The 52,892-nt window shown below is 45.8% G+C and carries 52 protein-coding genes (1 of these 52 cut by a window edge); 25 read left to right on the top strand and 27 right to left on the bottom strand.

The window, feature by feature from the left end; genetic code table 11:
• From rfbB to R7Z47_RS16700, 3 genes are all read right to left on the bottom strand, one after another.
• A partial coding sequence (gene rfbB / locus R7Z47_RS16710) for a dTDP-glucose 4,6-dehydratase (protein WP_318130282.1) occupies positions 1-740 on the bottom strand: 740 nt, incomplete at its 3' end.
• A 144-nt stretch (positions 741-884) separates the two neighbouring features.
• Positions 885-1,595, bottom strand: a complete 711-nt coding sequence (locus R7Z47_RS16705) for a 3-deoxy-D-manno-octulosonic acid kinase (protein WP_182038444.1) — start codon at positions 1,593-1,595, stop codon at positions 885-887.
• Positions 1,596-1,606: 11 nt separating this feature from the next.
• Positions 1,607-2,014, bottom strand: coding sequence for a diacylglycerol kinase (locus tag R7Z47_RS16700; protein ID WP_005395798.1), 408 nt, complete (start codon positions 2,012-2,014; stop codon positions 1,607-1,609).
• A gap of 107 nt (positions 2,015-2,121) precedes the next feature.
• Here R7Z47_RS16700 and R7Z47_RS16695 point away from each other — a divergent pair, with 107 nt between their 5' ends.
• Genes R7Z47_RS16695 through R7Z47_RS16685 form a run of 3 tightly spaced genes read left to right on the top strand, consistent with a single transcriptional unit; the run spans position 2,122 to position 4,765 of the window.
• The gene (locus tag R7Z47_RS16695) at positions 2,122-3,177 is read left to right on the top strand and encodes a glycosyltransferase family 9 protein (protein WP_213907973.1); all 1,056 of its coding nucleotides are present in this window, start codon (positions 2,122-2,124) and stop codon (positions 3,175-3,177) included.
• 35 nt (positions 3,178-3,212) lie between these two features.
• The gene (locus R7Z47_RS16690) at positions 3,213-3,980 is read left to right on the top strand and encodes a glycosyltransferase family 2 protein (protein WP_005395793.1); all 768 of its coding nucleotides are present in this window, start codon (positions 3,213-3,215) and stop codon (positions 3,978-3,980) included.
• Positions 3,977-4,765 carry a glycosyltransferase family 2 protein gene (locus R7Z47_RS16685; RefSeq protein WP_171344436.1) on the top strand — a complete coding sequence of 263 codons (789 nt, stop codon included), beginning with the start codon at positions 3,977-3,979 and terminating at the stop codon, positions 4,763-4,765. Before R7Z47_RS16690 ends, R7Z47_RS16685 begins: the two co-directional genes overlap by 4 nt.
• Positions 4,766-4,796: 31 nt before the next feature.
• On the opposite strand, the gene R7Z47_RS16680 is transcribed toward R7Z47_RS16685, so the two are convergent.
• From R7Z47_RS16680 to R7Z47_RS16645, 8 genes are all read right to left on the bottom strand, one after another.
• Complete coding sequence (locus R7Z47_RS16680; RefSeq protein ID WP_213867106.1) at positions 4,797-5,732, bottom strand: glycosyl transferase family 90; 936 nt, start codon at positions 5,730-5,732, stop codon at positions 4,797-4,799.
• Positions 5,719-6,201 carry a pantetheine-phosphate adenylyltransferase gene (gene coaD, locus R7Z47_RS16675; RefSeq protein WP_017820709.1) on the bottom strand — a complete coding sequence of 161 codons (483 nt, stop codon included), beginning with the start codon at positions 6,199-6,201 and terminating at the stop codon, positions 5,719-5,721. The genes R7Z47_RS16680 and coaD overlap by 14 nt, the downstream gene beginning before the upstream one ends.
• Positions 6,202-6,287: 86 nt before the next feature.
• Positions 6,288-7,097 carry a bifunctional DNA-formamidopyrimidine glycosylase/DNA-(apurinic or apyrimidinic site) lyase gene (mutM, locus tag R7Z47_RS16670; RefSeq protein WP_213867105.1) on the bottom strand — a complete coding sequence of 270 codons (810 nt, stop codon included), beginning with the start codon at positions 7,095-7,097 and terminating at the stop codon, positions 6,288-6,290.
• Positions 7,098-7,199: 102 nt separating this feature from the next.
• Entirely contained in the window at positions 7,200-7,676 is a 477-nt protein-coding gene (locus R7Z47_RS16665; RefSeq protein WP_047103885.1) for a hypothetical protein, read from the bottom strand.
• A 272-nt stretch (positions 7,677-7,948) separates the two neighbouring features.
• The gene (gene rpmG, locus R7Z47_RS16660; protein WP_004410866.1) at positions 7,949-8,119 is read right to left on the bottom strand and encodes a 50S ribosomal protein L33; all 171 of its coding nucleotides are present in this window, start codon (positions 8,117-8,119) and stop codon (positions 7,949-7,951) included.
• Positions 8,120-8,132: 13 nt separating this feature from the next.
• Entirely contained in the window at positions 8,133-8,369 is a 237-nt protein-coding gene (rpmB, locus tag R7Z47_RS16655) for a 50S ribosomal protein L28 (protein WP_005384783.1), read from the bottom strand.
• Positions 8,370-8,671: 302 nt separating this feature from the next.
• The gene (radC, locus tag R7Z47_RS16650) at positions 8,672-9,346 is read right to left on the bottom strand and encodes a RadC family protein (protein WP_025768320.1); all 675 of its coding nucleotides are present in this window, start codon (positions 9,344-9,346) and stop codon (positions 8,672-8,674) included.
• A gap of 114 nt (positions 9,347-9,460) precedes the next feature.
• Positions 9,461-11,134: a methyl-accepting chemotaxis protein gene (locus R7Z47_RS16645; RefSeq protein WP_017820706.1), complete on the bottom strand. Its 1,674-nt coding sequence runs from the start codon at positions 11,132-11,134 to the stop codon at positions 9,461-9,463.
• A gap of 193 nt (positions 11,135-11,327) precedes the next feature.
• Here R7Z47_RS16645 and coaBC point away from each other — a divergent pair, with 193 nt between their 5' ends.
• The 3 genes from coaBC (at position 11,328) to R7Z47_RS16630 (ending at position 14,246) form a co-directional block, all read left to right on the top strand.
• Positions 11,328-12,527 carry a bifunctional phosphopantothenoylcysteine decarboxylase/phosphopantothenate--cysteine ligase CoaBC gene (gene coaBC / locus R7Z47_RS16640; protein ID WP_064353527.1) on the top strand — a complete coding sequence of 400 codons (1,200 nt, stop codon included), beginning with the start codon at positions 11,328-11,330 and terminating at the stop codon, positions 12,525-12,527.
• Positions 12,528-12,698: 171 nt separating this feature from the next.
• The gene (gene slmA, locus R7Z47_RS16635) at positions 12,699-13,289 is read left to right on the top strand and encodes a nucleoid occlusion factor SlmA (protein ID WP_005379386.1); all 591 of its coding nucleotides are present in this window, start codon (positions 12,699-12,701) and stop codon (positions 13,287-13,289) included.
• A gap of 6 nt (positions 13,290-13,295) precedes the next feature.
• Positions 13,296-14,246 carry a Kdo(2)-lipid IV(A) acyltransferase gene (locus tag R7Z47_RS16630; protein WP_033905948.1) on the top strand — a complete coding sequence of 317 codons (951 nt, stop codon included), beginning with the start codon at positions 13,296-13,298 and terminating at the stop codon, positions 14,244-14,246.
• An 85-nt stretch (positions 14,247-14,331) separates the two neighbouring features.
• Here the strand turns inward: R7Z47_RS16630 and pyrE are convergent, their stop codons facing one another.
• Both pyrE and rph read right to left on the bottom strand, forming a co-directional pair.
• Complete coding sequence (gene pyrE / locus R7Z47_RS16625; RefSeq protein WP_005379384.1) at positions 14,332-14,973, bottom strand: orotate phosphoribosyltransferase; 642 nt, start codon at positions 14,971-14,973, stop codon at positions 14,332-14,334.
• A 104-nt stretch (positions 14,974-15,077) separates the two neighbouring features.
• Positions 15,078-15,794, bottom strand: coding sequence for a ribonuclease PH (gene rph, locus R7Z47_RS16620; protein WP_031780917.1), 717 nt, complete (start codon positions 15,792-15,794; stop codon positions 15,078-15,080).
• A gap of 184 nt (positions 15,795-15,978) precedes the next feature.
• Here rph and R7Z47_RS16615 point away from each other — a divergent pair, with 184 nt between their 5' ends.
• The gene (locus R7Z47_RS16615; RefSeq protein WP_005384776.1) at positions 15,979-16,845 is read left to right on the top strand and encodes a YicC/YloC family endoribonuclease; all 867 of its coding nucleotides are present in this window, start codon (positions 15,979-15,981) and stop codon (positions 16,843-16,845) included.
• A 55-nt stretch (positions 16,846-16,900) separates the two neighbouring features.
• On the opposite strand, the gene R7Z47_RS16610 is transcribed toward R7Z47_RS16615, so the two are convergent.
• The 6 genes from R7Z47_RS16610 to R7Z47_RS16585 form a co-directional block, all read right to left on the bottom strand.
• Positions 16,901-17,326 carry a phosphate-starvation-inducible protein PsiE gene (locus R7Z47_RS16610; RefSeq protein WP_025768316.1) on the bottom strand — a complete coding sequence of 142 codons (426 nt, stop codon included), beginning with the start codon at positions 17,324-17,326 and terminating at the stop codon, positions 16,901-16,903.
• 168 nt (positions 17,327-17,494) lie between these two features.
• Positions 17,495-18,334, bottom strand: coding sequence for an ABC transporter ATP-binding protein (locus R7Z47_RS16605; protein WP_005379372.1), 840 nt, complete (start codon positions 18,332-18,334; stop codon positions 17,495-17,497).
• 35 nt (positions 18,335-18,369) lie between these two features.
• On the bottom strand, positions 18,370-19,227 hold the full coding sequence (locus R7Z47_RS16600; RefSeq protein WP_005379371.1) for an ABC transporter ATP-binding protein: 858 nt from the start codon (positions 19,225-19,227) through the stop codon (positions 18,370-18,372).
• A 9-nt stretch (positions 19,228-19,236) separates the two neighbouring features.
• On the bottom strand, positions 19,237-21,063 hold the full coding sequence (locus tag R7Z47_RS16595; RefSeq protein WP_213867104.1) for an extracellular solute-binding protein: 1,827 nt from the start codon (positions 21,061-21,063) through the stop codon (positions 19,237-19,239).
• 38 nt (positions 21,064-21,101) lie between these two features.
• Positions 21,102-22,145: an ABC transporter permease gene (locus R7Z47_RS16590; RefSeq protein ID WP_005379369.1), complete on the bottom strand. Its 1,044-nt coding sequence runs from the start codon at positions 22,143-22,145 to the stop codon at positions 21,102-21,104.
• 1 nt (position 22,146) lies between these two features.
• On the bottom strand, positions 22,147-23,172 hold the full coding sequence (locus tag R7Z47_RS16585; protein ID WP_005379368.1) for an ABC transporter permease subunit: 1,026 nt from the start codon (positions 23,170-23,172) through the stop codon (positions 22,147-22,149).
• A gap of 820 nt (positions 23,173-23,992) precedes the next feature.
• Between R7Z47_RS16585 and R7Z47_RS16580 the strand changes: the two genes are divergently transcribed.
• The 13 genes from R7Z47_RS16580 to R7Z47_RS16520 all read left to right on the top strand — a co-directional run bounded on the left by R7Z47_RS16580 (position 23,993) and on the right by R7Z47_RS16520 (position 40,006).
• On the top strand, positions 23,993-26,593 hold the full coding sequence (locus R7Z47_RS16580) for a TonB-dependent receptor plug domain-containing protein (RefSeq protein WP_047103765.1): 2,601 nt from the start codon (positions 23,993-23,995) through the stop codon (positions 26,591-26,593).
• Between the two features lie 65 nt (positions 26,594-26,658).
• Positions 26,659-27,423 (top strand): DUF3450 domain-containing protein, encoded by a 765-nt coding sequence (locus R7Z47_RS16575; protein ID WP_005379365.1) that lies wholly within the window; start codon positions 26,659-26,661, stop codon positions 27,421-27,423.
• Positions 27,424-27,426: 3 nt separating this feature from the next.
• A complete protein-coding gene (locus R7Z47_RS16570; protein ID WP_318130274.1) occupies positions 27,427-28,788 on the top strand; it encodes a MotA/TolQ/ExbB proton channel family protein in 1,362 nt (453 codons plus the stop codon).
• A 9-nt stretch (positions 28,789-28,797) separates the two neighbouring features.
• The gene (locus R7Z47_RS16565; protein WP_005379363.1) at positions 28,798-29,325 is read left to right on the top strand and encodes a MotA/TolQ/ExbB proton channel family protein; all 528 of its coding nucleotides are present in this window, start codon (positions 28,798-28,800) and stop codon (positions 29,323-29,325) included.
• 25 nt (positions 29,326-29,350) lie between these two features.
• Complete coding sequence (locus R7Z47_RS16560) at positions 29,351-29,758, top strand: ExbD/TolR family protein (RefSeq protein WP_005379359.1); 408 nt, start codon at positions 29,351-29,353, stop codon at positions 29,756-29,758.
• 4 nt (positions 29,759-29,762) lie between these two features.
• Entirely contained in the window at positions 29,763-30,395 is a 633-nt protein-coding gene (locus R7Z47_RS16555) for an energy transducer TonB (protein ID WP_005379353.1), read from the top strand.
• Between the two features lie 9 nt (positions 30,396-30,404).
• Positions 30,405-31,628, top strand: coding sequence for a tetratricopeptide repeat protein (locus R7Z47_RS16550; protein ID WP_262606848.1), 1,224 nt, complete (start codon positions 30,405-30,407; stop codon positions 31,626-31,628).
• Between the two features lie 448 nt (positions 31,629-32,076).
• Positions 32,077-32,700 carry a guanylate kinase gene (gene gmk / locus R7Z47_RS16545; protein WP_005379347.1) on the top strand — a complete coding sequence of 208 codons (624 nt, stop codon included), beginning with the start codon at positions 32,077-32,079 and terminating at the stop codon, positions 32,698-32,700.
• Between the two features lie 181 nt (positions 32,701-32,881).
• Positions 32,882-33,154 (top strand): DNA-directed RNA polymerase subunit omega, encoded by a 273-nt coding sequence (gene rpoZ, locus R7Z47_RS16540; RefSeq protein WP_005379346.1) that lies wholly within the window; start codon positions 32,882-32,884, stop codon positions 33,152-33,154.
• Positions 33,155-33,193: 39 nt separating this feature from the next.
• Positions 33,194-35,314: a bifunctional GTP diphosphokinase/guanosine-3',5'-bis pyrophosphate 3'-pyrophosphohydrolase gene (gene spoT / locus R7Z47_RS16535; RefSeq protein WP_005379340.1), complete on the top strand. Its 2,121-nt coding sequence runs from the start codon at positions 33,194-33,196 to the stop codon at positions 35,312-35,314.
• Positions 35,315-35,366: 52 nt separating this feature from the next.
• Positions 35,367-36,050 carry a tRNA (guanosine(18)-2'-O)-methyltransferase TrmH gene (trmH, locus tag R7Z47_RS16530; RefSeq protein WP_017635001.1) on the top strand — a complete coding sequence of 228 codons (684 nt, stop codon included), beginning with the start codon at positions 35,367-35,369 and terminating at the stop codon, positions 36,048-36,050.
• Between the two features lie 253 nt (positions 36,051-36,303).
• The gene (recG, locus tag R7Z47_RS16525) at positions 36,304-38,385 is read left to right on the top strand and encodes an ATP-dependent DNA helicase RecG (RefSeq protein ID WP_033905919.1); all 2,082 of its coding nucleotides are present in this window, start codon (positions 36,304-36,306) and stop codon (positions 38,383-38,385) included.
• Between the two features lie 232 nt (positions 38,386-38,617).
• Positions 38,618-40,006, top strand: a complete 1,389-nt coding sequence (locus tag R7Z47_RS16520) for a uracil-xanthine permease family protein (protein WP_005379335.1) — start codon at positions 38,618-38,620, stop codon at positions 40,004-40,006.
• A gap of 71 nt (positions 40,007-40,077) precedes the next feature.
• On the opposite strand, the gene envZ is transcribed toward R7Z47_RS16520, so the two are convergent.
• The 5 genes from envZ to R7Z47_RS16495 form a co-directional block, all read right to left on the bottom strand.
• Positions 40,078-41,370 carry a two-component system sensor histidine kinase EnvZ gene (gene envZ / locus R7Z47_RS16515; RefSeq protein ID WP_017820700.1) on the bottom strand — a complete coding sequence of 431 codons (1,293 nt, stop codon included), beginning with the start codon at positions 41,368-41,370 and terminating at the stop codon, positions 40,078-40,080.
• Positions 41,371-41,472: 102 nt separating this feature from the next.
• Positions 41,473-42,192, bottom strand: a complete 720-nt coding sequence (gene ompR / locus R7Z47_RS16510) for a two-component system response regulator OmpR (protein WP_005379333.1) — start codon at positions 42,190-42,192, stop codon at positions 41,473-41,475.
• Between the two features lie 129 nt (positions 42,193-42,321).
• On the bottom strand, positions 42,322-42,717 hold the full coding sequence (locus tag R7Z47_RS16505; protein WP_151514502.1) for a DUF1090 domain-containing protein: 396 nt from the start codon (positions 42,715-42,717) through the stop codon (positions 42,322-42,324).
• Positions 42,718-42,822: 105 nt separating this feature from the next.
• Positions 42,823-43,314 carry a transcription elongation factor GreB gene (gene greB, locus R7Z47_RS16500; protein ID WP_005379321.1) on the bottom strand — a complete coding sequence of 164 codons (492 nt, stop codon included), beginning with the start codon at positions 43,312-43,314 and terminating at the stop codon, positions 42,823-42,825.
• 117 nt (positions 43,315-43,431) lie between these two features.
• Complete coding sequence (locus tag R7Z47_RS16495) at positions 43,432-45,312, bottom strand: ATP-dependent zinc protease (protein ID WP_222712368.1); 1,881 nt, start codon at positions 45,310-45,312, stop codon at positions 43,432-43,434.
• A 229-nt stretch (positions 45,313-45,541) separates the two neighbouring features.
• Between R7Z47_RS16495 and R7Z47_RS16490 the strand changes: the two genes are divergently transcribed.
• Positions 45,542-47,863, top strand: a complete 2,322-nt coding sequence (locus R7Z47_RS16490; protein ID WP_017820698.1) for a Tex family protein — start codon at positions 45,542-45,544, stop codon at positions 47,861-47,863.
• Between the two features lie 104 nt (positions 47,864-47,967).
• Here the strand turns inward: R7Z47_RS16490 and R7Z47_RS16485 are convergent, their stop codons facing one another.
• Both R7Z47_RS16485 and bioH read right to left on the bottom strand, forming a co-directional pair.
• The gene (locus R7Z47_RS16485; protein WP_005379316.1) at positions 47,968-48,432 is read right to left on the bottom strand and encodes a hypothetical protein; all 465 of its coding nucleotides are present in this window, start codon (positions 48,430-48,432) and stop codon (positions 47,968-47,970) included.
• A 124-nt stretch (positions 48,433-48,556) separates the two neighbouring features.
• A complete protein-coding gene (gene bioH, locus R7Z47_RS16480; RefSeq protein WP_213886567.1) occupies positions 48,557-49,324 on the bottom strand; it encodes a pimeloyl-ACP methyl ester esterase BioH in 768 nt (255 codons plus the stop codon).
• Positions 49,325-49,408: 84 nt separating this feature from the next.
• On the opposite strand from bioH, the gene R7Z47_RS16475 reads away from it, so the two are divergent.
• From R7Z47_RS16475 to cysQ, 4 genes are all read left to right on the top strand, one after another.
• A complete protein-coding gene (locus R7Z47_RS16475) occupies positions 49,409-50,134 on the top strand; it encodes an amidophosphoribosyltransferase (RefSeq protein ID WP_025998648.1) in 726 nt (241 codons plus the stop codon).
• 97 nt (positions 50,135-50,231) lie between these two features.
• A complete protein-coding gene (gene nfuA / locus R7Z47_RS16470) occupies positions 50,232-50,816 on the top strand; it encodes a Fe-S biogenesis protein NfuA (protein ID WP_005379313.1) in 585 nt (194 codons plus the stop codon).
• 176 nt (positions 50,817-50,992) lie between these two features.
• Complete coding sequence (gene nudE, locus R7Z47_RS16465) at positions 50,993-51,562, top strand: ADP compounds hydrolase NudE (RefSeq protein ID WP_005379309.1); 570 nt, start codon at positions 50,993-50,995, stop codon at positions 51,560-51,562.
• A 44-nt stretch (positions 51,563-51,606) separates the two neighbouring features.
• Positions 51,607-52,434, top strand: a complete 828-nt coding sequence (gene cysQ / locus R7Z47_RS16460) for a 3'(2'),5'-bisphosphate nucleotidase CysQ (RefSeq protein ID WP_005379308.1) — start codon at positions 51,607-51,609, stop codon at positions 52,432-52,434.
• A 302-nt stretch (positions 52,435-52,736) separates the two neighbouring features.
• Here cysQ and R7Z47_RS16455 read toward each other — a convergent pair whose 3' ends face one another.
• Positions 52,737-52,892, bottom strand: partial view of a type II secretion system protein N gene (locus tag R7Z47_RS16455; RefSeq protein ID WP_222712369.1) — the 3' end only. It continues 606 nt past the right edge of the window; 156 of the gene's 762 nt are visible here — the last part of the coding sequence; its start codon lies off the right edge, out of view — the gene reads right to left on this strand; its stop codon occupies positions 52,737-52,739.

Genomic DNA, 52,892 nt, shown 5'->3' with positions numbered 1-52,892 from the left:
GTTTCACCGACTTCACCTTCGTTGACCACTTTGTAAAGCGCGCGAGCATGGTCTTCCACAAACAGCCAATCTCGGATTTGCATACCATCGCCATACACAGGCAACGGCTTGCCATCGAGGGCATTTAGAATCATCAGAGGGATCAACTTCTCTGGAAAGTGGTACGGGCCATAGTTGTTGGAGCAATTAGTGATAAGTGTTGGTAAACCATAAGTACGCTGCCAAGCACGAACCAGGTGATCGCTCGAAGCTTTAGATGCAGAATATGGACTGCTTGGCGCGTATGAGGTGGTTTCGGTGAACAAATCATCCGTTCCCTCTAGATCGCCATACACTTCATCCGTAGAAATATGATGAAAACGGAATGCCGATTGGCGCGCTTCATCTAAGCCCGACCAATATTGACGGGCCGCTTCAAGCAAATGGTAAGTGCCCATCACGTTGGTCTCAATAAATGCAGCAGGACCATCAATAGAGCGATCGACATGAGACTCGGCAGCCAAATGCATCACCCTATCGGGTTGATGCTCTGAAAACACGCGATCTAGTTCAGCTCGGTCACAGATATCTACTTGCTCAAAGTAGTAACGTTCACTCTCTGAGACATCAACCAGTGATTCTAGATTCCCTGCGTAGGTCAGTTTATCTAAATTGATGACGGTATCTTGGGTGTCACGAATGATATGTCGGACAACAGCTGACCCAATGAAGCCTGCTCCACCGGTTACTAATATTTTCATTACAAATGTTACCTACGTTAATTTTTGTGCCATCAGATACACATGAATACTTTATGATTATTGTAGTTTATAGACTCACTCGAGCATCGTTAGACTCAAGAAGGTTTACTTAGAGCAATCAATATAAAATGATAAAAAACTCAATTAAGATTGAGAAGCATAACCGTCCTGAAAATGTTCAAAATCGGATTCTTGCCAAATAATCTGTCGCTTTAAACGCTCTTTATTAAATGAGCGCAGAAGTCTATTTAGATTTTGATGCTTCCAGTCACCAGAAGTTTCAAAACGACACTTATCAAAATCGATAATCCATACCTTATCTTTGTCGTCGATCAAGATATTGTGGATATTCAAATCGGTATGGTTAACGCCAACCTGATGCATCTTGGCAATTTCTTGCCCTATTTTCTGATACATTTCTACCGATAAAGACTGTTCTTGCAAGATACTAACCAGATCTCTGGCGTTTGGGATTCGCTCACTTAATAAATCAGCTTGATAGAAGAATCCTGACTTTACGGCTCTTGCTGCAATAGGACGAGGAACGTGCACCCCAGCCTCAATTAGCGCCAACAAAAGCTGAAACTCTTGCGCACAACGGGTGTTATCCCAGCCAGAGAACCAATAATGATCGTTAACTAACTTCCCAAACAAACCGCCACGACGGTAATGACGTAGTGCCGCTTGCATGTTCTCTAGTTGGATAAACCATGTCGTGCCTCGCCCCGTCGCACTGCCAACCACCTTGTCGGAGGACTGCCAGTATTCCGCATCAAATATCGGTTGGCTAGGGTCTGTAATGATCTCGTCATCAAACCAGATCACTTGGTTGTTGTTTTTATACTGTTGAGTCATACGCTCACCCTCTAGCCTAAATACCGGCTGGCTAATATATACAACCAAGTAAATGCAGCAAACGCCAAAGCAACCATAACGGCAGCAGAGCCTATATCTTTAGCTCGACCACTGAGTTCATGCCGTTCAATACCGATACGATCAACCACTGCCTCAATCGCTGAGTTTACAAGCTCTACAATCAAGACTAATACCACGACCCCGATCATTAAGATACGCTCAACCATGCCGACATCCACTAGCCAAGCCAAAATCACGGCGATACTCAACAGAGCCAACTCTTGTCGAATGGCAGCTTCATGCTTAAAAGCCGCTTTTAATCCTTGGATCGAATAACCCGTCGCTTTAACGATGCGCTTTAGTCCGGTATTACCCGGCTTGCCAGATTCTTGCGATTGATGTGGTGTTGTCTTTGACATTGCAGAACACTTATCGGTACTTAGCTATATTCGAGCCGTGTATTTTACATTTATTGGGGATGTCTGCATAATTTACCTGCCTCTATTCATCGAATCAGACAATAATTATGTTCACTTCTGCCCCATCGTCACTATGCGTCTTGCGCTTGTCCGCTATCGGAGACGTTTGCAATACTATCGCCACCATTCAAGCTATTCAGAAACACTGGCCTTCGACCCAGATTACCTGGATAACGGGTAAACTTGAAGCCCAGTTATTAGCCGCCATCGATGGTGTAGAAGTGATTGTTTTTGATAAAAAAGCGGGACTTGATGGCTACAAATCACTTTGGCGACAGCTGAAAGGCAGAGAGTTTGATGCGCTATTGCATATGCAGTACGCAATTCGAGCGAGTGTCGCAACGTTGGGCATTAAAGCAAAATACAAACTTGGTTTCTCTTCTGATAGAAGCCAGGACTTTCAAACACTATTTACCAATGTCAAAGTGCCTTCCCCGCAATCTCTGCATGTCGCAGATGGCTTAATGGCCTTTGCCCATCAAATTGGGGTACCAAAGGCAGAACTAGACTGGGTACTTTCTTATTCAGACCACGATCAAACTTGGGCAGAGTCTCATATTTCTCGTAGTAAACCTAACCTGCTGATTGTGCCTGGTGCGAGCAAAGCTTATAAAAACTGGAACGCGGAAGGTTATGTAGATGTGATTCATCACGCCAGAGCAAAAGGCTGGAACGTGATTCTGGCAGGCAGCCCTGCTCAGGTAGAATTGGATCTGGCAGAAGCCATTCAATCTCGCTTGGAAGAACCGTGTCTAAATTTAGTTGGACAAAGTTCAATTCTGCAAATGCTTGCGTTAATAGATAAGGTTGAAATGGTCATCGCCCCCGATACCGGACCAGCACACATGGCGAATGCCATGAAAACGCCAATCATCGGGCTCTATGCACACCATAATCCGCTGCGAGTGGGACCTTACCGTTATCTAAAATACGTTGTCTCAGTGTATGAAGAAACGATCTTTGCGGAAACAGGTAAAAACAGTCACGAGTTAAGCTGGCGAACTCGCGCTAAAGATGAAACGGCAATGAACCGCATTACCAGCACTCAAGTAATGAGCATGTTCGATCAAGTCTTAGAAGATTTGTATCCTCAATACCAGTAAACTTACTGTCTTGATTTGTTAAGAAGGAAATGACCTTGTCCAAACCAACCTTAGCCGTTGCCTTAATTGTAAAAAATGAAGAGAAGCACTTACAAGCTTGTCTAGACACAGTAAAAGATTGGGTCGATGAGATTGTCCTTCTAGACTCGGGCAGCACTGATCGCACTGAAGAAATCGCCCGACAATACACAGATAAGTTTTACACCAACCTAGATTGGCCAGGATTCGGTAAACAGCGCCAACTGGCGCAGCAATACGTTACGGCAGACTACGTTTTGTGGCTTGATGCGGACGAACAAGTCACTCCAGAGCTAAAAGAAAGTATCTTACACGCGGTATCAGCCAATAAGCCGAACGTTTTATACAAACTTAATCGACTAAGCTCAGCGTTTGGTAAGTTCATCTACCATTCTGGTTGGTCTCCAGACTGGATTGTGCGCTTATATCGCACCGAATATACACAATATAATGATTCGCTCGTTCATGAAAAAGTTGATGAGAAAAACTATCAAACTGAAAAACTGGATGGTCGACTGCATCACTACACTTACGAGCACCTTCATCATTACATCAATAAAACCACTGGCTACCTCAAGGCCTGGACGGATGAACGTGAAGGTAAAAAGAAAGCGGGTTTAACAACCGCTATCGTTCACGCTCTTGCTAGCTTTTTGAAGATGTATGTTCTCAAACGAGGCTTCCTTGATGGCAAGCATGGCTTCATTCTAGCTTGGCTAAGCATGCACTCTACTTTTGTAAAATATATCGATCTCTACTTACGTGAACAGGCAAAAAAATCATGAAAACGACTTTAATTATCACCACTTACAACTGGAAAGAAGCATTAAAAGCGGTGTTAGAAAGCGTGAAACGTCAAACCGTTTTGCCTGACGAAGTCATTGTTGCAGATGATGGCTCTCGAGACGATACCAAAGCAATGGTTGACCAAATGCGTGAAGGTTTTCCGGTTCCACTGATTCATAGTTGGCACGAGGATAATGGCTTTCAGCTTTCAATGAGCCGCAACCGTGCGATCGCCAAAGCATCAGGTGACTACCTCATCATGATTGATGGCGACATGGTGCTGTCCCAAACGTTTATTGAATCACATAAGCAAGTCGCAAAACCAAATTGGTTTGTGCAGGGTGGACGTGTGTTAACGGATGAAAGCTGCAGCAAGGCCATCATGGAAAACGGCTTAGTGCCTTCCATTTTCAGCAAAGGCATTCGCAATCGTAAAAACTGCATCACCAACGCCTTGCTATCGAAATGGTTCTCTTACGAGCGGAATAACGATAAAGCCACTCGCGGTTGCAACATGGCATTTTGGCGACAAGATGTCATCGAGGTGAATGGCTTCAACCAAGATTTTGTTGGATGGGGACGCGAAGACAGCGAGTTTGTTCATCGCATGTTGAATGCGGGTAAGTCACGTCTTTACCTAAAATTCGCAGGTGTAGGCTACCACTTGTACCACGTAGAAAACTCTCGTGCGTCACTCGGACAAAATGATGAGATTTTAGAGAACACCATTAAAAACAAGCTTAAACGCTGTGAGAATGGTGTTGATCAATTTCTAGAAGCTTAAGATTATAAAAAAGGGGCGTTTCGCCCCTTTTTTATTGTTGCTGAGATAAAGCGAAGTACTTATCGGCAACCATCAATGAGATCAAACGCTCTTTACGTTTATCTTTGAACTGCTCAACCCACTGGTGCGCATTTTCAATGATCGCTAATGCTTCTTGCTCATTCGCTAGGTAATAATCCATCTTTTCGGGTAAATCCGAATAGTCATCCTTCACTTCAACATAGTGGACGCCTGCCTCTAACTTACCTTCCATAAACCAAGTCTCACATTTTGGCTTTGACATAATAACCAAGGAGTTAGACGACATAGCCCACTTAAGGTTGGTGGCCACATCATTGCCTTCTATACAGAGCAAAAACTTATACTGCAGTTGCTCTTCAATACTCATAAAGCCCTTTTCCCATGGTTTCCCTTCTACCGGGCGGGTCTGGCCAATATTGCATTGCGGATGGTTGTAAAACGCATGAATCACCTTTTTACGATGCGGCTGAAAACCCACGCCGCGCCACGCTACCATGTCCTTTTTATCTTGATAGCGAACAGGATCATCAATAAATTTAAAATGACGAACTTGATTAAGTTTCAACACCACTGAATTTTGGTTGTTACCAAAAATAGGGCGGCTTTTTATAAAGCTCGGTACATTGGGGATGTGTGTAACATCGCCGTTGATGTAGTTAAACGCAAAACTGGAAGGGAAATAGCGTACAACTTGGCGAAGATCGAAAAAATACGTCCAGCCTTTCGTTTTTTTGAATGTATCGATGGTCGAGTAACTTTGTTCTCGGCTATCAACTGAAAACGGCGTTTCACACTTATTGTAATAGTTCACCCGCTCAAGACAGCGTTGCTGCTCTGCTTCGGTCAGATTCGAAAGTAAACGCTTGGCTTGTGCTCGATATACAAAGCGAGGGATAAGTATCGAGAGAGCGTTTGAGAAATAATAAGGGAACTTACTGTCTTTCATTGAGTTTTTCCCCAATCGCGATGGCTACTGGCTTGGGAACGAATTGTTCGATACTTCCGCCATGAATCGCTACTTCTCTCACGATAGTCGACGATAAAAACGCAAACTCTTCTTCAGGAGTTAAAAATACGCTCTCGATTCCTGGTAATAGCTTTCGGTACATGTTGGTCAGTCCAAACTCGTATTCAAAGTCTACCGTTGTTCGTAAACCACGAATAAGAACCTTAGCTTTCTCATTTCTCGCGAAATCCACTAATAACCCGGAGAACCCCTTTACCGTCACACCAGGTAAATGCGCTACAACGTCCTGCATCAGTGCAACGCGCTCTTCCAATGAAAACATAGTGTTCTTCGATGGGCTTGCGGCTACGCCAATCACAACCTCATCAAACATTTCGTGAGTACGTTCTATTAGATTGAGGTGACCATTAGTCACTGGATCAAAAGTGCCCGGATAAATGACTTTCATATAATTTACTAAGTTATTCGAAACTGATTGAATTATTGAGGCTCGAACGCAAGATTACAACAACTTAAGCTCGATAATAGCTCGACTTACTTCTGACACTCACTACAAAAGAAGGTATTACGTTGGCCAATCTTTAGCTCTTGAAGTCGTTCGCCGCACTCTGGGCATGGCTCTCCGGCTTTTCCGTAAACCAATAACTCTTGTGCAAAGTAACCCGGCTTTCCATCGGCTTGCGCAAAATCTTTCAGCGTAGTCCCACCTTGCGTAATGGCAATCTCAAGTGTCATTTTGATATTTTCAACAAGTAACCCCCACTCTTGAGAAGTTAGCTTACCTGCAGGCCTTGAAGGGTGAATTCGAGATTTAAACAACGACTCATTCGCGTAGATATTTCCGACACCAACCACGACTTTGTTGTCCATGATGAACTGCTTGACGGCGACACGCTTATTTTTAGCTTTCTCCGCTACATATTCCGCATTGAACTCTTCAGTTAAAGGCTCAGGCCCCATGTTTGCTAGCACAGCATGTGACTCGCCAGGAGCACACCACAGCCATGCCCCAAAACGACGCGGATCGTTATAACGCAGTATTTTTCCACTGCTTAGTTTGAGATCCACATGATCGTGCTTTGCTGGCGGAAAGTCAGCATCTAGGACACGTAAAGACCCAGACATGCCCAAGTGAACAATGGCTGTACCTGTGTTTGTCTCGATCAGTAAGTATTTCGCACGACGGCTAATCGCACGGATCACCTGCCCTTCCAATGTTTTAAGCTCTGTAGGAATATCCCAGCGCAATTTAGGCGTTCGAAAAGTAAACGACTGGATCGTTTGTCCAACCATGTGGGGGCTAATCCCCATACGACTGACTTCAACTTCTGGCAACTCAGGCATTAGATTCTCCAATTCACCGGCTAATAGTTCTCGCTGCTAGCATAATCGAAAAGAAAAACGATAAATAGGGAAGCTTATTAGGGGTATAGACGCAAAAAGGCTTTACTCTGGCATAAGGTAGTTTTCATCAACGGAGATAGCGACCCATTTGTCTTGCCAGGTTTTAAATAGCCAAAAATCAGGTAAACGAAAGAAAGTCACCCGCTGCGGCTCTTCGAGATCCTGATACCAGACTTCTACCGTTTCAGGTACCGCTAGGTTAGGTTTTAAATGGTCGTACTGTTCTGAGGTAAGCTCGGTCCCTTCCAATGATTGCCAGCGTGATACAAGCTCACTGATCGGTGCATCAACTTTGATGTTGGATTGCCACCGTCCATCATGCAGTTCAAACTCCCAGCCGCTATAGTACAAAGACTCCACCGTATAGTCGGAGCGAAGTACATTTGGGTAAGGGTCTGCTTGGGCTGTTAATAGGTAAGTTTTGATCCACATCGGCGCATTTAAGATCACTATAAACGCGATAATGCCCAGAATAAGAATATTGTTCCATCGGCGGCGACGAGCCGGACTCACACGCATAACCATCTCTACTCTCTTATCGTTATGAGTAAATTACCAAAGAGTATTGAGCTTGACTAGAACAACGGTGTGCAAGTGTGTAGGGAGTGGTGACTAAGCGGCAGAGGCGATCAATCAAAAATTCGAGTATAGAGTCGGACCAGTAGAATAACTTCAGCAGTGCCTTATAACCCGATGACGTACTGAACCTTTTCTTCAGCACTTTTATTCAGGTAATAAAAAACCCAACTCGAAAGTTGGGTTTTTCAATTCATCAAAGAGACTGAAACCAATTATTTGATTTTTGCTTCTTTGTACATAACGTGCTGGCGAACTACTGGATCAAACTTTTTGATCTCAAATTTGCCTGGCATGTTACGCTTGTTCTTATCAGTTGTGTAGAAGTGGCCTGTACCTGCAGAAGATACTAGACGGATTTTCTCACGAACGCCTTTCTTTGCCATTGCTTATTTCCTCTTAAACGTTTTCGCCACGTGCACGCATGTCTGCAAGAACAGTATCAATACCTTTCTTGTCGATGATGCGCATACCTTTAGCAGATAGACGTAGTTTAACAAAACGTTTTTCGCTCTCTACCCAGAAACGATGAGTTTGTAGGTTCGGCAGAAAACGACGCTTAGTAGCATTTCGTGCGTGTGAACGGTTGTTACCCGTTACTGGACGCTTACCAGTTACTTGGCATACTCGTGACATGAATGTCTTCTCCAAAATCGTTTCAGCTCGATATCAACCTTGGTGGCCGAACCTCTCTATCTCTCGAAAAGAAGTTAGAGGTTAAGAACCGCTATGGAAAATCCATACAAGGCTATCAAAGGTCGCGCATTATACTAACTTGATATGCATTGCTCAAGACCCGAACAGATCCTTTTTACAGGTTTTCGTGATCTTTTTTTAGACAGCAGATTTTTTTAGCAGTCCAAGCTGAATTCAGTTAAAAATTTAGTGGCGTGGATGATAGCAGATTTTTAGCAACTAACAACCTAAAAAACGCACAGTTATATCCAGCCTCTTTCAGCAAAAGAGACACTTTCCCCATCTCCGATGACGAAATGGTCCAAAATACGAATATCCACCAATGCTAATGCGTCGGTGAGACGCCTTGTAATCCTTCTGTCAGCTTGGCTCGGCTCAGCAACGCCTGAAGGGTGATTGTGCGCCAAAATCAAAGCCGCCGCGTTATGATGCAGAGCACGCTTAACAACTTCTCTCGGATACACCGACGCTGCATCCAACGTTCCTTCAAATAAAATTTCATCTTTTATCACTCGGTGCTGGTTATCGAGAAAAAGAATATAAAAAGCCTCTCTTTGCCGATCCCTTAAAATAGAAGACAGATATAACTTAGTTTGGTCGGGGCTGGTTAAGGCATCACCACGCTTTAGCGTCTCCGCCAAGTAACGTTGTGTCATTTCTAGTACCGCTTGCAACTGAACATACTTGGCTTGCCCTAATCCTTTGTGACGACAAAACTCTTCTTCTGATGCTGAAAATAGTTGTCTGAGCGAACCAAAGTCTTGAATAAGGAAGTCTGCAAGCTCAATCACGTTCATTCCGCGGGTGCCTGTGCGCAAGAAGATGGCCAGCAGTTCGGCATCGGTCAAAGCTTGCGGCCCTCGTTGCAGTAGCTTCTCTCTGGGCATGGACTCATTTGGCAAAGCTTTCAGTATCATCTGATGTCTCTTTATATGGAAAGTGTCCCTATTCCACAAAACAAAAAGCGAAAGTCGAGTATGACTTTCGCTTTCTTCGTACCATCAGTGCTTTCCATGCAACTTAACAGTTCATCAGAGTTTAAAGTTGCCAACCAAGCCGTGAATTTCCGTTCCAGACTGTGATAGCTGCGTGCTGATTGACTCGGCATGCTGCAACGTCTCATTAATGTTGTTCACGATCTGTTGAATAGCCACTAAGTTTTGGTTGATGTCTTCTGCAACCGCACTTTGTTCTTCTGCGGCAGACGCGGTTTGAATACCCATATCTCGAATTGTTCCGATAGAATGATGAACACCAGAAAGAGATTGCTGAATGAGCGCAGATTCTTCCGCCGTTTTGACACCTCGTTTTTGGCTCACCGACATCGTACTGACCGCTCTTGATACACCATTTTGTAGCTGCTTGAGCATGTCGCCAATTTCATGAGTACTATTTTGCGTACGACTGGCTAACGAGCGCACTTCATCCGCAACGACGGCAAACCCTCGACCTTGCTCACCGGCTCTAGCCGCTTCAATCGCCGCATTTAGGGCCAACAAATTCGTTTGCTCGGCTATCTCGCCAATCACATCCAGCACTTTGGTTATTTTTTCGGTCTGTAAACTCAACTCAGAAATTGCATCTGACGTGCTGTCTATCTCCGTCACGAGTTCGGTAATGCCTTCTATTGCTTGCTCGACCTCATGCTGAGCGGCGGTGACTTGACTGTTGGCATCGTCAATTGCCTGCGCGGTCGCATTGGTATTGCTGGCTACTTCTTTGGCAGTCATGCTCATTTGCGTCACTGCCGTCACGACTTTGTCCGTCTCTAAACAGTGATCCTGCATTTGACCGCTCGCTTGGCTGGTCTGAGTGTTCAGGCTTTGAGAAACGGTCTGTACTGTCGTCGCAGAGCGATGAATGTCCTGCATCAGTGGGTGCAGCTTATCCATAAACTCATTAAACGCGGCCGCCACTTCACCGACTTCATCCTGACTTTCGACTTTTAAACGAGCCGTTAAGTCACCGCCGCCTGCGGCAACATCTTTTAATGAAGCCGCGACATGTTGTAATGGCTGAATGCCTTTAGACACCACGATACTGGTGAGAACACTGGTAATGATCAATCCAATAACGGAAATCAACACGGCAGATAATGTATGCTCTTTTAGCTCTTGAGTCTTTAACTCTCTGTGCATCGCAACTTGCTGGTCGATGTCATCAATATAAACGCCAGTACCTAAAACCCAGTCCCATTTCGATAGATATTCTGCATAGCCCAACTTAGGCGCTTGTGCGTCAATGGTCGGTTTGTGCCACGAGAAATAGAGGAACCCATCCCCTTTTTGAGAAGCGTCAATCAAGCCCGCAATAACTGCGACCCCATTTTCATCTTTTAAGTCGTAAAGGTTTTTACCCTCTAATGCAGGTTTGATGGCGTGCAACGTATTCACACCTTGAGAGTCGTAGGCAAAAAAGTAGCCATCGCTTTCAAAGCGCATGGCTTTCAGAATTTCTTTTGCTGCCTCTTTATTACTTCCATTTACATCCGCGTCGTATAACGGTTTTATCGCCGTCACGCCCATCATCATGTAGGCTTGTAGCTCTTTCTTCTTCGTTTCGATGAGCTCTTGTCTGTCTCTTGCCAGCTCCGCTTCCAAGCTTTTACTGCTGTTGATGTAATACACCACTGAGATCAACGTGGTGATCAACAACAGCGGAATTAGGGTTATCAGCAGCAATTTGTTTCGACTTTTCAACACCATGGTTTCCACTACCTCTTTTTCTTTTCAGACTTGCAAACTCCGCGCAACTTGTCTGTGAGGTAGGCGAGAATTTTCCCTTCCTCGGTCAGATTAATACTCTGGAGTTTGATGTGAATTATCTTCTCGTTATATATGCTCGGGCGGTCAGACTTTGAATTGTGTTAAAATCCGGTCATCAAATTGGAGATCTCACATGCAAACACTAGCAGGAAAGAAAATTCTACTCGGCATCAGTGGCGGTATTGCTGCGTATAAATGTGCGGAGTTAACCCGTCGCCTCATAGAAAGAGGAGCGCAAGTTCAAGTTGTAATGACGAAAGCCGCAAAAGAGTTCATTACCCCTTTAACCATGCAAGCCGTTTCGGGCCGTCCTGTCTCGGACAGTTTACTAGACCCAGCAGCGGAAGCCTCTATGGGCCATATTGAATTGGCCAAATGGGCAGATTTAGTGCTATTAGCGCCCGCGACCGCGGACTTAATCGCGCGCATGTCCGCAGGCATGGGGAACGATTTACTTACTACGCTCGTGCTCGCGACGGATTCCCCTGTTGCTGTTTCTCCTGCGATGAATCAACAGATGTATCGCAATATCGCAACCCAAGAGAACATCGCTACGTTAGCGCGTCGTGGTATGCACATCTGGGGCCCTGCGGCAGGAGAGCAAGCCTGTGGTGATGTAGGACCAGGTCGAATGCTGGAACCAATGCAGCTAGTACATCTATGTGAACAGTTCTTTCAACCAAAATTGCTAGAAGGTAAGTCGATACTCATTACCGCCGGACCAACTCGCGAAGCGATTGATCCAGTGCGTTACATTACGAACCATAGCTCCGGGAAAATGGGCTATGCATTGGCGAGCGCCGCAGCGCAGATGGGAGCAAAAGTCACCCTCGTGAGCGGTCCTGTCAGTTTAAATACGCCCGTAGGTGTTGAGCGCATTAATGTTTCCAGTGCACAAGAGATGCACGAAGCCGTTATGACACATGCAAACAGGCATGATGCGTTTATTAGCTGCGCTGCCGTTGCCGACTACCGCCCACAAACGATCGCGTCTCAAAAGTTGAAAAAGACAGAAGACAACGACGAAATGGTCATTAATATGGTTAAAAATCCTGATATTGTTGCATCTGTGGCAGCAATGACGGAGAAGCGTCCGTTTACCGTCGGTTTTGCGGCTGAAACCAATGATGTAGAGACCTACGCTCGAGGCAAGTTAACAAAGAAAAACCTCGATATGATCTGTGCAAACGACGTTTCGGTTGCAGGGCAAGGATTTAATAGCAACGACAACGCAATTACCCTTTACTGGCCTGAAGGTGAACTTGCGCTCGCTTTAGAATCAAAAGAAGCATTGAGCTTTAAAATTCTCGAAAAAATGCATCAATTGATGTAACTAACGTTTGAAAACCCTGCCAATTTTTTACAAAAGCTGGCATAAATTTGGTACAAAAATGACAACTAAGGGTGTTAAATCTCCCATTCCACCCTTAGTGGTCTAGTTTGAGGCGAAATAGCGTCTTATAATCCCCTCCGCTCAACTTTGTATTTTGAAAGGAAGTAACTAATGGCCGGCAGTAAAAAATCCAACCGTCGTGAAGAGATCTTACAAGCATTGGCAGAAATGCTTGAATCAACAGATGGCGCTTCACGCATTACTACGGCAAAACTGGCCAAGCAAGTCGGCGTTTCAGAAGCCGCGCTGTATCGTCATTTCCCAAGTAAAGCGCGCATGTTCGAAGGGTTGATTGAGTTCATTGAAGAGGCCTTGATGACACGTATCAACCGTATTCTAGACGACGAAAAAGATACACTAGAGCGTATTCGTATGGTGATGCACCTTATTTTGGCGTTCTCTGAACGTAACCCAGGTCTGACACGCATTTTGTCGGGTCATGCTCTAATGTTTGAAAATGAACGTCTACGTGAACGCATCAATCAACTCTTTGAGCGTATAGAAACACAATTGCGCCAAATCCTGCGTGAACGTAAGATTCGTGAAGGGAAGTCTTTCCCTGTCGAAGAGCGCATCCTAGCCGCGCAAATTCTGGGACAAGTTGAGGGGAGCCTAAACCGCTTTGTGCGTAGCGACTTTAAATACCAGCCGACTGCAAACTTTGACGAGTACTGGGCGCTTTTGAGTGCACAAATAAAGTAAAAGACTATGAGTAAAGACAAATACACGCAGCCCGAGTTTTCTCTTTCACTTCTTCACCCTCGTAACTGGGGCGTATGGCTTGGTTTTGGTCTGTTGGCCATCCTCGTCAATATTCTTCCTTATCGGCTGCTGCTTTCATTAGGTCGTTCACTCGGTAAACTTGGCATGCGCTACGGTAAAAAGCGTGTCCACGTTGCTCAGCGTAACTTAGAATTGGCCTTTCCAGACAAAACACCTGAAGAGATTCAACATATTGTTGAAGAGAACTTCAAAAATACTGGTATGGCACTGATAGAAACCGGAATCACTTGGTTCTGGCCGACTTGGCGCTTTAAAAACCTGATCGTCGAGAAAGATCTCGGCGCACTGCGTGAAAAAGCCAAAGAAGGTAAAGGCGTCCTACTTTGTTGTGTCCATGCTCTAAATCTAGAGATCACTGCGCGTGCTTTCGCCGTGTTAGGCGTGGCCGGGTACGGCGCGTTTCGTCCGCATAATAATCCTGCTTATAACTTTATCCAGTATTGGGGACGAACACATAACGGCAATAAACTGATTGATCGTAAAGATGTAAAAAAGATGATTCGTGTTTTACGCAGCGGTGAGCGTCTGTTCTATTTACCGGATCACGATTACGGTCGCAAAAAATCAGTATTTGTGCCCTTCTTTGCCGTAGACGATGCGTGTACGACAACAGGCACGAGCATTCTGGCGTATACCTCAAAATGTGCGATCATCCCAGGCTCAGGGTTTCGCAATGACGAAGGAAAATACGACATCATCGCCGATAAGTGCATTGAAGCCGATTATCCACAAAAAGACGAAGTCGCCGCTGCCGCTTATATGAACAAGTATGTGGAAGAAGTCATTCTACGCGCTCCAGAGCAATGGATGTGGCTCCATAAACGCTATAAAACCATGCAAGATGAGCATGTCGAGAAAGGCATTCGCTATAAGTAAGTGGTCAAGGCGATAAATCCAAAAAACAAAAAAGGGCAGATGAATATCCATCTGCCCTTTTTACTTTTTCAGAAAAAGTAACGAATTAAATGCCGTATTCTGCGCGGTACGCTTTGACTGCTTCTAGATGCTCTTTGTCTGTGCCTTTCTCTTCAAGGAAAGTCACAAGGTCAGTCAGGCTAACGATCGAGATGATTGCACAACCAAAATCACGCTCCACTTCTTGAATCGCAGACAGTTCACCTTTGCCTTTTTCTTGGCGGTCAATCGCAACCAACACACCAGCAAGGTCTGCGCCATTTGCTTGAATGATTTCCATCGATTCACGAATCGCAGTCCCTGCTGTGATTACGTCATCCACTAGCATGATGCGACCTTCAAGCGCAGAGCCTACAAGGTTACCGCCTTCGCCGTGATCTTTCGCTTCTTTACGGTTGAAGCAGTAAGGCGTGTCGATATCGTGGTGATCCGCCAGCGCGACTGCTGTTGTCGTCGCGATTGGGATACCTTTGTACGCCGGGCCAAAAAGCACATCAAACTCAATGCCTGAATCAGCGAGCGCAGCTGCGTAAAAACGACCAAGACGCGCTAGGTCACGACCAGTATTGAAAAGACCAGCGTTAAAGAAGTACGGGCTTTTACGGCCAGATTTCAAAGTAAACTCACCAAACTTAAGAACTTCTTTCTCAAGTGCAAACTCAATAAATTCACGCTGGTATGCTTTCATTATTTTCTCTCTATGTCCTTGGTTTCTTGTGTCTCTTCTCGACAATCATTCATTTCTCTATTGTCGAGATAAAAAAATAGCCCCCATAATGGGAGCTATCTAAATCAATTGGCTAACGCCGCTTTCTGCGCTGCGACAATTTCCGTAATGCCGACTTTCGCCGACTCGAGCAATGCCATCAGCTGTTCGTGACTGAACGGTTCACCTTCTGCGGTGCCCTGAATTTCAATCATCTTGCCTTCTTCGGTCATTACTACGTTCATGTCTGTGTCTGCCGCTGAATCTTCAACGTATTCAAGATCACACAATACTTCGTCGCCTAGTAAGCCGACAGAAACTGCCGCTACGTGGCCTTTCATTGGGTTTGCTTTTAGCTTGCCGCTATCTACTAGGTGTTGGAACGCATCGGCCATTGCAACACTTGCGCCGCTGATGGATGCAGTGCGAGTGCCGCCGTCTGCTTGGATAACGTCACAGTCAACGGTGATCATGAACTCACCCATGGCTTTTAGATCGACAACAGCACGTAGGCTTCGCGCGATAAGACGCTGAATTTCCATCGTACGGCCGCCTTGTTTGCCACTTGCCGCTTCACGACGAGTACGAGAATGTGTTGCTCGAGGTAGCATGCCGTATTCAGCTGTAACCCAGCCTTTACCTTGACCTTTTAGCCAACGTGGCACAGATTCTTCGACGGTCGCATTACACAACACTTTGGTGTTACCGAACTCAACTAACACTGACCCTTCAGCGTAAGCTGTGTAGTTACGAGTAATTTTGATAGGGCGAACTTGATCCGCCTTGCGATCGTTTGGACGCATGGGCATCTACCTTAAATATGAGGAGAAGACGATTTGGTTGGGCGAAGATTATAACGGAATCGATTCCGGATTCATAGGTTACGCCGCTGGCACAACATAAACAATCCATACATCCCGCGCACCTATCGACGCAGCATGATACACTCTTGAAGTAATTTTCAAAAAATGAAGACAGGAAAATTCGATGATTTACAGTATGACAGCGTATGCACGCAAAGAAGTAAAAGGCGATTGGGGCTCTGCGGTATGGGAAATCCGCAGCGTGAACCAGCGTTATTTAGAAACATACTTCCGCATGCCAGAACAATTTCGCGGGTTAGAGCCCGTTTTACGTGAGCGCTTTCGTAAGCGTTTAGCGCGAGGCAAAGTAGAATGTAATCTGCGTTTTGAAGCAAACCCTGCCGCAAAAGGTGAGCTTAGCATCAATGAAGCGCTTGCTAGCCAGGTAATTAAAGCCGCTGAACAAGTCATGCACATGACTGGTGAACTGAGCCGAATCAATCCATTTCAAGTCATGCAATGGCCGGGGGTAATGGAAACGCCAGAGCAAGACATGGATGCGGTAAATAAAGTGCTACTAGAAGCGTTTGATGGCGCAATGGATGAATTTATTGAAGCGCGCGCTCGTGAAGGCGAGAACATGAAGGCGCTGATTGAGCAACGCCTAGAAGCGATCACATCAGAAGTTGTGAAAGTGCGCGCACGCATGCCAGAAATACTAGAGTGGCAACGTGAGCGTCTGTTCTCTAAATTTGAAGATGCGAAAGTAGAGCTAGACCCATCTCGCGTTGAGCAAGAGCTAATCCTTCTGGCACAGAAATCAGACGTAGCAGAAGAGCTAGACCGTCTTGATTCTCACGTAAAAGAAACCACAAACATTCTGAAAAAAGGTGGCGCAGTCGGTCGTCGTCTGGACTTCATGATGCAAGAGTTCAACCGTGAATCGAACACGCTAGCGTCGAAATCCATCAGCACCGACATCACCGCATCGGGCGTTGAACTGAAAGTTCTAATTGAACAGATGCGTGAGCAGATCCAAAACATTGAATGATCTAAAAGTCATCGAGTATTGAAACAAAAAAGCCCCGCTAATACGGGGCTTTCTTTTATTCGTCTTTTTCCAAGGTACTGTTATCAACGTAGGGCCAATAATGATGTCCAATTCTGATCAGCAAAGTAGCCGCAGCCAAAATAAACGCAGCCAGAGATAACCACACAACCAAAACTGCATCCAGCTCTTTCATTCCGAGAGTGATATAGCGGGCGATTGCCATCATCGCGATATAGATAGGATAGCGTACCGGAATTTTACCGTTCATCACGAACTGCTGCACCATGGCGAGCACTTCCAGATAGATAAACATCAAAAGAATATCTGTGAGTAAGACACGCTTCTCTACAAATACGTGCACAAACTCTTGCATCATGGCGTACAACGTCGCCAAGGTAATAGAGACTAATAACACCGCCTCCAAAATATGGAAGATTTTCAGGAAAGGTCGACTAAAGGATTTCGGTAAATTCGACGGCATGGTCCATTATCCAAACAAAGAAAATAGGCCTTGAGTTTAGCATGCAACGATCTTCAATCAATCAGAATAAACATCAGTGCGAATCGACTCCAAGTCCTGGCATTTGCTTATAAAAATGCTCCGCTTATTTGGCGGAGCGCTTTTGTGTTATAGGACCTGTGGCATCACTTACGCCACTTGCTGCTTTTTTTCAGCTACGCGCTTTTTCTTCCGATATTTAGGGTGAGTGATCGGAATCGCAGATAGGAGTTTTTTGGTGTATTCGTTTTGCGGGTTTGCATAAATTTCTTTAGCGCTGCCTGCTTCTACCACTTTACCAAAATACATCACGGCAACTTTGTCAGAGACATGTTTCACCACCGAGAGATCGTGAGAGATAAATATGATCGCCAAATTCATTTCTTGTTGCAGTTGTAGCAATAGGTTCAAGATTTGCGCCTGTACCGACACATCTAACGCAGATACCGATTCATCACAAATCAGTAGTTTAGGCTTCAATGCAATCGCGCGAGCAATACCGATACGCTGCCGTTGTCCGCCTGAAAATTCATGTGGATAACGGTTTACTGCCGTTTCTGGTAATCCCACTTTGATTAAAAGCTCTTTTACCCATTGTTTACGCTCTGTTGGCGTGCCAATTTTATGAATAACAAACGGTTCTTCCAGAATCATACCGATGGTATGACGCTGATTGAGTGACTCCATTGGGTCTTGAAAGACGATTTGCATGTCTTTACGCAGCGAGCGCATCTCTTTAACAGACAATTTAGTGATGTCTTTACCTTCAAAGAAAATCTTACCTTCCGTTGGCTCGTATAACTTTAAGATCGTGCGACCAAGGGTGCTTTTACCACAACCTGACTCACCAACTAGCCCCAGTGTTTCACCTTCAGAAACAGACAGTGAAACCCCGTCTACCGCTTTGATGGTGTAGCCTTTCTTGAACAGCCCTTTACCAGAAACAAAGTGCTGCTTAAGATTTTCAATTCTTAATACTTCTTTTGCCATAACATCCTCTTTTATGACTGGTTCACTTTGCTCAGTTAACTGGCAAACATACTGGCATCAATAGGCTTGATATCGATCATCTGCTTTGGCTCATTATCTAAGCTCGGCATCAACCCCATCAAACGCTCTGTGTATGGGTGCTGCGGGTTATCAAACAACTCAAAAATTTCTGCTTTTTCGACAATACGCCCACCATACATCACGGCAACATCATCACACACTTCTGCCACAACCCCGAGATCGTGAGTGATGAAGATCATTGCCATGCCTGTTTCTTCCTGAAGCTCGTTCATCAGTTCAAGGATAGACGCCTGAACCGTAACATCCAACGCTGTAGTCGGTTCATCACAAATCAGAATATCCGGCTTACAGGCCAATGCCATCGCGATCATGACACGCTGGCGCATACCACCAGATAGGTTATGGGGATACTCATTCAATCGCTTCTCTGGCATTGGAATTTTTACTTTTGCCAGCATCTCAATCGAGTACGCCTCCCGCTCCTTTTTGTCGAGCTCAGGTCGATGGAGCTCAAGCACTTCACATATTTGACGACCAATGGTATGCACTGGGTTAAGCGCCGTCATTGGGTCTTGGAAGATGATCGAAATGCGATCGCCACGCATGGCGTACATCTCTTCCGCAGGCAAATCAACTAGGTTGGTGCCGCGATAATTCACTTCACCTTTAATGATGTTGCCATATGGCTTAGGTAATAGCCCCATGATCGACATTGAGGTTACGCTCTTACCACTACCTGACTCTCCCACCAGACCGAGTGTACGCCCAGCTCTCACATCAAAGTTCACACCATGCAGAACCTTCACTGGCCCATCATCGGTGGTAAATTCAACTTCGAGATCTTTAACACTTAGGATTACATCGTTTTCCATAACCAATCCTTACAGCTTATAAGTGTCATCTACGACAACAACAGGTTCAAAAGCTTTGCCTGATTTCATCGCTTGTTTCGTTTCTTTTTTGATATCACTATCAATCCAGTAAGTGCCATCGCCTATGATTGAACCACTGAACAGCGCCTCTGTCATGCGATTCATTGGCTTATCTGGAAACTTTAACCAGCGCCAGTGACCATAGCGGACATAAGGAACCATGTAGCCTGGGACGATAACGTGAGCATCAATGATGTCACGCTGAATCTCATGACCTAGCTGGATCTTTTTATCCATATCCATGCCAAAACGATACTCGATGATCTTTTCATCCAGTTCAGGCGTGCTGTAGTTTGTGAAAGAGTTAGTTTGCGGCTTGTTCGCATTGACTGAATGGAAATACTCCCAATACGTTGGGATCTCAGACGTACCCATATCTAAGAAAGCCAAATCGTGCTTTTTCTCACGTACGTATTTGAACATGGATGAGCCATCAACTAACTTGAGCTCAATATCCAGCCCTGCTAGCTTGGCTTGCTCACGCAAAAAGGCAATACGAGGAGTATGAACAGGTGTTCCGTAGGTCAGCTCGAAGCTTAAGCGCTCACCTTTATCATTGACACGAATACCATCAGAACCAATTTTGTTAAAGCCTGCGGCTTCGAATGCCTCGGCCGCTTTTGCGGGATCAAACTTCGGTGCCTTAGCATCTGGTAGGGTGTATTTACCATGACCATAACCGGTCGGGTTCGGTTTACGGGAGTAGTCGCCACGCATGACATTCTCTATCATGCCATCAAAGTCAATCGCGTAAGTAATGCCCTTGCGAATGTTTAAATCATCCAGCAAAGGCATCGCGGTGTTCATCCATACACCACCAGCCCCAACTGGGAATTGGTTGTAACCCCAGAACTTTTGAATGTATCCCTTTTGGTAAGGTTCCGTATTCGATTTATCATGCCATAAGCTTGGTAAAACAAGACCAAATGCGTCCAGCTTCCCTTTCTCAAAGTGCTTCATCGCGATATCACTGTCGCGAATCACTGTGATGCGGATTTTGTCGACATTATAGCGATGTTTATAATACTTATTGCTGTAACCCCACCAGTCTTCACCGACATGCTTGAAGGTAACACTTTTACCTTTTTTAATGTCATCTAGGTAGTATGCACTGGTCGTTGGTTCACTTTTAAAATTGTAGTAGCGGACAAAGTTGTCATGTATACCGTCACCATTTTCATCTTTTGAAGGGTTAGCATAAAAATGTGCGGGACGTGGGCGCAGAGCCCCCATTCGTAACAGCAATTCTTCCGGATTGAACTCTTTCGCCGCCTTAACAGCAAACGTGTGAGTGTCGTACTTGATAACATCCGCAATCGTTTTGTTGTAGTAATCGTTGTACCAAGGTTCCAAGATGTCTTTGGAACGATAAAACTTCAGCATGAACACGAAATCGTCGGCAGTCACAGGTTTGCCGTCCGACCATTTGGCTTCAGGGTTGAGTTTAAAATAGACCGTTTTGTTGTCACCTGCTAACGCCCACTCGTTAGCAAGCTCAGGTATGAACTCTAAAGTATCTGGGTGGCGGACCACCAAGCCTGGTGTTTCATCTAAGATAAAAGAACGTAGCCCTGCATTAGCATCTGGGCCAACACTACGTAACGTCTGCGGGAAACTTGACATAAAGGTGCGATAAGTCCCTCCACGTTTCGCTTCTGGCGAACCATATTGAGGCTCATCCCAGTTTGTTTGCCAGTTTAAGTCAGTCGGAAGCGTTGCTGACATTGCACCAAAACTCAGGGCGCTCAGCGTGGACGCTAAAAATAATTTCTTCATAAAACTTCCCTTTTTTATGTTTTGCTCACAATGCTCGCTCAAACATAGCGTGTGAATTTTTTCGGGTCGAAAGCCGCTCGAATGGCTTCACCAATAAAGGTCACCATTACCAGAACCAGAACAATAGAAGTCACTACTGACGCAACAATCCATGGCGAATCTAAGTTTGACTTACCTTGTTGCAGTAATTCCCCCCAACTTGGTGTTGGTGGCATCAAGCCTAAGCCTAGGTAATCGAGAGCAGTCAATGCTGTGATGTTAGCTGCAATAGTGAAAGGTGCTAGGGTTACAATCATCACCATCGTATTTGGCAAGATGTGATTAAACAAGATACGTCCAGTCGATGCCCCTAAAGCACGTGCCGCCATTACGTATTCTCGTGCCGCTTCTTTATAGGTCATGGTCCGCATGTACCATGTCATCCCCATCCAAGTGAAAAGCACGTTAATAGCGACAAAGAGAGCAAACGTCGGTTGAACGATTGAGACAAGAATCATAATGACGTACAAAAACGGGACCATTGACCAGATTTCGATAAGTCGCTGTACAAACAAGTCAAATTTACCGCCCCAAAAACCCATAGCACAACCGACTGCAGTACCGATCGCGTAGGAAATGGCCATCGTAAGCAACGCAAATCCCATCGCCGTTCTGAATCCGTAGACAAGTCGCGCCAAAATATCGCGACCTATCACATCTGTACCTAAATAATGCTTATTTTCGGCGCTAGGTGCTGTTGGCGGGAAATCACCACTAAAATCTTGTTCATATGGGTTCCATGGCACAAGCGGCAAAATAACAAAGTTGTCGCCCCCTTCGGCCTCAAACGCTTTTTGCAGTACGCGATAATCCGCTTCGCTGGATGACTCTTGGCCGAATTCGCTACCTAAACGTACGTCACTGACAACAGGAAAATAGTAGCTACCATCGTACTTGACGACTAGCGCTTTACTGTTAATCAAAAGTTCGGCGAATAGAGAAAGGATCAACATGATAGAAAGAGCAACAAACGACCAATAGCCTCGTTTGATCTCTTTAAAGTGACGAATTTTCTTTTGAGTTAATGGACTAACTTTAATCATGTTACGCTCCAAACTTCACACGTGGGTCGACTAAAGCAACACAAATATCTGAAATAATGTTACCAATGAGCAGCAACAGCGCATTAATGGCGACAATACCCATAACAACAGGGTAATCACGCTCCATGATTGATTCGTAACCCAATAAGCCAATGCCATCAATATTGAAGATAACTTCAATCAGGAAGGCACCGGTCATGAAGAACAACAAAGAGTTACCAAAGTGACTTGCGATTGGAATTAAGCTGTTACGCAACGCGTGCTTACGAACTGCTTTTTTGAAAGGTAATCCTTTCGCAATTGCGGTGCGGATGTAATCTGAGGAAAGGTTTTCCATCAGGTTATTTTTCATTGTCATCGTCAGCGTGGCAAAATCACCGATGAGGTAACAGATCAAAGGCAACACCGCATGCCACATAATGTCTTTAGTGCGTTCAAAGAAGGTTTCGTAATCGTCGAAGTCATCGCCGACAAAGCCTCCCATCGGAAACCATTCCAAGTGATAACTAAATAACGTGATCAGCAATACACCCACCACATAACCTGGTAGCGCGTAGCCTACGAAAATGAGTACTGAAGAAGCGGAATCAAACACAGAACCGTGCTTGAGCGCCTTATAGTAACCAAGAGGAATCGAGATAAAATAACTAATAAAGAAGGTCATGCCGCCATAAAACAACGACACTGGCAAACGCTCTGCGATCATGTCCGAGACAGGCTCGTAGTAACGCGTCGACTCGCCAAGATCTAGCATTACCAAACGACTTAACCACTCGACGTACGCTTCCGTTACAGGTTTATCCAGGCCATAAAACGCATTCAGCTCCGCGATTTGATCGTCAGAAAGGGCCGTGTTACCACCCGCAGACGTCATTGATGCGGCGCCGTCCCCCTGGGACTGCATTTGTGACAACATGCGTTCAACAGGTCCGCCAGGCACGAAACGAGTGATAGCAAAGATGAGAATAGTTATCCCGAGAAACGTTGGGATAACCAACGCCAAACGGCGTAAAAAGTACGACAGCATATACAACTTGCTCCTTGTCTACTGTCCAGTTCAAACGGAGTGAAAGAGGATATTTTCCGCCCAAAATGGTGCATATTTATCTCGTAGTAACTAAAACTGTTGAAGCACACTCCCTGCGCCTCAAGAGCTAGACTTTTCTACTACTGCAATAATTTCAGCGTCATATTTATCTTGAATCCACATCAGCTTCAAGTGTTTGAAACCAAAACATGACAAACTTCCTTCGATGTCGAAAAACAGAAATGTTTTTGTAAAAAATTATAAAAAACCACAAAAATAATTCATACAGAATATCAATCTAGGCTGTTTAGAGCCAAAACCCTACATAAAAATGCACCCTACACACATAAATAGACACATAATCCAAGGTTATATTTGACCTAAAAATACGAGTGAGCCCTTTAACCGCAATGGGTATCATATTTTGATACCACCTAATAAGTTCGAGCTAACAAAGTATGGATTCGATATAAAACTCATCTCAGAACAATTCACTGGAAAAATATCTTTTTCCAGATTCAATTACCCACTAAAAAACCATAGGCAAGATAAGTCATTAAAGTTTATAAGAAACACAAAATACGGTGTTTTATTGAAATTTAATATCGATTCATAAACATTATTCGGTTTTTTATTCCGCCTTTTAAATAAAGCCTGGTTATTTACATCTTTTTTACATTTAAGCATCCCCGTTTACCACTGGTTTGACTTCCTTTTTTCATCTCGGTTATACATTGGCCGAACGTTAACGAAATATTAACGTCACATTTGGCCGCTATGCGGCCAGACATAGGAAATAATAATAATCGGAGCAACAAGGATGTATAAAAACACAACCGCTTTATCTGTTGCGATAAGCCTTGCTTTGGGGACGGCAGCAGTTGCAGCCCCAGCAACAGCACTGGCAGAAGAGCAGCAAGTTGAAAAACTTCAAAAGATGAAAGTTACTGGTTCGCGTATCTCCACGACGGATATGGAAGGTCCTTCACCAGTTACTGTTATTAATAGTAAAGACATTGAGTCTAAAGGCTTTAACAGCGCGCAAGACGTATTGAACAGTTTGACCCAAAACACAGGTGGTGTAATGGCTCAAACAGACTCTTTCTCGTTTACACCAGCAGCGCAGTCAGTCAACTTACGTGGCCTTGGCGCGTCACGCACATTGATTCTTATTGATGGCCGTCGTCTTCCTCAATACCCGCTAGCACAAAATGGTACATCTAACTTCCAAGATATCGGCCAAATCCCTGTCGCCGCCATTGAGCGTGTTGAAGTAATGACCGACTCAGGTTCTGCTATCTACGGCTCCGACGCAATCGGTGGTGTCGTAAACTTCATTTTAAAGAAAGACTTTGATGGCGTTTCTGTAAAAGTACGCGCGGGTGACGCGACGGATGGTGGTTACCAAAATGGTCGTTTAGACGTTGTAGCTGGCAAAAACTTTGACGACAAACGTATTCTCTTCGTTGGCCAATTTGCGGGCAACGAAATGCTAAAGCAATCTGACCGAGATGATTGGGCTGGCGATGACGGTTCTAGCCGTTCTCAGCTAAGTGGCTACTCTAGCTACGGTGCAAACTTTGAAGGCGCCAACGGAACACTTCTAACACCAGCTGATGCAGGTTCTTCATGTAAAGAAGTCGTTGGTGATGCCGCGATTGAACGAGCGGATGGAAAGTGTGGTGTTAACCGCTCTGCGTACCGAACATTAAAACCAGAAAACAAACAAGTAGACCTACTTTTACGTGGTGAAATGGACATTAACGACAATGTCACTGCCATGGCAGAAGCCCGTTTTGGCTACAAGTCTACAGAATCTGAATTCGAACCTAACCCTTACAGCGTAGAAGTTGATGCCACTCACTTCCGCGGCGAAGGCGAATACACTCGCCGTATGGTCGAATTTGGACCACGCGAAAGTAACACTGAAGCCGATTCTTTTGGCTTAACCTTAGGCTTGAACGGCCTGCTTGCTGATACGTATGATTGGGACCTATCAGCTGGTTACTCTGAGCAAAGCGTTGAAACAAGCAACCCAGCAATCTTCCTAACTCTCGACCAAGCTGTACAAAATGGTGATGTCGATCTTCTAGGGCCTATCTCTCAAGACGTTGTAGACAAATACAGCGGCACTTCAAGCAAAGAAGCTTACTCAAAGCTTTACTCTGTTAACGGCTCACTGGCTGGTGATTTGGTTGAACTTCCTGCAGGTATGTCTGGCTTTGCTGTTTATGGTGAATGGAACCGTACTGACTACAATGAGACGATTGATGCTACAACAGCAGCGGGTGGTTTCTCTGGTCTAGGTGGAACATCAGGCGGCGGTGACCGCGATCAGATTGGTCTTGGTGTTGAAGCTCTTATTCCTATCATTGAAGATTTAGAAATGACTGTCGCTGGTCGTTACGACCACTACTTCGACGACTCGGCAACTGGCGGCGCATTCACTCCTAAAGTAGCCCTAGCATACCGTCCTACTGACACCCTATTGCTACGTGGTAGCTACGGTCTAGGCTTCCGAGCTCCAGACTTGAAGCGACTATTTGGTGATCAAACTCGAGGCTTTGGTTCTGGTTTTGACCCTGTGCTTTGTGCCAACGCTGGTGGTAGCGGCCCACAAGATAAAGATAAGTACCCAGAGTGTGATACTCAGTACTTCGATACGCTTAATGGCCCTAACTCTGAGCTGAAAGAAGAAACAAGTACAAACATTAACTTGGGCCTAGCGTGGGAGCCTGTGGATGATCTTGGTGTAACTGTTGACTGGTACCACATCAAGATGGAAGACGTCGTAACAGCACCAACTTACCAAGACGTAATTAACGATCCAGGTAAATACCCAGGTACTGAAGTCGTTCGTAACCCAGATGGCACCATCAAGTCGGTATCCTATGGTCCAGTGAACCAGTCGTATGAAGAGCGTTCTGGTATTGACCTAGCGATCAAATACGCATACGACACTAATGAGTTCGGTTCATTTAACACGCGTGTTGCTGTAACGAAGATCTTGATTGCTGAATATCAAGAAAACGACAGCGAGCCTGTAACGGATGAAAGAGATTTCATGCCTGAATACACCGCAACGTTAAATCTTGGCTGGGCATATGAAGATGTCGCTATCAACCTATTTGGTAAATACCGCGACCGTATGTGTTCAAGCTACGCAAACCGTTACTACTTTGATGACTGTGATTCTGCTAAAAAAGCGGGTTACAAAGCAGAAATCGCTAGTATGACAACGTGGAACCTAACGGCTTCTTACCAATTCAACGAGAGTGGTCGTGTAACTCTTGGTGCTATCAACATGTTTGACAAAGTACCGCCTGCAGATCCTCTAAGCGATACCTCTCCATTCTATGCAACTGGGTATGACGATCCAATCGGACGTCAGCTATACGTCGAGGCATCATACGACTTCTAAAAAATATTTGGCGCGGGTTTTCCGCGCCCTTTTCGACTGACTAAAACACTGACAAGGATGCAACCATGAAATTCAAGGAATTTGGTCTCAGTGCCATAGCTGCAGCATTGCTTACTATCAGTAGTAGCTCTATAGCGGCCAACTCTGGTGCTGTCGTTTCCACACAAGCAAAAGCAAATCAATCTTCAGAAGCTTCGCAACAAAAAATCGACAATTATGCCGAAAGTACTGAAGGCATGTTGGCAGAATACAAAGGCTTACTACGTCAAATCGACAGCATGAAAGTCTACAACGAGCAAATTAATCGTATGGTTCAATCACAGCAAGGTGAATTGGACTCATTAAATAACCAAATAGCTCAGATCGATCAAACGGCAACAGAAGTAGTGCCACTAACACTTAAAATGATCGATGCACTCGATGAGTTTGTGACTCTCGATCTGCCTTTCCAGAAAAAAGAACGTAATAAACGTGTCCAAGAACTGCGTCGTCTCATGGATCGCGCCGACGTAACGACTTCTGAGAAATTCCGTAAAGTGATGGAAGCCTACCAAATTGAAGAAGGCTTCTCTCGCTCAATTGAATCTTACAAAGCTAGCCTAGATAGAAATGGGGAAACCGTGACTTACGACTTCCTACGTATTGGTCGCACGGCGCTTTTATTCCAATCTCCAGACGGTGGTGAGACAGGTATGTGGAACCAACAAACACGTCAATGGGAAACATTACCGGAAAGCTACCGCATAGCGGTACAGCAAGGCCTTCGTATCGCGAAGAAGCAAGCGCCACCAGCGCTAATCAAATTGCCTGTATATGCTGGGGAGGAATAAGAGATGAAAGGATTCAAAACTCTAGTCGCTGGTCTACTAGCGAGCTTATTTATGGTTTCAGGCGTACAAGCAGAAACGCCTAAAAACCTATCTGAACTACTCAAAAACGTAAAATCAGAAAGCATCGTTGAGTCAAAAGAGAACAAAGCCCGTGAAGCTGAGTTCAAGAACAACCGAGATAAGCAAGCGGCATTATTGCAACAGGCTCGTGAAGAGCTAGCTTCACAGCAAGCACTGGGCGATCAACTTAAAGCGACATTTGATGAAAACGATAAGCAGCTGACTGAACTAACAGAAACCTTACGTGTTCGCTCTGGTACTTTGGGCGAAATGTTTGGTGTGGTCCGCCAATATGCGGGCGAGTTTAAGGGCTTATTTGCTGCCTCTCAAAACGCTGTTCAGTTCCCAGAGCGTGACGCTCTACTAACGAAACTGGCTGAAAGCAAAGAACTGCCATCAACACAAGAGCTAGAAGCATTCTGGCATACCATTCTTCAACAAGTGGTTGCCTCAGGCGAGACAGCAACAACCCAAGCAACGGTTGTTTATGGCGAAGGTAAAGAAGCAGTTCGCGATGTTACTCTTGTCGGTGAATTTAACGCGATTGCCGATGGTAAGTACGTTACTTATGTACCTCAAACAGGTAAGTTCGAAGAACTCTCTCGACAGCCTCGCACCAATATTACACGTCATGTTGCAGGCTTTGAGTCAGCGTCAAACAGCTATGAGCCACTGTTTATTGACCCATCCCGTGGTGTAATTCTGTCTCTACTTGTACAAAGCCCTACCGTTCAAGAACGTATTGATCAAGGTGGCATTGTAGGTTACGTCATCCTTGGTATGGGTGCAGTTGGCGCTATCATTGCTCTAGTTTGCTTCCTACGCCTTCAAGTGATTGGCGGTAAAATGCGTAAGCAAGCGAAATCAGAAACCGTGATTCCTGGTAACCCTCTGGGTGAAGTTATCCAAGCTTACCAAGAACACAAAGGTGACAACCTTGAAGATCTTGAAGCGAAACTGGACGAAATCATCCTACGTAACGCACCGAGCATTGAACGCTTTATCAGCTCAATCAAACTGTTCGCTTCTGTAGCACCACTTCTAGGTCTACTGGGTACGGTTATGGGTATGATCGGTACGTTCCAAGCAATCACACTATTTGGTACAGGTGATCCTAAGCTAATGGCTGGCGGTATCTCTGAAGCACTTGTTACTACGATGCTTGGTCTGGTTGTCGCAATTCCTCTACTGTTCCTGTACACCATCGTACACAGTAAAGGTCGTCGTTTGGTTCAAACTCTTGAAGAACAGAGTGCAGGCTTCATCGCTCGCTATCAGGAAAAACTACATAAAGCCGAAAGCTAAGGAGGCGTTATGTGGTGGTTAGTTGGAGAACTTGAATCAATTAGGCGCTTCTTGGGAATGGGTGGCGATGTACTCGTCGCCATCTTCATCCTCAGCTTTATGCTTTGGGCAGTATTGTTAGAACGTTGGTTCTATTTTGCTGCCGTCGCTCCAAAAGCCATGAAAAAAGCCGTTGGCTCATGGCAGGGGCGATCAGAGCACCAGAGCTGGAACGCTAAGATGATCCGACAAGAAATTGTTTCTCGTCAGGACATTGAGAATAAAAAGGGCCTACCAATCGTCAAAGTATTGATTGCGCTTTGTCCCTTACTGGGTTTGCTCGGCACCGTTGTTGGCATGATCCAAGTATTCGACATCTTAGCGGTAACAGGAACAGGAAGCCCTCGAGCAATGGCCTCGGGGATCTCAAAGGCAACAATCCCAACTTTAGCCGGGATGGTGGCTTCTCTATCAGGACTGTTCTTTAGTTCACGTCTTGATCATTTAGCCAAAGTCACAACGCAAAAGCTGGAAGATAAGCTAAAGCATATTGCCTGAGTAAATGGAATTAGAGGTATAGGTCATGAAAAGACGCTATAGCAGTGATAGCAGTGATGAAACCGCTATCGATATGACACCGATGCTCGACATCGTATTCATCATGTTGATCTTCTTTATCGTAACAACATCGTTCGTAAAAGAAGCTGGTCTAGAAGTAAACCGCCCGACGGCAAGCTCTGCGCAAACCGTGAAAAAAGGTAACATCATGGTCGCAGTTGGTGCGGCGGGTGATGTTTGGGTTGATAAACGCCGCATCGAAGTGGACGCGGTTCGCGCGAATATTGAACGTCTTCGTGCAGAAAGCCCTGATGGCGCAGTTGTTATCCAAGCCGACACTGAAGCAAATGCTGGCGTAGTCGTGAAGGTTATGGACCAGATCAAAATGGCAGGTGTAGAAAGCATCTCCATTGCCGCAACCAATAAGGATTAAGCTTATGCGGTATCTGGCCTCAATTGCACTGGCGCTCATTGTCTCCCTCGGGTTGTTCTGGGGGATGGACAAGCTAGTAAACAAAGAGCGCCACGAGTTAGTGTCGAATGATGACCTGCGTATGGTCGAGTTTATTCGCATTAAACCAGACGAAAAAATACAGGAGAAAAAACGCGAACTTCCAAAGCCACCACCGCCTAAGCGTCCGCCGCCGCCGCCAGAAATGAAAGTGACAGCGACAGTAAAACCGGTGATGGAGCAGACCCCAATGGATATGCCAAAGCTTGACCTACCCGTAAATGTTACAGGTGGTTCGGTGCTTGGACATTATAGCCAGGGTGGAGGTGCGCAACTCGCGGGTAGCGGAGGTCCAACACCTCTAGCGACATTCCAACCTCAAATGCCTAGGAAGGCTGCGAAAGCAGGAATAGAAAAAGGGGTCGTCTTATTAGAGTTTACTGTAAACGCACGTGGTGCCGTAGAGGACATCAAAGTTCTTAAAGAGCAACCACGACGCTTAGGCCTCGGTCGAGCGGCAAGAAAAACAGTCTCTAAATGGACATTTAAACCAAAATTGGTTGACGGGAAACCTGTTAGCTCGCGCCTATCGCAAGAAATAGAGTTCTCAACCAATTAAGGAGTCACGATGAAAAGTTTATGGAAAAGCAAAGTGGCTTCTTTAATTCTCTTCGCAGGAGTGGCAATGACCGCTCCTACGATGGCAAAAGAAGCTCCTCAGTTATCAGATCGGACATTTCGAACCGTTAACAAAGTGCAAGAGTTGATCGCAACTGAAAAATATTCAGCAGCGAAAGAAAAACTAGCAAGCGCTTTAGAAAGTACAAGTTCGAAAAAATACGACCGAGCAGTTTTACTTCAGCAGACTGGCTTTTTGTATTCGCTACAAGACAATTATGTGCAAGCAGCAAAATACTTTGCCGAAGCATTACAGCTCGACGCACTTCCCGTTCCTGTTGCTCAACAAGTTCGCTACAGCTTGGCTCAGCTTTACCTAGCTGAAGAAAAGTATACGTTGTCTGTAAAAACGATGAAGGAATGGTTCAAGGTTGCAGAAACAACCAAAGAGAAGCCTCAAGCTCATGCTTATATCACGTTAGCGAGCGCTTATGTTCAGTTGGAAGATTACAGAAATGCAATCCCACCAACCCAAAAAGCCATCTCGATGAGCAAGAGCCCAAGTGAGTCTTGGTACTTAATTCTCGTTGCCTCACACTACGAGTTAGGCCAGCTGAAAAGCGTTGCCAGTGTACTCAAAACTCTGACTTCAAAGTACCCTCAGAAAAAGCGTTACTGGATGCAACTTTCTGGTGTCTACATGGAGCTAGGCCAAGAGCGCAACTCTCTAGCCACCCTAGAAATGGTTTACAAAATGGGGAAACTAGAAGGAGAGAAGGAATATTTACGCTTTGTAAACTTCTTGGCTTATCAAGGTATTCCATATAAAGCAGCCAAAACTCTTGAAAAGGAAATGGCAGCTGGAAACATTGAAAAGACGAAGGAAAACTATGACCGCCTAGCCAGTTTCTGGCAGCAAGCTAAAGAGCTAGATAAATCAATTCTCGCTTATAAAAAGTCATATAACCTCGCTCCTTCTGCTAAAACGCAAATTCAGATTGCTCGCTTAATGATACAAGACAAGCAGTATTCTGAAGCAACTCTTTTTGTAGAAAGCGCAGCATCCAGTGCCTCTAAAGAGCAAAAGGCAGAACTTGAATACATTCGCGGGATGGCCTATTTCGAGCTTAAGCAGCCACAAAAGGCCTTGCAGGCGATGAAAGGCGCTGCTCAATCGCCAAAATTCAGGTCAACCGTTAGCCCTTGGATAAATTTCCTAGAGTCTCAAGGATAATTCGAAGATTAAGTGTGAGTCAGTCGCACGCCTGGGGAAGTGAAAGCTTCCCCTTTTTTCCGTCTTATCTTAATTACCCCCTATTTTTAACCAGAGTCACTCACGCAAGCCAAATCGGGACTCTAAACCTAAAATCAGCACACTAAACGGTTGTAGAAATGGTTTTAATAACAGAGTGCGCGGATGGTAAGTCCTGTACCACGCTCCTTCTTCGCTGTTTAGGAACACTCTGCCGTAAGTAACTATTTCATCTGGGACGATCACAGACAGAAAGATCAACTGGTAACAAAATAGAGATCATGATACTCTTCGCCTCCATTTTTCTGGCGGGATTATCACCAATATCCACCCCTTTGGTGGTTGATTTCTCAATGCCAGTGCTATCGTTATAAGAATGTCGAACTTTCCTTCGGCACTCAATCAATCCAATCAAAAGTGGAACAGTACAATGGGCAAAGGTACTCTCTATATCGTATCTGCACCTAGCGGCGCAGGTAAATCTAGCTTGATCTCAGCGATGTTGGAACGCAACCCAACCTACGCAATGAAAGTGTCTGTGTCTCACACCACGCGCAACATGCGACCTGGTGAAGAAAATGGTGTCCACTACCATTTTGTAGCGAAAGATGAGTTTGAAGCCCTGATCGCTAAAGGTGACTTCCTAGAATACGCAGAAGTGTTTGGTAATTATTACGGCACATCTCGTGTATGGATTGAAGAAACACTAAATAAAGGTATCGACGTTTTTCTAGATATCGACTGGCAAGGCGCACGCCAAATCCGTGAACAAATGCCAGAAGCCAAAAGCATCTTCATCCTGCCACCATCAAACGGTGAGTTAGAGCGTCGCTTGAACACTCGTGGTCAAGATAGCGATGAAGTGATCGCAAAGCGTATGGCTGAAGCCAAGTCGGAAATCTCTCATTACAACGAGTACGACTACGTGATCGTAAACGACGATTTTGATACCGCTTTGATGGATTTTAAAGCTATCTTGCGTGCTGAAAGATTGAAGGAAGAAAAGCAAGCTGCTAAATATAAAGGTATGCTTGACGCGTTGTTAGCAGAGTAACTTCAAAAAAGTCACGCTGTAAAACATAAAGAATTTCCCGTTTTTTGCCCAGTGCGAAAGACACAATAAACTACCTGAGAAAGTCCACAAACGGTGGCTTGTCTAATTGCTAGTAAATAAAGTAGTTAGGTTGTATACTTTCTCGTCATTCTAAAATTTTAGTTAACTATTTGGAGTCCTCATGGCACGCGTAACTGTTCAAGACGCTGTTGAAAAAGTTGGCAACCGTTTCGACCTAGTACTGATTGCGGCTCGCCGCGCTCGTCAAATGCAAACTGGCGGTAAAGATGCACTAGTGCCAGAAGAGAACGATAAGCCAACGGTTATCGCTCTACGCGAAATCGAAGAAGGTTTAATTACTAAAGAAGTTCTAGACGCTCGTGAACGTCAAGAACAGCAAGAGCAAGAAGCGGCAGAGCTAGCGGCAGTAAGCAGCATCGCTCACAACCGTTAATTCTGACTTTAGAATTCAACAACCTCCCGGGCCTATAATTTGTATCTATTCGATAGCCTCAAAGACGTTGCCCAAGAATACCTAACAGAGCCTCAGATTGAGGCTCTGCGTCAATCTTATGTGGTAGCGAGAGATGCCCATGAAGGGCAAACCCGCTCTAGCGGTGAACCATACATCATCCACCCTGTCGCTGTGGCTCGTATCTTGGCCGAAATGCGCCTTGATATCGAAACCCTCCAAGCTGCTTTGCTGCATGACGTCATTGAAGACTGTGATGTAACTAAAGAAGATCTCGAAGAGAAATTCGGCAACACTGTCGCAGAATTGGTTGATGGTGTATCTAAACTGGACAAACTCAAATTCCGCGATAGGAAAGAGGCTCAGGCTGAAAACTTTCGTAAGATGGTTCTGGCCATGGTGCAAGATATCCGCGTCATTCTGATCAAACTGGCTGACCGCACGCACAACATGCGTACGCTTGGCGCGCTTCGACCAGATAAAAAGCGTCGTATTGCTCGTGAAACGTTAGAAATTTACGCGCCCCTCGCTCATCGTCTTGGTATTCACAATATCAAAACCGAACTCGAAGAGTTGGGCTTTGAGGCGCTATATCCCAACCGCTACCGCGTACTAAAAGAAGTGGTTAAAGCCGCACGTGGTAATCGTAAAGAGATGATCCAACGCATTCACAGCGAAATAGAAGGCCGTCTGCAAGATTTTGGCTTGAATGCTCGCGTCGTTGGTCGTGAGAAAAACCTGTTCTCTATCTACAACAAGATGAAAACCAAAGAACAGCGCTTTCACACCATCATGGATATCTATGCGTTCCGAGTCGTTGTTGATACCGCTGATACTTGTTATCGCGTTTTAGGCCAAGTACACAGCTTGTATAAGCCACGTCCTGGTCGCATGAAAGATTACATCGCGGTACCAAAGGCGAACGGCTATCAATCGCTACACACTTCCATGGTTGGCCCACACGGCGTACCTGTTGAAGTTCAGATCCGCACTGAAGATATGGATCAAATGGCGGACAAAGGTGTCGCGGCACACTGGTCTTACAAAGACAAAGGCGACAAGTCTGGTACCACTGCGCAAGTGAAAGCTCAGCGTTGGATGCAAAGCCTGTTAGAGCTACAACAAAGCGCGGGTAACTCATTCGAATTCATTGAAAACGTAAAATCCGATCTTTTCCCAGATGAGATTTACGTCTTCACACCAAAAGGTCGTATCGTTGAACTACCTTTAGGCGCAACGGCTGTCGACTTTGCCTATGCCGTACATACCGATGTAGGCAACTCTTGTGTTGGTGCTCGTGTTGATCGTAACCCTTACCCATTGAGTAAGGCATTGAAAAACGGTCAGACAGTGGAAATTATCAGTGCCCCTGGTGCGCGTCCGAATGCGGCATGGCTGAACTATGTCGTGACTTCTCGTGCCCGCACTAAGATTCGACAAGTACTGAAAACGATGCGTCGTGAAGAGTCGATTACTTTAGGTCGTCGCCTACTTAATCACGCACTTGGCCGTCACTCGATTGATTCAATTTATCCAGAAAATATCCAAGAAGTCTTGAATGATCTTCGCCTAGAAAGCATCGATGATTTATTGGCTGCTATTGGATTGGGTGAGTTGATGAGCATTGTGATCGCACGTCGTCTCCTTGGTGACACCGAAGAGCTCACGACAACAAGTTCAATCCCAACGGACTCGAAGAAGAAGCTTCCGATTCGTGGCGCAGAAGGCTTATTGCTGACGTTTGCAAATTGTTGTCATCCTATCCCAGATGATCACATTATTGCTCACGTATCGCCTGGTCGTGGTTTGGTTGTTCACCGAGAAACATGTCCGAACGTTCGTGGTTATCAGAAAGAGCCAGACCGTTATATGGCTGTCGCTTGGTCTGAAGACTACGATAAAGAGTTCATTGCTGAACTTAAAGTCGACATGCTTAACAACCAAGGTGCTCTTGCAGAACTTACCAACGTGATCTCGAAAACAGGATCAAACATTCATGGCCTTTCAACGGAAGAACGTGATGGTCGTCTATACACTGTGACTGTGCTGTTGACGACGAAAGATCGTGTCCACCTTGCTGGTATCATGCGTAAGATTAAGGCAATGCCTCAAGCAACCCGAGTCAGACGCAGAAAGAACTAACCTCTATCGCCACCTACTCTGTTAGGTGGCGATTTTTTATACCTCAATAAATATGAACCTAGAACGTTACAACCGTATTCACCAAGTCCTAAAAACTCGCCAAACTGATCTGACACTTTGTCTCGAAGAAGTACATAAGCCAAACAACGTCTCTGCTGTGATCCGCACCGCTGACGCGACAGGCTTACACAAAGTTCACGCAATTTGGCCAGACAAAATGCGTACGCTGAGCCATACCTCAGCTGGCGCGCGTAACTGGGTTGAAGTGGATACTCACGATTCGATTGAAACTGCGATTACCGAACTCAAAGCGCAAGGTATGCAGGTTTTGGTGACCAATCTTTCGGACACCGCCGTCGATTTTCGCGAGATCGACTACACCAGACCAACGGCAATCATTTTAGGCAGTGAAAAAGTTGGCGCTTCGGAGCAAGCCAAACAGCTTGCCGATCAAGACATTATTATCCCAATGGTGGGCATGGTGCAGTCACTAAACGTATCGGTTGCCAGTGCCGTAATTTTGTATGAAGCGCAACGTCAACGTGAAGCCGCAGGCATGTACGACCGAGAAGAAAGCGCTCTGCCTAAAGAGACAATCAACCGTATTCTCTTTGAACGTGGTCACCCAGTGCTGGCAAAGGTCGCGAAACGAAAAGGGCTCGTTTACCCACCACTCGATGAAGAAGGTCAAATCATCGCCGATGACGCGTGGTGGCAAGAGATGCAAAGCAAGTAACAGACTTTCGTCATCCTGAACGGCGGCGAAGGAGCGTGGTTCAGGATCTAATTCTCAAATATACAGATGCTGATAGTGTTAACTTCAGCGACATACTTGTTGGAAATAGAATCGTGATGTCGCTAAAGCTCCTCGGAATGATAGGTTATCAGTCAAATCATGACACTAACTAAAGCATGACTATTTTTTCCTGTACAAAAACACAGCTCCATGGTTAACATACTGCTATGTTAACCATTTTCTTGAGCCCTCTATGTCCGCCCAAATGTTATCTGGCGTCCCATTAACCTCCCTTTCTGGAGTTGGCGCGAAAGTCGCAGAAAAACTCGCCAAAGTTGGCTTACATAGCGTTCAAGATTTGCTGTTTCACCTTCCATTACGCTACGAAGATCGTACTCGTATTTACCCTATTGCCAAACTGCATGCTGGCCTTTGGGCGGCCGTGCAAGGTAAGGTCATGGCAGTCGACACCATCTTCGGTAAGCGCAAAATGCTAACGGTAAAAATCAGCGACGGTAATGGCACTATCACGCTGCGCTTTTTCAACTTTACCGCAGCCATGAAGAACAATTTCACGCAAGGTAAGTTAGTACATGCTTACGGTGAAATTAAGCGCGGTGGCATGGGTTTGGAAATTGTTCATCCTGACTACAAGTTTTACGTCAGCGAGCAAAAGCCCGATGTAGAACAGAGCTTAACCCCTGTTTATCCCACCACCGATGGATTGCGTCAAATCACATTGCGCAACCTTACCGAACAAGCTTTAGCCCTGCTTGATAAAACCGCAGTGCAGGAATTACTTCCAGCGGGGTTGTATGACCATCAAATCACGATGTCGCAAGCACTGCACACCATTCATCGCCCACCACCAACCATTAATTTAGATGAGTTTGACGAAGGCAAACATCCTGCCCAAATCCGCTTGATCATGGAAGAATTGCTCGCACAAAACTTATCGATGCTGGCGGTGCGTAGCAAAGGTCAGAAGGATTCAGCGCTACCTCTCGGTCCTTGTAATAAACTAAAAACGCAGCTTTTAGCCCAACTGCCTTTCTCTCCTACAAACGCTCAAACCCGAGTCGTACAAGAGATTGAAGCCGATCTAGAAAAACCGCACCCAATGATGCGATTAGTGCAAGGCGATGTTGGTTCGGGGAAAACATTGGTTGCCGCCTTGGCCGCTGTTAGAGCCATTGAGCATGGCCATCAGGTGGCACTCATGGCGCCAACCGAACTATTGGCCGAGCAACACGCTATCAACTTCGCAAACTGGTTTGAGAGAATGGGCATTCAAGTCGGTTGGTTAGCGGGCAAACTCAAAGGTAAGGCAAAGGAAGCCGAGCTGGCTCGTATTGCCAGTGGTGAAGCGCAAATGGTAGTGGGTACTCACGCGCTATTCCAAGAGCACGTTGAATTTCATCACCTTGCTTTGGTCATCATTGATGAACAGCACCGCTTCGGTGTCCATCAGCGATTAGAATTGCGTGAAAAAGGTGCAAAACAAGGCGCTTATCCACATCAGCTCATCATGACAGCAACGCCGATTCCGCGAACGTTAGCCATGACTGCTTATGCTGACTTAGAAACGTCGGTGATTGACGAGTTACCGCCAGGTCGAACACCAATCCAGACTGTCGCGATTCCAGACACCAAACGCAATGATATCGTCGAACGTGTCCGAAATGCCTGCTTAAACGAAGGCAAGCAGGCATATTGGGTGTGTACCCTGATTGATGAGTCGGAAGTATTAGAAGCGCAAGCCGCGGCAGATACCGCAGAAGAGCTTCAACGTAAGCTACCGGACGTAAAAATTGGTCTAGTACACGGACGAATGAAGCCGGCAGAGAAACAAGCGGTGATGCAAGATTTCAAAGACAATAAACTGCATTTGCTGGTCGCAACGACAGTGATTGAAGTTGGTGTGGATGTGCCAAACTCTAGCTTGATGATCATAGAAAACCCTGAACGTCTTGGTTTGGCACAATTACACCAGTTAAGAGGTCGCGTGGGCCGAGGTTCCGTTGCTAGCCATTGTGTGCTGCTGTACCACTCTCCGCTGTCAAAAACCGCGCAAAAACGTCTCGGAGTACTACGTGAAAGTAACGATGGCTTCGTCATTGCGCAGAAAGACCTAGAAATTCGTGGCCCTGGAGAACTATTGGGTACAAAGCAGACAGGTCTTGCTGATTTCAAAATCGCAGACTTAGTTCGAGATCAACGCCTGATTCCCGAAGTTCAGCGTATTGCGCGTCATATTCATGACAATTACCCGACTAACGCAACAGCAATTATCGATCGCTGGTTGGGTGAGCGGGATATTTACTCCAAAGCGTAATGATTGAAAGCGAGCCAAATGGCTCGTTTTTTAATACGCCAAAAACAAAGCAAACGTTTGCTTTTTGAGTAAATCTCTCTATAATCGCGCACAAATTTTTAAGTGTGTTAGATCACACTCCACCAACCTGAGTTGACTCTGATTAACAGCAATCACAGGTAACGACGTCAACTCCACCCTGCTCTCCCATTCAGCGAGAACTAGGGAAATATTGCGACTAGCGAGACAAACAATGACAACTTCAAACCGATCTTCGGAACTGGTCTATCAACTCAACGATCGACCACCTTTGCCTCAAACCATTTTTGCCGCACTTCAGCACTTATTGGCGATGTTCGTCGCGGTTATCACTCCGTCACTGATCATCTGTCAGTCTTTGGGTGTACCTGCAGACCAAACGAACACCATCATCAGCATGTCTTTATTTGCGTCAGGCGTGTCTTCGTTTATTCAAATTCGCACCGTTGGCCCAATTGGCTCTGGTTTGCTCTCTGTTCAAGGCACCAGCTTTAACTTTTTAGGTCCTATTATTGGAGCAGGCCTATCGCTGAAAGCCGGTGGAGCAGACATCAGCACCATGATGGCTGCCATTTTTGGTACGATTTTAGTCGCATCATTTGCAGAAATTTTCCTATCTCGCGTATTGGAGCATGCCCGCCGAATCATCACTCCGCTCGTTTCAGGCATCGTCGTCACTCTTATCGGTCTCACACTGATTCAAGTCGGCTTAGTATCAATGGGCGGTGGCTACGCAGCATTAAATGAAGGAACCTTCGGCAGCTTAGACAAACTTGCTCTGGCTGGGACGGTACTTGGATTAATTGTGATTTTAAACCGCTCGAAAAACCCATACATCCGTGTGGCTTCAATCGTGATTGCGATGCTAGTGGGTTACATCATGGCGTATTTTATGGGGATGGTAGATACTTCTCAGCTAGGCGCAACCGAGATCGTAGCACTGCCCGTACCAATGCAATATGGCTTATCGTTTGACTGGTCTCTGTTCATTCCGCTGGTACTGATTTTCTTTATTACCGCACTAGAGGCCATCGGTGATATTACCGCAACATCTGAAGTGTCTGGTGAGCCAGTAAAAGGCCCAGTGTACATGAAACGCATTAAGGGCGGTGTGTTAGCAGACGGCTTAAACTCTGCAATCGCAGCCGTTTTCAACAGCTTCCCGAACTCAACGTTTAGCCAGAATAACGGCATCATCATGCTAACAGGAGTCGCGAGCCGCTACGTGGGTTACTTTATTTCAGGCATGTTAGTGATTCTTGGCTTGTTTCCTGGCGTCGCTAGCTTTGTTCAGCTGATTCCTGAGCCAGTACTTGGCGGCGCAACGATTGTCATGTTTGGTACGATTGCTGCCGCTGGTGTGCGTATTATCTCTCGTGTTGAGCTCGATCGCCGCGCAATTCTGATCATGGCCTTATCCTTCTCAATGGGACTTGGTATCGCACAAAAACCAGAGATCCTGCAATTTATGCCAGAATTTATTAAGAGTATTTTCTCAACTGGTGTTGCAGCAGGTGGCATCACTGCGATCATTTTAAATTTACTTCTGCCAGAGAAACTGGAAGACGAAGATGAACTTCCTCAGGAAGTGAAAGAGTCTTAAGATTATTGAGAATAAGAAAAGCCCAACCTATTTAGGTTGGGCTTTTTGTTTAAAGGGTGCAGGCCATCGACTTACTTGGTAGGAAAGCTGATTTGAGCGATTAAACCGCCTTCACTGCGATTACGCATCACCACAGAGCCTGAATGTTGGCTGATTATACGCTTCACAATCGCCAACCCTAGCCCAGTGCCTTCACTACCGCGAGCGGTGTCACCACGCGTAAAGGGTTCAAATAACCTCGCGATTTGGGAATGCTCGATACCCGGTCCGTTGTCCTCTACTGAAATCCACACTAGCTGCTTATCTGCTGTCACACCAGTGCTGATTTTGACCCAGCCATTGCCATAACGTAGCGCATTCACAACTAAGTTACTGATCGCCCGCTTAATCGCAATCGCGCTTCCTTTGGCTGGCGGCAAGTTAAGATTAAGATCTGTTTCAATTTCAACCTCATAACCACCTTCAGAACTGGCGACGTCACTGGCAATCGTACTGATATCAACCGCTTCAAACGATTCTTGGTTCACCGGTTTGAGGTAATCCATAAACTGACTGATGATCTCATTACATTCTTCCGTATCGCTAATGATCCCCTCCGCAAGATAGCTGTCCTCAGGAGACATCATTTCTGTCGCTAGGCGAATACGCGTCAGAGGCGTTCGTAAGTCATGGCTAATCCCCGCCATTAATAAGGCTCGGTCTTCTTCTAGCTCTTGAATACCTTTCGACATTTGATTAAAGGCTCGAGTTACAGAGCGAATCTCCGATGCGCCTTTCTCTGCTAAGGGGGGCGGGATCTCACCTCGACCGACGTCTTTCGCGGCTCTCTCTAAAGCCAAAAGTGGACGGTTTTGCAAACGAATAAACAACCAACCACCAGCAATGATCAGCAGCGCCATAATCAAACTGTTACGAAACAGCGGTGCAAAATCTTCTTCTTGCAGCTCAGATAACGGAATACGAATGATGGAGTTCGGCAACTTTTCGATGTGCATCCACAAAATGTAACTTTCATCGCCAAGCAATAAGCGTACTTCTGTAGGCGAACCCAGCTCTTGGCTCATTTCTTCAGACATCAAATCAATCGACATTGCGTGATGAAATTCAATCGCCTTATCGCTGTCAAGGCTGTGAACCGTCACCCCTAATCTTTCTAATAATTGACGCCTTAACGGTGCATCAGACTTTAAAGGTCCTTCATCATCAAGCACCAAATTGAGCTCATGCGCGAGAATTTTATTGAACTGCTGCAAACTCGGCATCAACGCGTAGTTAAAAACGGCGTAGTAAGAGAAAACTTGGCTCGCGAGAAGCAAAGAGATGAACAGCAGAATAGATTGTGTCAGTGAACTTCGGATGCGCATGGAACGTTCCTAGTGGTCCTAATCGCGAAATTTCAGCCTTCAAAGGGAAGGTAATGAAGGCTGAAGTTGCTATAGCCAAGTGCTGGCTATGGAGTGAAGAGGTTACACCTCTTTGCCGTCTGGGACGAAAACATAACCTAGGCCCCATACGGTTTGAATGTAGCGCGGCTTGCTCGGATCGTCTTCTAACATGCGACGTAAACGTGAGATTTGTACGTCAATAGAACGTTCCATTGCAGAATATTCACGGCCACGCGCCATGTTCATCAATTTGTCTCGTGACATTGGCTCACGTGCATTCATCACGAGCGCCTTTAGAACAGCAAACTCTCCAGAGGTGAGTGGCATTGCCTCGTCACCGCGGAACATCTCGCGAGTGCCTAGATTGAGTCGGAACTCCCCGAACTCCACCACTTTTTCTTCCGTGCTTGGTGCACCCGGCAACTCTACGGTTTGGCGGCGTAATACGGCCTTGATGCGAGCCAATAATTCGCGTGGGTTAAACGGTTTTGGCAAATAATCATCCGCCCCTACCTCAAGACCTACGATGCGGTCCACTTCATCACCTTTCGCGGTGAGCATTAAGATTGGCAACATATTGTTCGCGTGGCGTAGACGACGACAAATTGACAAACCGTCTTCACCTGGCAACATTAGGTCCAGCACCATTAAGTGAAAGTTTTCGCGCGTTAGTAGGCGATCCATCTGTTCGCCATTGGCGACACTTCGTACCTGAAAACCTTGCTCAGAAAGGTAACGCTCCAATAGAGCACGTAAACGAGCATCGTCATCAACCACTAAAATTTTATGATTTTCTTGCATTGAAACATCCTTTCAGAAGCGTCTATTGTCGAAAATGTATCACTGTTTTTCCTAACGTGCTCAAGCAAATTGTTACTCTTTTTATCTTAAGCGCTTTATTCTCTCTCTAGCAGGTATTTTCAGCACCTACTATTGACCATAATTCCATTCCAGTTCACGTTTGGCCTCAAGCAGCTCTTGCTGTGCCTCAGCCAGCTTGTGACGTTTTTTCTCAATTTTGTCTGCTTTACCTGAATGCTGAGCTTCGACTAATTCTTCCTCTCGCTCATCAACTTCTTTAGTCTTTTCTTCCACTTCTGCTTGCAGCTCTTGCCGCAGCTCACCTTCCGAGCATTCATTCTGGATAGCGGAAAGTGCTTGCTCCAAGCCTTTAATGCGATGCTCATTACCTTGCGCTTTTGCATACTCAAGCTGCTGCTCTACCGCTAACTCTTTAGCGTCACAGCCTTTCACTTCATCTTGAGCAAAAACTGAAAGTGAGAAACCTATTGTTAGTGCAGCACTACACATGACTGCTTTGTTCATTTTACTTCTCCGAGAAAGGCACCATGCCTTTATACCAAATATTCTGACATTGAGACCCAAGTCACTCCTAGTGAACTTCATGAGACTTGAATCGGTGATAAAGCCTCAGTCTTCCGAGGCCGGTTGAGTATATTCAATTGAGTTGATGAACCACTCTTTTTCACCTTCTGGGGTGCGTACCGTGAACTCTTCATCCACTTGTTTTTTCAACATCGCTCGCGCCATAGGTGAATCGATAGAGATGTAGTCTTTCGCATCGCCATAAATCTCTTCAGGCCCGACAATACGAAACTTTTTCACTTCTCCTGCCTCATTTTCTATTTCCACCCATGCACCAAAAAAGACTTTGCCTTCTTGTTGCGGAGAATAGTCAACGATCGTGACTTCTGGCAGGAATTTACGAAGGAAGCGGACACGACGGTCGATCTGACGGAGTAAACGTTTATTGAAGGTGTAATCCGCATTTTCTGAGCGATCGCCCAGGCTCGCCGCCCAAGTGACGATCTTGGTGATTTCCGGGCGCTTTTCATTCCAAAGGTAATCATGCTCTTGTTTGAGTTTGTTGTAACCTTCTCGTGTAATCAGCTTAGTTTTCAAATTAACTCCTATCTCAACTAAAAAATGCTGCTCTTTGGCAGCATTAAGGAGATGATATACCCAAAGATCCAATGTTTTTCAGGCTTTGGGTATCAAGGTGATAAGGCGGCCAGAGTGTTACTTTTCGTAATCCGGTTTTTGCGTCACGATGTAATTCGTATCACTCGAAACAACCGCGCCATGTTTTAGGAAGTTTTTACCTAAAATCATGCTGTAATGGAAGCGACCTCGGTCCTGTAAGTTGACTCGGATCTTCTTCTCTAATTCGCCAAGCTTAACATGCATTTCAACCACAGGGCGTACGTTCGCTTTCTCGCCTTTCTTAGCTTTAATACGCATGACATCAACAACAGGCTTGGTAAACGCCTGTTTCATGCCAAGATCGTTCTCATAGGTAAAGCTCACCATGTCTTTGCCGTCTTTCTTAAACTGCTTGATGTTCTTAGCATTGATTGAGCTTACATCTGCACCCGTGTCTAACTTCACAGGGAAAGACATCCCCTCAACTTCAGCCACTTCGATATGGCCAGCTTTGAAAAGTGGCCTTGCATCTAGTAGATGGTCTGCGCGAGTGTTCAGCAACACACCACCCTTGGCTATGTCATGACCAAAGACGAAAAAGGGTTGAGTGTCACCCTCATCAAGCACATCGAGCGCAAACTTCATTGATGTGTCTTTTCTACCGAGAAGAAAGTCTCCTTCGACAACAGGGCGAACCGCGCTGCCAACCTTGAGCTTTTTCAACACTGGTTTGGTGATTTTTTCTTCTTTCCCCTCATCGTTCATTAAATAAAACGTGACGGATTCATCCTTACCTTTTTCTGTTACTTCAAACCCATTTACACGCAGTAATGGCGTTTTCACAGTAAAAGTGGGGTAAGCAGGGACGGTATAACCATCAATGGTGACCTGTTCTTCTGGTGAAACGACAAGAGGTTTTGATTTGAGTGCGCTTTTGAACGTTTTTTCTACGCCACCCAGTAGATTTTCTCTGTCCGTATCAATAACAAAGTGCTGACTCGCGACGTCCCGACCTAAGCGAATTTGCGAACTGAACTTACTGCGATCACGCAGATACACCAACCAACGTTGAGTTTCATTTTCGCCGACTTTGACGGGTAAATAGACTAAAGGGCGCTCGCTTTTGGTCGTTTTCAGCATTCGTACCAAGGGTAATGTCATTGGATGACGCTTGCCATTCTCGCCCTCTAACATAAAAGAGACTTCGTTATGCTTTTTGTCTACCTTGATGTCCAGTGCATGGACGTTGGTATAACGGCTAGAAGTTGAAATGCTGATCTTATATGGCACACCTTCGACTTCAACCGTCTCTTTTTTGCCAATCATTTTTGCGCGTGGCTGTTCTTGAAGGTAATCGTAACCAGCGAAGACCCATGCGTTATCATCGAGATAAGTTTTACCAATCAAGATAGGAGAAGAGAATTGCGTACGCTTGGTCAGGTTCACTTCCGTATCAACGGTGTGACCAGCGATTGTCATCGGCATTTTTATTGTCGGGCGTAGGATGGGCTTTTTGCTTGTTCGACTGCGAATCGCGCTCACTCTTTCCAGATCATCGGTAATCTGTATTTCCTTCCCTGTATAAGGGTGAGGAACCGTAAAGCTAACCTTTACTTGATATGGCTTAAAGCTGTCGGCGTCCCACTTTGCCTTCGTACCACCTAAGTCATCGACAATCGCCCAAAGTAACTCGTTATCTTTCAAATCTTGGTAATCTGGGTGTGAGCTACTGACATGGATATTCTCCGCATGCATCGATGTCGTATCTGCACCAGTATCAATCTTGCCAATAAATGGCACCGCTTTTAGTTCCGGAATGTCACTGTAGTAGACGCTCTCCACACGCCCTAGTACCAATTTGTTATCGAGCTGATAAACGGGAGCTTGTGTGGTTCCTGAGATAGACTGCGCCCAACTAAGCGGGGCGGCAAGTAAGGCACTCGTAAGCACTAACGCCAAAGACATTTTTTTCATCATGATTATCCGTATAAGCCGAGGTACATTTAGTGATATCAACAACCGTGGAATTAGGTTAGTCGATAACTGCGGATATAAGTTCTCAATTTAATTACAGTTTTGACATAAATCTGACTGATGTCCACCAGCGCCCGGTAAATTTTTGCCTCGTTAATTTAAAACATTGCAAATTCTTCGAATGACCCCAATGTTCTATACAACCAAAACCGAATTAAAAGAGAAAACACGGATGAGCCAAGCTATCTGTCGCATGATTGCTCAAGAACTGAATGTTCGCCCAGAGCAAGTCAACGCCGCTGTCACCCTAATTGATGATGGCAACACTGTCCCTTTTATTGCACGTTACCGCAAAGAGGTGACGGGGGGCCTTGATGATACCCAGCTGCGTACTTTGGACAGCCGTCTGTCTTACCTTCGTGAAATGGATGATCGCCGTCAAACCATCCTCAAATCAATCCAAGAGCAAGGCAAACTGACGCCAGAGCTAGAACAAGAGATCGCGCAGGCAGACAGCAAAACTCGTCTTGAAGACTTATACCTACCTTACAAACCAAAGCGTCGTACGAAAGGTCAGATCGCGATTGAAGCTGGTCTTGAACCACTCGCAGATCAGCTTTGGAATCATCCACAAACCGAGCCAGAAAGCGAAGCAAGCAAATACCTTGATGCAGACAAAGGCATCGCAGACACCAAAGCTGCATTGGATGGCGCTCGCGCGATCATCATGGAGCGCATCGCAGAAGACGCAAACTTACTGGAAAAAATTCGCAACCACTTAAATCGCAATGCGGAACTGGTCTCACGAGTCGTTGAAGGCAAAGAGCAAGAAGGCGAGAAGTTTAAAGATTACTTCAACCACAACGAGCCCCTAAGCAAAGTGCCATCGCACCGCGCACTGGCGATGTTGCGTGGCCGTAACGAAGGCTTCCTGACATTGGCAATGAATGCCGATCCAGAACAGGAAGAAGGCGCTCGTCAGTCTTACTGCGAAACGATTATCGCCGACCATTATGGCGTGACGCTAAGCAGCGCACCGGCGGATACCTGGCGTAAGCAAGTGATCAGCTGGGCATGGCGCATCAAAGTATCGATGCACATGGAAACCGAGCTAATGGGCGCAATGAAAGAGCGCGCTGAAATCGAAGCGATTGAAGTATTCGCCACTAACCTAAAAGACTTGTTGATGGCAGCACCGGCTGGCCCTCGTGCAACACTTGGCCTCGATCCGGGTCTGCGTACAGGTTCAAAAATCGCGGTTGTCGACTCAACAGGTAAAGTGCTTGCAACCGAAACCATCTACCCTCACCCACCACAAAAACAATACGACAAGTCAGCACAAATCGTTGATCAGTTGGTGCGTAAGTACAATGTGGATTTGATTGCGATTGGTAACGGTACGGCTTCACGTGAAACCGACAGCTTTGTCGCAGACGTCATCAAACGTGGCAACCTGAAAGTTCAGAAGATCATCGTAAGTGAAGCGGGGGCTTCGGTTTACTCAGCGTCTGAGCTTGCAGCAAAAGAGTTCCCGAATATGGACGTATCACTGCGTGGTGCAGTGTCGATTGCACGTCGTTTGCAAGATCCATTGGCTGAACTCGTGAAAATTGATCCGAAATCTATTGGTGTGGGTCAATACCAGCACGATGTAAGCCAATCTATGTTGGCAAAACGCCTAGATGCGATTGTGGAAGACTGTGTAAACGCGGTTGGTGTTGATGTGAACACTGCTTCTGCGGCGCTACTGACGCGCGTAGCAGGCTTATCAAGCACCATCGCGCAGAACATTGTCGACTTCCGTGATGAAAACGGTCGTTTCGAAGCACGTACAACCTTGAAGAAAGTGCCTCGTTTAGGTCCTAAGGCGTTTGAACAGTGTGCGGGCTTCCTACGTATTATGGATGGTAAGAACCCTCTTGATGCATCTGCCGTTCACCCAGAAGCCTACCCAGTGGTAAAAGCGATTTCTGAAAAGAACAACAAAGACATCAAAGCACTGATTGGTGATTCAAGCTTCCTAAAAGGTCTGCATGCAGTCGACTACACCGACGATAACTTCGGTGTCCCAACCATTACAGACATCATCAAAGAGCTAGATAAGCCAGGTCGTGACCCACGTCCAGAATTCAAAACGGCGACGTTTGCAGAAGGTGTAAACTCGGTATCTGACTTGGAACCGGGCATGATTCTAGAAGGTGTGGTATCGAACGTAGCCAACTTCGGTGCCTTCGTTGATATCGGCGTTCACCAAGATGGTCTCGTACACATCTCTGCACTGACAGATCGTTATGTGTCTGACCCACGTGAAGTGGTGAAAGCGGGCGACATCGTCAAAGTGAAAGTGATGGAAGTTGACGTGCAGCGTAAACGTATTGGTCTATCGATGCGTATGAACGACGAGCCGGGTCAAGACAACCGTAGCCAACGCTCATCAGCAGCGCCGCGTCGTAATGACCAACCGCAGCGTCGTCAGCCTCGCCGTGATGATTCGTCATCGAACAGCGCGATGGGCGGTGCGTTTGCTGCAGCGTTTGCTAAAGCGAAAAAGTAATCTTACCTAGGCTTCACCGCTAACGAGCTTTCATAACTAAAAAGAAAACGCTCCAATCAGTCAACCTGCTTGGAGCGTTTTTGTTTGAGTAGGATATTGAGTCGTCATAATACTGCTATCACTTCTGACGGGGTATGGGGAGCGACTGCATGACCATAATGAAACTTGATCACCTTCCTGCGCTTTTCCATTAATCCTTCATTGATCGCAGCATCCAAAATGCGCTTTGGTAAGCGAAAGCGGATCGCGTAGCCTTTCCCCTGGTCTTCACTATACGATTTGAGCGCAAGCAAACTAAAAAGCCGTTCTAGTGTATCTTCCGGCTCTTCTTGATAACGCGTGTCGACTTCCGTTTCCATATCATAATCAGGATGCTCTGAAGGATCCCAAGAAGACTGACGTCGGCGCTTGTCGTCACCTTTTACTTTTCGCTCTGCATTGGTTTTGGCCAATGCGACCGTTGGTGTTACAGGCTCTCGGACTTTATTGTCGCGAGCTGCTTGTTCCGTCTGCACATTCACGGATGGGGCGATCAGTGGCACACTTACGTTGGTCGGTGACACAATCATTGCGAACCCTCCTCAGAGTCGCCCAACTCGTCAATATGGCTTAGCTTTATTGGCTAATAAAACCTCACCACCCTTTATATCGACCACTTTTTAAACAACTTGAGGTATTTCCGCTCGTACTTGCTCAATCGTGAGCAAACTCTCGGATTTGAACACAAAATTCGTCATGTTCGGTGATAAAAGGCGCATGAGAGGACTGATTAAAAACAAACTGCTGGGTATGAGGCAACTGTTCACTTAAATCGTTAGCTACTTTAATTGGCACCAACCCATCTAAACGGCCATAAAGACGCAACATTGGAACAGAAAGAGACGTCAACGCATCGCGCAGATCCACATCAGCAAGGATGTTTAGCCCAACCAACAGCGATTCAGGGTTTGGCTGAGGGCGCGATAGTACCGCTTGCTTGAGCTGTTTAACGTCTTTACGCGCTGATGGGCTGCCCATCGCTTGCAACGCCATAAAGCGCTCAATGGTCAGTGAGAAATCTTCTAGCAACTGAGAGGTGAACGCACTCAGTACATTCGGTTGAATGCCACGCCACGGTTTTTCTGCGGCAAATTTAGGTGAGCTGGCAACCGTAATCAACTTAGCCACGCGCTCGGGCATATTTAATGCCACATGCGTCGCCACTAAACCTCCGAGGGACCAACCAAGCCAAATCGCGTTCTTTGGCGCACCTTGCACCACCAAGTTAGCAATATGGTCTAAATCTTCAGCATGAGATTCGGCGCTATGTCCGTACCCCGGAAGGTCAACCACATGAACTCGGAAATAAGGTTGAAGAGACTCGACTGTCTGCTGCCATACCGCACCATTCATGCCCCAACCATGAAGTAACACCAAATCTGGTCCCTGACCAAATGACTGCCAGTGTAATTTCGTGCTCATGCTCTCAATCTCTCCCACTTATTTTATTCCCTACGGCTTCAGCCAAACGTTAGGCTGAGTAAAATATCACCATGAATAAACGCTATGTTATCTCATCACTGGCAAAACATCATGCATCGTGTATTGAGCAGTCAATGCGGCCTGTGTCGGTTCCCTATTCAAACACCAAGCCACACAAATACTCTGCGCTGGTGCGAGCACTGTTTAAAATACCTAACTCCGGTAAAACGATGTCAACGCTGCGGTTTATCATTACAGAAAGAAGAAATGAGTACGGATAGTATTTGTGGTGAATGTCTTTCAGAGCCACCGCCATGGCAAAGGCTATACACGTTAGGCGATTACGACTTTCCCCTTTCACGGGAAGTACAACGCTTTAAAGATCACGGAGAGTCTTGGCATGTAAAAGCATTAACCGAGCAACTGGCACAGCGCATCACCACGCCAGCTCCAATCATTACCAGTGTGCCATTGCACTGGCAGCGTTACCTGCGCCGGGGTTTTAATCAAAGTGATGTTTTAGCCCGACACCTCGCCAAGCAATTGCAGACTAATTTTGATGCGAAGGTCTTTCGTCGAGTAAAGCTCGCCCAATCACAGCGTGGTAATACCAAAACAAGCCGTGAACAAAACTTAAAAGGCGCGTTTATTCTCAATAAGCAACCTCACTCTTCCCATGTTGCCATCGTCGATGATGTAGTCACCACAGGCAGTACCGTCCGACAATTATGTCATTTACTACTTGAAGTTGGCGTAGAAAGCATCGATATTTACTGCATCTGCAGAACACCTGCTCCTCGTTCTCTCTAGATCGCTTCGCCATGCCTTAGCATCAAAAAGACTAGACCCATACGTCAACAAGAGTAGAATAGCAGCAGTAACCTACAAATTTACTCGGGTATTCGTCGTGTCAAATATTACTATTACAGAAACTGCGCAAACGCATTTCGCTAACCTTTTAGGTCAACAACCTGAAGGCACTAACATTCGTATTTTCGTTGTGAACCCAGGTACACAAAACGCTGAGTGTGGCGTGTCTTACTGCCCACCAGAAGCAGTAGAATCGACCGACACTGAACTCTCTTACAGCGGTTTTTCAGCTTACGTGGATGAGCTAAGCCTGCCATTCCTTGAAGACGCTGAAATCGATTTTGTTACCGATAAAATGGGCTCTCAGCTAACGCTAAAAGCACCTAACGCTAAAATGCGTAAAGTTGCGGACGACGCACCACTGGTTGAGCGCGTTGAGTACGTTATCCAAACTCAAGTGAACCCACAACTTGCTGGCCACGGTGGTCACGTAAACTTGGTTGAGATCACTGAAGACGGTGTTGCGATTGTTGCATTTGGTGGCGGTTGTAATGGCTGTTCTATGGTTGACGTAACACTTAAAGAAGGCATCGAGAAAGAACTGCTAAACCAGTTCATTGGTGAACTAACCGCAGTTCGTGATGCAACAGAACATGACCGTGGTGATCACTCTTACTACTAAGAGTAAACACTGTCAGAAAATGGGAGGCTTCGGTCTCCCATTTTTGTATCGATACTGAGGTGATGCTGAGATGCTTAGCTCGACTCGTAAAATCCGCTAGAAACTCAGGCGGAGTTCTCATATATTAAGAATCTTACGCATCTCGTAAACGCCAACGACACCAAGGAGCCAGCGTCATGCCGAAACGAACCCCACCAGAGATACTCTCATGCCAGACGGTTGCAAAATCCAAACTGTTTGCTGTGGAAGCGCTCGACCTTCGTTTTTCCAATGGTGAGCATCGTACTTATGAGCGTATGAAGCCAAGTGGACGAGATGCTGTAATGGTGGTTCCTGTAACAGAACAAGGCGATTTATTACTGGTGCGTGAATACGCCGCTGGAACTGAACGTTACGAGCTAGGTTTCCCAAAAGGGCTGATTGACCCAGGAGAAACACCACACCAAGCTGCGGATCGTGAGTTAAAAGAAGAAATCGGCTTTGGCTGTAATCAGTTAACCCCGTTGAAACAAGTTATCCTCGCGCCATCTTACTTTTCGAGCAAAATGACTCTATTTTTAGGACAGGCGCTTTATCCAGAGAAGCAAGAAGGCGATGAGCCTGAACCACTGGAAATTGTGCGTTGGCCACTTGCGCAAGCCGAAGAGTTATTAACTCACATGGATTTCTGTGAAGCACGAAGCATCACAGCGCTAATGTTGGCACTGAAACACTTACCAAACACCACTCACAAGCATAACCAATAACGGTCATTAGAACCGAATAACACTGTGAGTAAGGACTATCACTTATGCCAATGACAAAAGATCTATCTCACCTACTTCCTCAAGTCATCGAGATTGCCCGCAGTGCTGGGCAAATGATCCTCGAAATATATGAAAAGAAGCAATACGAGGCCTACACCAAAAGTGACGAAACTCCCGTAACAAGTGCAGATATTGCAGCTCACAAGTTCATCACTGAACGCTTGAGTGATCTGACGCCTGACATTCCCGTGTTGTCAGAAGAAGACGCAGACATAAGCTTAGAGCAACGCGCTCAGTGGGAACGTTATTGGTTAGTCGACCCTCTTGATGGTACTCAAGAATTCATCGCTCGCAGTGGTGACTTTGCCACTATTATTGCGTTGGTCGACAACAATCGACCAACCATGGGCGTCGTTTACGGCCCTGTATCTGGCGTGACTTACTACGCTTATAATGGCAAAGGCGCCTGGAAAATTCCCGACATGTCGGACAGCGTCAAAATCCATACACACAAACACGAACAGCCAGAGCAAAGCATCGCAATTGCTATTAGTCGTCGCCAAGACATCAATCGTATTACTAACCGTATGAGCAGCGCCTGGAATTACGACTTAATACCGCTCGGTTCTGCGGCATTGAAAGCATGCCTCGTCGCGGAAGGGGCTGTGGATTGTTACTTACGTCTGGGGCCAACTGGCGAGTGGGACACCGCTGCAACACAATGCATTGTTGAAGAAGCTGGCGGACGTATTCTCAGCACGCAATTAGAACCGCTGTCATATAACGAGCGGGAAACACTAGAAAACCCGAACTTTATTGTTCTTGGTGATGCGGATTTACCTTGGAATGAGATTTTACAACGCAAAGATTAAGCGCCCTATCGGTAAAATTTAGAGCACAAAATTCTAGCAATAGAAAGGCCACGAATATCTTCGTGGCCTTTTCTTTTTGACCTTCTGTACAGCACTTGGAGTATTTGGCCTACTATGTTCCAATTACTTGCAAAGCTGAACAAAAGAAACAAATCGATTAAAAATCATGGCTTTAAACTTTCACTCATTCCCAATCAAGATCGAATGTACAGCGAATAGAGGTTTTAGCTTACGATGATCCAAAAGCAAAAAGAGCTGCACAATAGCAGCTCTTTTAAGATATTGGATTTTGTCACGATAGGTTAGAAGCGCCCTTGGTAATTAAACTCATATTGACCTTGAGCATTCGGCTTACCCAACCATTTCAGTTGCTCCCCCATGCTGGATGGGAACTCTGCACCAGGTTTGAACCACGCTTTGGTTGAGTATCGTTGATTAGGCATCAGCTCTGCTGAGAA

Origin of the sequence: Vibrio sp. 1641 (assembly GCF_033339995.1) — a bacterium.
Classification (GTDB): Bacteria; Pseudomonadota; Gammaproteobacteria; order Enterobacterales; family Vibrionaceae; genus Vibrio; species Vibrio alginolyticus.
This window is presented reverse-complemented; position numbering and strand designations above follow the sequence as displayed.

Excerpts from the sequence above, each read along its gene's own strand:
- R7Z47_RS16705 (WP_182038444.1), bottom strand. The coding sequence starts at position 1,595 with ATGACTCAACAGTATAAAAACAACAACCAAGTGATCTGGTTTGATGAC.
- R7Z47_RS16700 (WP_005395798.1), bottom strand. The coding sequence starts at position 2,014 with ATGTCAAAGACAACACCACATCAATCGCAAGAATCTGGCAAGCCGGGT.
- R7Z47_RS16695 (WP_213907973.1), top strand. The coding sequence starts at position 2,122 with ATGTTCACTTCTGCCCCATCGTCACTATGCGTCTTGCGCTTGTCCGCT.
- R7Z47_RS16685 (WP_171344436.1), top strand. The coding sequence starts at position 3,977 with ATGAAAACGACTTTAATTATCACCACTTACAACTGGAAAGAAGCATTA.
- R7Z47_RS16680 (WP_213867106.1), bottom strand. The coding sequence starts at position 5,732 with ATGAAAGACAGTAAGTTCCCTTATTATTTCTCAAACGCTCTCTCGATA.
- coaD (WP_017820709.1), bottom strand. The coding sequence starts at position 6,201 with ATGAAAGTCATTTATCCGGGCACTTTTGATCCAGTGACTAATGGTCAC.
- mutM (WP_213867105.1), bottom strand. The coding sequence starts at position 7,097 with ATGCCTGAGTTGCCAGAAGTTGAAGTCAGTCGTATGGGGATTAGCCCC.
- R7Z47_RS16665 (WP_047103885.1), bottom strand. The coding sequence starts at position 7,676 with ATGCGTGTGAGTCCGGCTCGTCGCCGCCGATGGAACAATATTCTTATT.
- rpmG (WP_004410866.1), bottom strand. The coding sequence starts at position 8,119 with ATGGCAAAGAAAGGCGTTCGTGAGAAAATCCGTCTAGTATCTTCTGCA.
- rpmB (WP_005384783.1), bottom strand. The coding sequence starts at position 8,369 with ATGTCACGAGTATGCCAAGTAACTGGTAAGCGTCCAGTAACGGGTAAC.
- radC (WP_025768320.1), bottom strand. The coding sequence starts at position 9,346 with ATGATACTGAAAGCTTTGCCAAATGAGTCCATGCCCAGAGAGAAGCTA.
- R7Z47_RS16645 (WP_017820706.1), bottom strand. The coding sequence starts at position 11,134 with ATGGTGTTGAAAAGTCGAAACAAATTGCTGCTGATAACCCTAATTCCG.
- coaBC (WP_064353527.1), top strand. The coding sequence starts at position 11,328 with ATGCAAACACTAGCAGGAAAGAAAATTCTACTCGGCATCAGTGGCGGT.
- slmA (WP_005379386.1), top strand. The coding sequence starts at position 12,699 with ATGGCCGGCAGTAAAAAATCCAACCGTCGTGAAGAGATCTTACAAGCA.
- R7Z47_RS16630 (WP_033905948.1), top strand. The coding sequence starts at position 13,296 with ATGAGTAAAGACAAATACACGCAGCCCGAGTTTTCTCTTTCACTTCTT.
- pyrE (WP_005379384.1), bottom strand. The coding sequence starts at position 14,973 with ATGAAAGCATACCAGCGTGAATTTATTGAGTTTGCACTTGAGAAAGAA.
- rph (WP_031780917.1), bottom strand. The coding sequence starts at position 15,794 with ATGCGTCCAAACGATCGCAAGGCGGATCAAGTTCGCCCTATCAAAATT.
- R7Z47_RS16615 (WP_005384776.1), top strand. The coding sequence starts at position 15,979 with ATGATTTACAGTATGACAGCGTATGCACGCAAAGAAGTAAAAGGCGAT.
- R7Z47_RS16610 (WP_025768316.1), bottom strand. The coding sequence starts at position 17,326 with ATGCCGTCGAATTTACCGAAATCCTTTAGTCGACCTTTCCTGAAAATC.
- R7Z47_RS16605 (WP_005379372.1), bottom strand. The coding sequence starts at position 18,334 with ATGGCAAAAGAAGTATTAAGAATTGAAAATCTTAAGCAGCACTTTGTT.
- R7Z47_RS16600 (WP_005379371.1), bottom strand. The coding sequence starts at position 19,227 with ATGGAAAACGATGTAATCCTAAGTGTTAAAGATCTCGAAGTTGAATTT.
- R7Z47_RS16595 (WP_213867104.1), bottom strand. The coding sequence starts at position 21,063 with ATGAAGAAATTATTTTTAGCGTCCACGCTGAGCGCCCTGAGTTTTGGT.
- R7Z47_RS16590 (WP_005379369.1), bottom strand. The coding sequence starts at position 22,145 with ATGATTAAAGTTAGTCCATTAACTCAAAAGAAAATTCGTCACTTTAAA.
- R7Z47_RS16585 (WP_005379368.1), bottom strand. The coding sequence starts at position 23,172 with ATGCTGTCGTACTTTTTACGCCGTTTGGCGTTGGTTATCCCAACGTTT.
- R7Z47_RS16580 (WP_047103765.1), top strand. The coding sequence starts at position 23,993 with ATGTATAAAAACACAACCGCTTTATCTGTTGCGATAAGCCTTGCTTTG.
- R7Z47_RS16575 (WP_005379365.1), top strand. The coding sequence starts at position 26,659 with ATGAAATTCAAGGAATTTGGTCTCAGTGCCATAGCTGCAGCATTGCTT.
- R7Z47_RS16570 (WP_318130274.1), top strand. The coding sequence starts at position 27,427 with ATGAAAGGATTCAAAACTCTAGTCGCTGGTCTACTAGCGAGCTTATTT.
- R7Z47_RS16565 (WP_005379363.1), top strand. The coding sequence starts at position 28,798 with ATGTGGTGGTTAGTTGGAGAACTTGAATCAATTAGGCGCTTCTTGGGA.
- R7Z47_RS16560 (WP_005379359.1), top strand. The coding sequence starts at position 29,351 with ATGAAAAGACGCTATAGCAGTGATAGCAGTGATGAAACCGCTATCGAT.
- R7Z47_RS16555 (WP_005379353.1), top strand. The coding sequence starts at position 29,763 with ATGCGGTATCTGGCCTCAATTGCACTGGCGCTCATTGTCTCCCTCGGG.
- R7Z47_RS16550 (WP_262606848.1), top strand. The coding sequence starts at position 30,405 with ATGAAAAGTTTATGGAAAAGCAAAGTGGCTTCTTTAATTCTCTTCGCA.
- gmk (WP_005379347.1), top strand. The coding sequence starts at position 32,077 with ATGGGCAAAGGTACTCTCTATATCGTATCTGCACCTAGCGGCGCAGGT.
- rpoZ (WP_005379346.1), top strand. The coding sequence starts at position 32,882 with ATGGCACGCGTAACTGTTCAAGACGCTGTTGAAAAAGTTGGCAACCGT.
- trmH (WP_017635001.1), top strand. The coding sequence starts at position 35,367 with ATGAACCTAGAACGTTACAACCGTATTCACCAAGTCCTAAAAACTCGC.
- recG (WP_033905919.1), top strand. The coding sequence starts at position 36,304 with ATGTCCGCCCAAATGTTATCTGGCGTCCCATTAACCTCCCTTTCTGGA.
- R7Z47_RS16520 (WP_005379335.1), top strand. The coding sequence starts at position 38,618 with ATGACAACTTCAAACCGATCTTCGGAACTGGTCTATCAACTCAACGAT.
- envZ (WP_017820700.1), bottom strand. The coding sequence starts at position 41,370 with ATGCGCATCCGAAGTTCACTGACACAATCTATTCTGCTGTTCATCTCT.
- ompR (WP_005379333.1), bottom strand. The coding sequence starts at position 42,192 with ATGCAAGAAAATCATAAAATTTTAGTGGTTGATGACGATGCTCGTTTA.
- R7Z47_RS16505 (WP_151514502.1), bottom strand. The coding sequence starts at position 42,717 with ATGAACAAAGCAGTCATGTGTAGTGCTGCACTAACAATAGGTTTCTCA.
- R7Z47_RS16495 (WP_222712368.1), bottom strand. The coding sequence starts at position 45,312 with ATGATGAAAAAAATGTCTTTGGCGTTAGTGCTTACGAGTGCCTTACTT.
- R7Z47_RS16490 (WP_017820698.1), top strand. The coding sequence starts at position 45,542 with ATGAGCCAAGCTATCTGTCGCATGATTGCTCAAGAACTGAATGTTCGC.
- R7Z47_RS16485 (WP_005379316.1), bottom strand. The coding sequence starts at position 48,432 with ATGATTGTGTCACCGACCAACGTAAGTGTGCCACTGATCGCCCCATCC.
- bioH (WP_213886567.1), bottom strand. The coding sequence starts at position 49,324 with ATGAGCACGAAATTACACTGGCAGTCATTTGGTCAGGGACCAGATTTG.
- R7Z47_RS16475 (WP_025998648.1), top strand. The coding sequence starts at position 49,409 with ATGTTATCTCATCACTGGCAAAACATCATGCATCGTGTATTGAGCAGT.
- nudE (WP_005379309.1), top strand. The coding sequence starts at position 50,993 with ATGCCGAAACGAACCCCACCAGAGATACTCTCATGCCAGACGGTTGCA.
- cysQ (WP_005379308.1), top strand. The coding sequence starts at position 51,607 with ATGCCAATGACAAAAGATCTATCTCACCTACTTCCTCAAGTCATCGAG.